Source organism: Actinoallomurus iriomotensis (assembly GCF_030269445.1).
GTDB lineage: Bacteria > Actinomycetota > Actinomycetes > Streptosporangiales > Streptosporangiaceae > Actinoallomurus > Actinoallomurus iriomotensis.
In genome coordinates this window covers 87,898-145,568 of the sequence record NZ_BSTJ01000001.1, presented here as the reverse complement: position 1 = coordinate 145,568, position 57,671 = coordinate 87,898, and the positions used below count along the sequence as shown (strand labels likewise).

The following is a 57,671-nucleotide window of genomic DNA, read 5'->3' as shown; positions in this document are numbered from 1 at the left end:
GTACGGCTGGGCGCCGGCCGGCGAGGAGCGTCTCATCCTCGGCCACGAATCGCTCGGCCGGGTCCGTGAGGCGCCCGCCGGGAGCGGGTTCGACCCCGGCGACCTGGTCGTCGGCATCGTACGGCGGCCCGACCCGGTGCCGTGCGGCGCGTGCGCGCACGGTGAGTTCGACATGTGCCGCAACGGCCGCTACCGCGAGCACGGCATCAAGGAGATCCACGGCTACGGCTCGCAGCGGTGGACGGTCGAGGCCGACTACGCCGTACGCCTTGACCCGTCGCTGGAAGACGTCGGGATGCTGGTGGAGCCGACCACGGTCGTGGCCAAGGCGTGGGAGCACATCGAGCACATCGGGCGGCGCGCCTGGTTCGAGCCGCGCTCCGTGCTCGTCGCCGGCGCCGGGCCGATCGGCCTGCTCGCCGCGCTCCTGGGCGCCCAGCGCGGCCTCGACGTCCACGTCCTGGACCGGGTCGAGCGCGGGCCCAAACCGAAGCTGGTGGCCGCGCTCGGCGCGACGTACCACACCGGGTCGCTCCCGGAGGCCGCGGCCAAGGCCGATCCGGACATCGTCATCGAGGCCACCGGGGTGCCGCGGCTGGTGCTCGACGCCATGGCCAACAACGCCGCGGCGGGCGTGGTCTGCCTGACCGGAGTGTCCCCGACGGGACGGCCGGTGGAGGTCGACGCGGGCTCGCTCAACCGCGGCATCGTGCTGCAGAACGACGTGGTCTTCGGCACGGTGAACGCCAACCACCGCCACTACCGGCAGGCCGTGCACGCGCTGGGCGAGGCCGACCACGCGTGGCTGGCCGGCCTGGTCACGCGCCGGCTTCCGCTGGAGCGGGCGCAGGAGGCGTTCGAGCAGGGCGAGGACGAGGTCAAGGTCGTCGTCGACCTGGCCTGATCAGACCGGTTCGGTGAGGTACCGCTCGACGGTGGGCGCGAGCGAGGCGACGAGCGCCTCGGTGTCCAGGGCGACGATCTGGGGCAGCCGGAGAATGTAGCGGCACAGGGCGACGCCCAGCAGCTGGGTGGCGACGAGGGCCGCGCGCACCGTCCCCTCCTCCGTCGACGGGCCGAGCGTCGTGCCCACCTGGCCGGCGAAGACGTCCCGCATGCGCTCGGCGGCGGCCTCATTGGTGATGGCCGAGCGGAGCAGCACGGTCAGCACGCCGCTGGAGCGTTCGCCCTCCCACAGTGCGAAGAAGTGCCGTACGAGGGTCTCGGCGCGCCGTTCGGGCGGCAGGTCGCCGACGGCGGGCAGGTCCAGGTCGACGTCGACGGCGGCCGCGAACAGACCGTCCTTGGAGCCGTAGTAGCGCATCACCATCGACGGGTCGATGCCCGCGTCGGCCGCGATCGCGCGGATGGTGGCGCGTTCGTAGCCGTCCTCGGCGAAGCGGCGGCGGGCGGCGGTGAGGATCGCGGTGCGGGTCTCCTCCGAGCGCTGCGTGAAGGCCATGCAGCGAGTGTAGGCCAACGAGTGTTGGCAAACACGATGCCGACGCGTACAGTCAATGCCAACAAGCGTTGGCCATCAACCGTTGGCCTCAGGAGGTCCAAGATGCCGAAGCTTCCCGCCACCGCCGACGTCGTGGTCGTCGGCGCCGGCCCCACCGGGCTCACGCTCGCGGCGTTCCTCGCCCAGGAGGGCGGCGACGTGGTGCTGCTCGACCGGGCCGCCGAGGGCGCGAACACCTCGCGCGCCGCCGTCGTGCACGCCCGCACGCTGGAGGTCCTCGAAGGGCTGGACGTCACCGGGGAGCTGGTGGCCCGCGGGCTGATCACACCGGTCTTCACCGTCCGCGACCGGGACCGCGTGCTGCTGACCGTGCCCTTCGAGGGGCTGCCGACCGCGCACCCGTACACGCTGATGGTCCCGCAGGACGTCACCGAGCAGGTGCTGCTGGCCCGGCTCTGCGCGCTCGGCGGCCGGGTGCACCGGCCGCACGAGGTGGTCGCGGTCGCCCAGGACGACACCGGCGCGACCGTCACGACCGCGACCGGCGAGCGGATCCGGGCCCGCCACGTCGTCGGCGCCGACGGCATGCACAGCGTGGTCCGCGAGCAGGCCGGCATCGGTTTCCCCGGGGGCGGCTACGAACAGACGTTCGTGCTCGCCGACACGCGCCTGGACTGGGCCCTCCCGGGCGACGAGGTCCAGCTCTTCTTCGGCGCCGAGGGGCTCGTCGTCGTCGCGCCGCTGCCGGGCGGCCGGCACCGCATCGTCGCGACCGCCGACGACGCGCCCGAGCGGCCCGGCCCGGCCGACGTGCAGGCGCTCCTCGACGCCCGCGGCCCGCGCACGGACCCGGCGCGCGTACGGGAGGTGCTGTGGAGCTCGCGGTTCCACGTCCACCACCGGATCGCCGACCGCTACCGCGCCGGGCGGATCCTCCTCGCCGGCGACGCGGCGCACGTGCACAGCCCGGCCGGCGGCCAGGGCATGAACACCGGCATCCAGGACGCCGCCGAGCTCGCCCGGCGTCTCCTCGAGGGCGCCGAGGACGGCTACGAGGCGGCGCGACGCCCGGTCGCGGAGGGCGTGGTCGCGATGACCGACCGGATGACCCGCGCCGCCACCGTCAACAACGCCGCCGCCCGCGCCATCCGCAACACCGTGCTGACGGTCGCGGGCCACAATGCCGCGGTGCGCCGCACCCTCGCCATGCGCCTCTCCGAACTCAGCGTCGGCCGCTGACCAGCCGGCCGGAGGCCGCGGAGCGTACGCACGGCTCTTCGGCGTCCTCGTGCCGCAGGCGCCGCAGCCGGTCCCGTGCCTCGCCCTCGAGAGGCACGGCCCCGGCGGCGATCCGGCGCGCGCCGTCCTCGCAGTCCCACAGGGCCTCCAGCAGGTACGGCTCGGCCACGTGCGGGTCGATCGCGGTGAGCGCGCCGAGGACGTGGACGCGCAGTCCGGAGCTCGCGCTGTGCTCCCAGGCGTGGAGCAGCGGCGGGATCGCGCGGCGTGATCGCAGCCGGCCGAGCCCGTCGGCGGGCACGCCCGCCAGGTCCCAGTCCTCTTCGGCGAGACATGTCTCCAGCGCCTCCAGCAGCGGCGGCGCGTCCAGCTCCGTGCCGTGCGCGGCGAGCACGTCGATGCCGACGTCTTGGTAGGGGCGCCGCTCGGCGGTCCACTCGCGCGCCCGGGGGAGCGCGCGGGCGCCCAGGTCGCGTACGGCCCGGCACAGCGGGCCGTCGTGGGCGCCGCCCGGCAGGAGTTCCTCGGCCAGGTCCAGGACGAGGGGGCTGCGGCGGCGGCCGAGTTCGAGGATGGCCGCCGTGACCTCCTCGCCGTGCCCGCGGGCGAGGGCGGCCAGGTCGTCGTCGGTACGCCCGGAGAGCGCGGCCCGTGGCTCGTGCGAACGTAGCTCGGGCCTGCGGGCGGCGGCGATGCGCGGGTGGCGTGCGGCCCATTTTCGCGTCACCGCGCCGTCCACGCCGCACAACCAGGCCAGTTCGTGGTCGTCACATCGGGCCGCGGCGACCTCGTCCAGCCCCTCGGCCAGCGTCGGGTCGTCCAGCTCGACGAGTTCGGCGAGGGCGGCGTACCAGTTGCCGCCCTCGCGGGCATATCGGCGCAGGGGAGCGGCCGCCTCCAGCCGGCCGAGCCGGACCAGCCGGGCCAGGACGTCGACGGCGAGGTTGGTGCGGTCCTCGTCGGGGTCGTCGTGGTCCACCGGATCGAACAGGTGGGCGACGAGGGGGCCGAGGCCGAGTTCGAGGTCACATATCAGCCGCGCGTAGTACAGGCCGCGGTCTTCGAGCGTGTCCCACCGGGGGTCGTGGACGACGCAGTCGTAGACGAGTTCGCCCGTACCGGGTGTGCCGGCTGCGCGGCGTGCCGCGCAGCCCCGACCGCGCTGCAGGCGGCCGTGCAGCGATTCCGCTGGATGAAGGACGATGTCTGTCACGTTCGCAGGATGCGCACCGGACTACAAAACGGGCAAGCAAATTACGGCTTCAGGACCGGCCCGCCTCGCTTGACGGTGCGGATCACGGGTGCCGTCTCCAGCCGCTCGACGCCCTCCAGCGCGCCGATCCGCTCGGTCAGATAGCGGTAGAGGGCCTGGTCGTCGCGGCAGACCACGCCCGCCATGAGGTTCGTCGGGCCGGTGGTCGCGGCCGCGAAGGTGACCTCGACGTGGCCGGCGAGCGCCCGGCCCACCGACGCCAGGTGCGCCGGCCGTACCGACATCCACAGCCGGGCCTCGGCGTGGTAGCCGAGCGCCTCCGGCGGGACGTCGACGTCGTAGAACAGCACGCCTCCGGCGACGAGCCGGTCCATGCGCCGCCGGACGGTCGACTCCGACCAGCCGGTGGCCGCCGCCAGCTCCGCGTGGCCGGTGCGCCCGTCCAGGGCGAGCGCGTCGAGCAGCGCCCGGTCGCCGTCGTCGAGCACGACCGGGCCCTCGCCCGGAGGCGGCGGGGGCTCGGGCCGCAGCCGGTCCGCCTCCTCCGCCGACAGGGCCGCGACGGCGCCCGGCCAGGTGATCCGGCCGCCCACGTAGAGGTGGAGCTGGGAGTGCGCGGTGACCGACGACACCCGGCCGGTGCGCGGCAGACGCTGGAGCAGCAGCGCGCCGCGTTCCTCCGCCGTGCGCACCGTGGTGCCGCAGGCGATCTCCGTGCCGCCGGACAGCAGGTGCACCCAGAACGTGTCCGTGCGCCGGGCCAGCGCCGCGGACACCGGGCCGGCGGCGTCGGGCGTGCACCGCAGCCGGATCACCCACGTGGTGTAGCCGAGCCGCGCGGTGTCCACCGAGCCGACCACCCGCACCAGCCCGGAGGCGCGCAGCCTCCGGTAGCGGCGCGCGATGGTCTGGTCCGAGACGCCGAGCACGTCGGCGATGCGGCCGAAGGGCGCGCGCGGGTCGATGTTCAGCGCGTGCACCAGGCGCCGGTCGAGGTCGTCCAGAATGACGGATTCCACCGCCAGAGCGTATCCGGAGTCGAGAACCGCCGTTCATCGCCGTCCGGCTATGTCGGTTCGCCGTCGGCCGGGATCGTGGGAGGCCCCGACGGAGGAAGGGAAACACCGATGCGCAAGTGGTTGCCCCTCGTGGCGATCTGCCTGGGGGCGTTCATGTTGCTCGTGGACGTCACGATCGTCACGGTCGCGCTGCCGCCGATGGCGCGGAGCCTGCGGGCCTCGTTCTCGGGCCTGCAGTGGGTGCTGGACATCTACGCGCTCTCGCTGGCCGCACTGCTGCTCGGCGCCGGCGCGCTGGCCGACCTGCTGGGCCGGCGGCGCGTGTACGTGGCCGGGCTGGTGATCTTCGCCGCCGCCTCGCTGGCGTGCGGCCTGGCCCCGAACGCCGCGACCCTGATCACCGCCCGCGCCGTGCAGGGGATCGGCGGGGCGGCGATGTTCACGACCACACTGGCCCTGCTCAACAGCACCTACCACGGCCGGGACCGCGGCGTGGCCTTCGGCGTGTGGGGTGCGGTCAACGGCGTCGCCGCGGCCGGCGGCCCGGTCCTCGGCGGCCTGCTCACCGAACACGTGAGCTGGCGGGCGATCTTCCTGGTCAACCTGCCGGTCACCGCCGTGACCGTCGCGCTCACGCTCGCCCGCGTCCGCGAGACGGGACGCACGCCCGGCGCGCGGCCGGACGTGGGCGGCCTGTGCTCGTTCACGGTCTGCGCGGGCGCGCTGACATACGGACTGATCCGCGCGGGCGGCGACGGGTTCGCCGCCACGCTCCCGCTGGCGATGTTCGGCCTGGCCGCCCTGGCTCTGGTCGTCTTCGTCGCCGTCGAACTGCGGACCCGCCGCCCGCTGCTGGACCTGGCGCTGTTCCGCAGCCCCTCATTCAGCGCGATCATGCTCGGCGGCGCGCTGCTGATGGCCTCGGCGTTCGCCTGCCTGGCCTTCACCTCGGTCTGGCTCCAGACCGTCCTGGGCCTCGGCCCGGTGAAGGCCGGGCTGGCGCTCGTGCCCATGGCGGCGACGTCGTTCGTCGTCTCCGCCGCCGGCGCGCGGGTCCTGCACCGCGTCCCGCCGCGGCTGACCATCGGGATCGGCCTGCTGCTGATCGGAGCCGGGGCGGGCCTGCAGGGCGTGCTGTCCGCCGGATCCACGTGGACCGCGATCACGCCGGGCCTGGTGGTCGGCGGCGTCGGCGTGGGCCTGGCGATCCCGTCGCTGTCGTCGGCGGCGATGGCGGCGGCCCCGCACGAGCGCGGCGGCATGGCCGGCGGCGCGCTGAACACCTCGCGCCAGCTCGGGTACGCCCTCGGCGTCGCGGTGCTGGGCGTCCTCATGCGAGCGCGCGTCGAGCACGTCCTCACCGGCCACGTGCCCGACCCGCACGGCATGGCCGGCGCGGTCGGCGGCGGACGGGCGCCGCACCTGCCGATCGTGCGTTCCGCCGCCGCCTCCGGCCTGAACACGGTCTACGCGGTCGCGGCCGGGCTGGGCCTGGCCGCCGGGATCATCGTCCTGCTGCTGGTGCGCTCCCCGCAGCCGTCGGCCGCGCCGGAACCCGACCGCGAGGCCGTCGCCGCCTGACCGCGCCGTGACCGGTTCGCGACGTGGGGCCGGTCACATGCGCCAGCGCGACTGGGACAGCACGTTGACGGCCTCGGCCTCGCCGGTCACCTCGACCCGCGCCGCCCGCCCGCGGCCCGCCGTCCAGAGCGTCAGCTCGCTCGGCAGGCCGTGGACGCGGGCCTGCTTGCCGTTCTTGGTCAGCCGCTGGGTGCGTCCCTCCGGCTCGGCCAGGGTGACCTGGACCGGCACGCGCCGCAGGAGGAACCGGCCCGCCGACAGCCGCCGCCACAGCAGGTCCTCGAAGGCGGCGGACAGCTGACGGGGCTCCCACTCGGACCGCGCCCGGCGTACGTCCTCGTGGTGGACGAAGAACTCCACCGTGTTGGCCACGCCGTTGATCCCGGGCAGCCCCATCGGCGACCAGGCCGGCGGTCCCTGGCGGAGCAGGCCGACCAGCCGGGGGAAGGGCGTCTCGGCGAGGATCCGCCGCTGCACCCGTTCGGTGCGCCCGGCCAGCAGCGGCACCATGATGCCCGGCGCCGCGTCCGGACGGCGTTCGCGCAACACCAGGTGGGCCGCCAGGTCACCGGTGGTCCAGCCCTCGCAGAGCGTCGGGGCGTCCGGGCCGGTCTCGGCCAGCAGGTCGCACAGCGCATCGCGCTCGGCACGTGCCCAGTTCTGGTTCGCCACCCTCGTGATCGTAAGCCTCGTCGCCCGGCAGCGGAATAACCCGGCGGTTTCGCGTGATAGGGATTATCGGCCCTGTTACCGGCCGCGAGAGGGGATTTGATGCCGCAGAAGGTGACATCCGACATCCTGCGCAAAGGGATGCGGGTGCTGGGAGTCGCCGTCCGGGCCGAACCGCTCCTCTTCGTCCTCGCCGTCGTCTTCAGCGGCCTGTACGCCGCCATGACCGTCGCGAGCGCGTGGGTCCTCGGCCGGGTCACCGAGAAGGTCGTCCTGCCGGCCTTCGAGCACGGCCACACGACCGCCGGAGTGCTGACGCTCGGCGCCCTGTCCATCGTCGGCGTGGCCGCGCTGAAGGCCCTCGGCGTCGCCGGCCGGCGCCTGTTCGCCGGGATGATGCAGTACAACATGCAGGCGACCTACCGCCGGGCCGTCACCCGCCAGTACCTCCGCCTGCCGCTCGCCTGGCACCACCGCCACCCCACCGGGCAGCTGCTGTCCAACGCCAACGCCGACGTGGAGGCCGCGTGGGCGCCGATCGCGCCCCTGCCGATGGCCACCGGCGTCGTCCTGATGCTCCTCATCGCCGCGATCGAGATCCTCGCGACCGACGTCATGGTCGCCGTCGTCGGCTTCCTCGTCTTCCCCGCGATCGCCGGGCTCAACGTCGTCTACCAGCGGCGTCTCGCGCCGATCGCGGCACGGGCACAGCAGCTGCGCGCGGAGGTCAGCGAGGTCGCGCACGAGAGCTTCGACGGTGCCCTCGTCGTCAAGACCCTGGGCCGCGAGGCCGACGAGACCGAGCGGTTCGCCGCGGTCGCCGACGAACTGCGCGACGCCAACATCGCGGTCGGCCGCGTGCGAGGCCTGTTCGACCCGATCCTGGAGGCGCTGCCGAACCTCGGCGTGCTCGCCGTCCTGCTCGTCGGCTCGATCCGCCTGCGCGCCGGCGACCTGACCGCGGGCGACCTCGTGCACGTGGCGTACCTGTTCACGCTGCTGGCCTTCCCGATCCGCGCGCTCGGCTGGGTGCTCGCCGAGGTGCCGCGCAGCGTGGTCGGCTGGGACCGCGTCCGCGGCGTCCTCGACGCCACCGGCGAGCTCCCGTACGGCGACCGGACGCTGACCGGCGACGGCCCGGCCCGCCTGGAGGTGCGCGCCATCCGGTTCGGCTACACCGACGGCGACGTTCTGCACGACGTGGCCTTCACCGCCGAGCCGGGCCACACCATCGCCCTGGTCGGCCCCACCGGCTCGGGCAAGTCCACCCTCACGAACCTGCTCGTACGGCTCGTCGACCCGGCGAGCGGCGACGTGCTCCTCGACGGCGTCGACGTGCGCGACGTCGAACGCGGCGGCCTCGCGCACACGACCGCGGTGGTCCCGCAGCAGACCTACCTGTTCGACGACACGGTGCGCGGCAACGTCACGCTCGGACTCGACGTCCCGGACGCCGACGTGTGGGAGGCGCTCCGGCTCGCCCAGGCCGACGGTTTCGTCTCCGCGCTGGAGGACGGCCTCGACACGCGGGTGGGGGAGCGCGGCGCGACCCTGTCCGGCGGGCAGCGGCAGCGGCTCGCCCTCGCCCGCGCCCTCGTACGCCGGCCCCGCCTGCTCATCCTCGACGACGCGACCTCCAGCGTGGACCCGCAGGTCGAGGCCCGCATCCTCAGCGGCCTGCGCGACTCGGAGGCGACCGTGGTCGTCGTGGCGTACCGCAAGGCGACGATCGAGCTCGCCGACGATGTCATCTACCTCGAACGCGGCCGGGTCGCCGGCCAGGGCCCGCACGCGGAGCTGCTCGAACGCTCCGTGGGCTACCGAAACCTCGTCACCGCCTACGAACGCGACGAGGACGACGAGAGCGAAGGGGTGCCGGCGTGAGCGTCACGGACACCAGGACGGCGGACGCCGGACCGGACGAGGAGGCGCCGGCGAACCGCCGGGGCGGCACCGGCATCGGGACGGGCAAGGCGTCCGGCCTGGCCACGCTGCGTACCGGCCTGAGCCTGACCCCGGAGTTCCACCGCGGGATCGGCGTCACGCTGGCGCTCGCGTTCGTCGCCACCGTGGGGCGCATCGTCGTGCCGGTGGCGGTCCAGCAGACCCTCGACCGCGGGTTGAGCTCGCCCGGCGGCCCGGACATCGGCTTCATCCGCACCGCCGTGCTGGTCTGCGGCGCCGCCGTGCTCGTCACCGCGCTCGCGGCGTACCGGATGAACGTCCGTCTGTACCGGACCAGCGAGAGCGGCCTGGCGGCCCTGCGCGTCCGCGCGTTCCGGCACGTCCACGACCTGTCGACGCTGACCCAGAGCGCGGAGCGGCGCGGCGGCCTGGTCTCGCGGGTGACCACCGACGTCGACCAGATCAGCAACTTCATGCAGTACGGCGGACTGATGATCATCATCGCGGGCGGGCAGCTCGTGGTGGCCAGCGTCCTCATGCTGATCTACTCCTGGCCGCTGGCGCTGCTCGTGTGGGTGGTGTTCCTGCCCCTGGCGTTCACGCTGCGGTACTTCCAGCGCTGGCTGTCGCGGGCGTACGGCGTCGTGCGCGAGCGGGTCGGCGAGATGCTGTCGGCCGTCGGCGAGTCGGTCGTCGGCGCCTCGGTGATCCGCGCGTACGGGGCGGAGGACCGCACCGCACGCCGCATCGACGCGTCCGTCGACTCCTACCGCGACGCCCAGACCCGGGCCCAGACCCTCGTCGCCGCGACGTTCCCCTCGACCGAACTGGTCGCCGCCCTCGCGACGGCCGGCGTGGTCGTGGCGGGCACCGCGATGGGCGTCGGCGGCCACCTGACCGCCGGCCGTCTCGTCGCGTTCCTGTTCCTCGTCACTCTCTTCGTCAGCCCCATGCAGGTGGCCACCGAGGTGCTCACCGACGCGCAGAACGCCATCGCCGGCTGGCGGCGCGTCCTCGACGTCCTCGACACCGAGCCGGACGTGGCCGACCCCGGCGAGGACGGCGTGGAGCTGCCGCGCGGCGCGATCGAGGTGGTCTTCGACGACGTCTCCTTCGCCTATCCGGGCGGGCCCACCGTGCTGCACGAGGTGTCCGCGCGCATCGCGCCGCGGGCGAGAGTCGCGATCGTGGGTGAGACGGGTTCGGGCAAGACGACGTTCGCCAAGCTGCTGACCCGCCTGATGGACCCGACGTCGGGGCGGGTGCGCATCGACGGGGTGCCACTGCCGGAGGTGCGGTTCTCCTCGCTGCGCGAGCGGATCGTGATGGTGCCGCAGGACGGGTACCTGTTCGACGCCACGCTCGCCGACAACATCCGGTACGGGCGGCCCGGCGCCACCGACGAGGACGTCATGCTCGCGCTCACCGAGCTCGGCCTGGCCGACTGGGTGGAGAGCCTGCCGGACGGGCTCGGCAGCGCCGTCGGCCAGCGCGGGGAGTCGCTGTCGGCCGGCGAACGGCAGCTCGTCGCCCTGGCCCGCGCCTACCTCGCCGACCCCGACCTGCTGGTGCTCGACGAGGCGACCTCCGCCGTCGACCCGGCCACGGAGGTGCGGCTCCAGCGGGCGCTGGAGGGCATCACCCGGGGCCGTACCGCGATCTCCATCGCCCACCGGCTCTCCACGGCCGAGGCCGCCGACGAGGTCATCGTGTTCGACCGGGGGCGCATCGTGCAGCGGGGCCCGCACGCGGAACTCGTCGAGCGGCCGGGCCGGTACGCCGAGCTGTACGCCTCGTGGGCCGCCCAGCTCCGCTCCTGACCATGAAAGAACTATTTGCGGATATATAAATCGCGACTGGTGAGCGGCCGGTTTCGCGGGCGGGGAGAGACGGCGAAAAGCCGATTTTCGCCCGGCCATGTGTGAGAGGGCCCCGATGTTGGTAGGCTCCCCAGCGGTTGTAGTCGTAGTTCCAGCGTTCGTTTGCCAGACGCCCGCGGACCGATGACTAGCGGGCGTGTTTCTGCTTCTCAGGGACACCACGCTTCGCAGCAACCGATAAGTGGCCCATGAAGTGTGGGTCTGTTTGTCCCACAAGGAGTAAGGCATGGCGCAGGGCACCGTGAAGTGGTTCAACGCCGACAAGGGCTTCGGCTTCATCGCCATTGACGGCGGCGGACCGGATGTCTTCGTGCACTACTCGGCGATCGCCACCTCCGGCTTCCGTTCGCTCGAGGACAATCAGCGTGTGGAGTTCGAGGTCGTCCAAGGCGACCGCGGCCCGCAGGCGGACCAGGTCCGCCCGCTGTAGTTCGCCGACATCCACCCGTTGGGGTCCGTGCCGTTCTCGGTACGGGCCTCTTCATTTTCCGCCGTCCTCTTTCTTAAATTTCGGTTAAGGAATTATCGGGTGTCCGGGCGGTGCCCGAGCGGGCCGGCGTTCGGGGCGGCACCCGGCGATCTCGCGTTCGCGCACCCCAGCGACGTTGTCCGGCGGTGAACCGGCACAATGGTTGTCATGTCCCTGGACCCTAAGATCGCTGACCGTCTCAAGCGGAACTCCGACGGTCTCGTCCCCGCCATCGCCCAGCAGTACGACACCGGCGAGGTGCTCATGCTCGCCTGGATGGACGACGAGGCCCTGCACCGCACGCTGACCACCGGCCGCGCCACGTACTGGTCGCGCAGCCGCCAGGAGTACTGGGTGAAGGGCGAGTCCTCCGGCCACCAGCAGTGGGTCAAGGAGGTCGCGCTCGACTGCGACGCCGACGCCATCCTGGTCAAGGTCGACCAGGTCGGCGCCGCCTGCCACACCGGCGACCGCACGTGCTGGGACGCCGACGTCCTCGAGCCGGTCGTGGGCGAGCGTCCGCAGTGACCGGCCGCCGCGAACTCGCCGTCGCCACGTTGCTGGGCGCGGCGGGCGCGGCCGTCATCGTCGGGTTCGCCGGCCGTACCTGGGCGACCGTCGCCGAGCACGCGGGCGGCCTGGAGGCGCTGAACCAGCGACTCTCCGGGCGGTCCCTCAGCGGAGTGATCGCCGCCCTGGGCTGGGCCGGCCTCGCCGGGATCGCCGCGCTCCTGGCGACACGCGGCTGGGTGCGCGTCGCCGTCGGCGCGCTGCTCGCGGCGTTCGGGGTGATCGTGGCGATCGCCTCCCCGGCCGCCGTACGCCACGCCCACGTCGTCGCGACCGCCGGCGAGAAGAGCAACCTGGCCCGGCTGGGCGGCGAGGTCGCCGTCCACGTCAACGCCTGGTGGATCCTGTCGCTGGCCGGCGGCGTCCTGCTGGCCGCCGCCGGGCTGCTCACGATCGTGCGCGGACGCCGCTGGCCGGGAATGTCGGCCCGGTACGATCGCCCCGGCGCCGCGCCACCCGCCGGCGACGACCCCGCGTCGTTGTGGAAGGCACTCGACCGGGGCGATGACCCCACCGACGCCTCGTCGCCTGGCGGCACCCGGACGGAGGGCCGAGATGCACACCCCGGCGGAGACCGACCGAGACGGGCGTGAGGGGATCGTGCTCGTCGTCGAGCACGATCCCGGCGTCGCCGACCTGGCGCGGCTGTACCTGTCACGCGAAGGCTTCGACGTGCACGTGGTGACCGACCCGGCGTGCGCCGCCGCGCAGGCCCGCCGGCTGCGGCCGGACGCCGTCGTGCTCGATCTGTCCACGGGTGCGGGGGAGACCCTCATCCGCGAGCTGGGCGACACGCCGGTCGTCTGCGTCGTCCCGGACGGCGAGACGGGCACGAGCCCGTACGCCGTGCCACGCCCGTTCAGCCCGCGCGTCCTCGTCGCGATGGTCGCCCGCGCGCTGCGCGGCCAGGCACCCGACCCCGCGCGCGAGGGACTCCTGCGCGCGGGCCAGGTCACGCTCGACACCGCGACGCGCACCGTGACGGCCGCCGGCGCGGCCAAGTCGCTGACGGCGACGGAGTTCGACCTGCTGGCCTTCCTGATGGAACGACCGGGCCGCGTGTTCACCCGCGAACAGCTCCTCGCGGCGGTGTGGGGCTCGGCGGAGTCGGCCGGCACCCGCACCGTCGACGTGCACATCGCCCAGCTCCGCGCCAAACTGGGCGCCCTCAGCCCACTGCGCACGGTCCGCGGCATCGGCTACGCCGCCGACCCGTGATCGAGCCGGCGAGGCTCGGGGAGGGGCCACGGGAGCCGGTCAGGAGCCGGCGCGCAGCCCGTGCCCCGCTGCACCCCGCGTGCTCCGCGGCTCCGGAGGCCTTCACCGCCGGGTTCTCCACAGCCGTCCGACCGTCTTCCGCTGATCGAGCACGGGTCTGGACAATGAGAGTGGAGTCGACTCCTGGGCGGGCTTCGGCAAGGCGATCGTCTCGGGAGGAGAGCAAGCACGGCCTCTGGTCGATCACAGTTCCCTGATCGCGGTGCAGCATCTCCTGCGGGACCGATGGGCGGCCTCGCAGATCTGCGACTCCTGGCACGTGTGCCGGCTCCGCAGCGTCTCACCGAGGCGGCTACAGGGATGCGCGAGGGCGGTGACGAAGACGTCGAGGCCGACCGAGTAGCGAAGTCTGCGGCGCTCGGCTTCAGCGCCATCGGGTGCGCGGACCGGCGGATCGCGCACCTGCGGCGTGGTCGCGGTGGCGCTCGGGAATCTTGGCAGCCGAAGCGTCGCGGTGGAACCCGGGCCGGATGGGGGCTGGCGTTCGGAGCAGTAGACGGCCTCCGATGAGTCCATCGGGTGGCCGGTGTCGACGGCCATCGATGGTGATGCGTTCGGCCGCGCGATCAGCGCCTGCATCGGCACCGGACCCCGCGCCGTGGCCTATGTCCGCGCCATCAGCCGGGTGGCCGGTGCCTACCGCCACCGATGGTGATGCGTTCGGCCGCGCGATCAGCGCCTGCACCGGCACCGCACTCCGCGCCTGCACCGGCACCGGCACCGGCACCGCACTCCGCGCCGTGGCCTACCCCTGCGCCATCCGCACCCACGCCCGAGGACTTCGCCGGGGTTCGCGCCACCGGCCCGGCCAGCGCCACCCGGCGCGCTGGGGCGCCCGCCCGGCCTGGTCGTCGCCGTCGCCACCGGCCGGCGGGTCCGGCCGGCAGAGGGCGGCCGCACGCGCTGCGAGTCGCCGCCGGAGGCGGGCGGGGGGTCACCCGGCGGGCCGGGGTCGGGGCGGTTCCGGTTCGGCGGATTTCCCTTCGCTTGCGTTCGGGCTTTTTCGGTCGGCCGCTTTGCCGTCGGTGGGCCGGTCGGGCTGGAGCGCTCGCACTCGGCGGACGCGGATCGCCGTTCGCGCGCCCGTCTCGCGGCCTAACCTTGGGGTGTGACCACCGTGCGTACGTGGAGAGGGAGTCAGAGCCGCTGGGCGCCGTACGCGGTGCTGGCCGTCGTCGCGGGGGCCGCCGGGTACCTCGCGGTCGTCGACCCCAACCAGCCCGGCCACTACCCGACCTGCCCGTTCTACGCCATCACCGGCTATTACTGCCCCGGCTGCGGCTCGCTGCGCATGATCCACGCCCTCACGCACGGGCACGTGGCCGAGGCGTTCGGGCGCAACGCGCTGGCGTTCGTGACGCTGCCGCTCCTCGCCTATCTGTGGGTCCGGTGGGCGGTCGCCCTCCGGCGCGGGCGGCCGCTGCGCGCCGGCATCCTCCGGCCCTGGTTGATCATCATCTTTTCCGTGGTCGGCATCGTTTTCTGGATCGTCCGTAACCTGCCCGCCGGGCATGCTCTCGCTCCCTGACCGAGTACCCGGGGCGGGGACGGCGGTTCGGCCGGGCTACGATCGGGAGACACGACGTCACGAATGAAGGGGACCGATCACGTTGAGCGGAGCGGACCGAAGGGCCTTCGGGGCCCGCTCACGGGGCGTCCTTCGTCGGTCCCGCGAGCGAAGCCGCCATGCCCAGTGGGTCGCTCGTGCGGGCGAGGAGGCCAGGTGACCGTTCTCGATGACATCCTCGACGGGGTGCGAGCCGACCTCGCGGAGCGCCAGCAGGCGGTCTCGCTCGACGCGCTGAAGGAGATGGCCGTCCACGCGCCGTCGCCCAAGGACGGCCACGCCGCGCTCCGCGGCCAGGGCGTCGCCGTGATCGCCGAGGTGAAGCGCAGCAGCCCCTCCAAGGGCGCGCTCGCCGCGATCGCCGATCCGGCCGCGCTCGCCGCCGACTACGAGTCCGGCGGCGCCTCCGTCATCAGCGTGCTGACCGAACGCCGCAGGTTCGGCGGCGACATCGACGACCTCGCGCAGGTGCGCAACCGCGTCGACGTGCCGGTGCTGCGCAAGGACTTCATCGTCACCTCCTACCAGCTGTGGGAGGCCCGGGCGTACGGGGCCGACCTCGCGCTGCTCATCGTCGCGGCGCTGGAGCAGCAGGCCCTGATCTCGCTGATCGAGCGGGCCGAGTCGATCGGCCTCACGCCGCTCGTCGAGGTGCACACCGAAGAGGAGTTGTCCCGGGCGGTCGACGCCGGGGCGCGGGTCATCGGCGTCAACGCGCGCAACCTCGCGACGCTGGAGGTCGACCGCACCGCCTTCGCCCGTATCGCGCCGAAGATCCCCTCCAACATCGTCAAGATCGCCGAGTCCGGCGTACGCGGGCCGCACGACCTGCTGGCCTACGCGTCCGCGGGCGCCGACGCCGTTCTCGTCGGCGAGAGCCTCGTCACGGGGAAGGATCCCCGATCGGCCGTCGCCGACCTCGTCGCCGCCGGAACCCACCCGGCATTGCGCCAGGGCAAGTAGGGTATGGCCATGAGCCTGCGCGAGCGATGGCGTCGATCCGCGTCACTACCGACCGGATAGGCCCCTTTTTCTTCTTCACACGCGACAGGACGACAACTCATGACCACGCATGCCACGGGCATTTCGCTGCCCGATGTCTCGGGCCACTTCGGCCGCTTCGGCGGGCGGTTCGCCCCCGAGGCGCTCATGGCCGCCCTCGACGAGCTGACCACCGCCCACGCCAAGGCGATGGCCGATCCGGGCTTCCGCGGTGAGCTCGACCATCTGCTCGCCACGTACGCGGGTCGGCCCAGCCTCCTCACCGAGGCCAGGCGCTTCGGCGAGAAGGCCGGCGTCCGCGTGCTGCTCAAGCGCGAGGACCTCAACCACACCGGCTCTCACAAGATCAACAATGTGCTGGGGCAGGCCCTCCTCACCAAGCGGATGGGCAAGACCCGCATCATCGCCGAGACCGGCGCCGGCCAGCACGGCGTCGCCACCGCGACGGCCGCGGCGCTGCTCGGCCTGGACTGCACGGTCTACATGGGCGAGGTCGACACGGTGCGCCAGTCGCTCAACGTCGCCCGCATGCGCATGCTCGGCGCCGAGGTCATCCCGGTGACGACCGGCAGCCGTACGCTCAAGGACGCCGTCAACGAGGCGTTCCGCGACTGGGTCGCCAGCGTGGACCACACCCACTACTGCATCGGCTCGACGATGGGCCCGCACCCGTTCCCGATGATGGTCCGCGACTTCCACCGCGTCATCGGCGAGGAGGCGCGCCGGCAGGTCCTGGAGCTGACCGGCCGGCTGCCCGACGCCGTCACGGCCTGCGTCGGCGGCGGCTCCAACGCCATCGGCGCCTTCCACGCGTTCGTGCCCGACGAGAGCGTGCGCCTCTACGGCTTCGAGGCGGGCGGCGACGGCCTGGACACCGGACGGCACGCCGCCACGCTCGCCGGCGGGTCGATCGGCGTGATCCACGGCATGCGCACCTACCTGCTGCAGGACGACGACGGGCAGACCCTCGAGACGCACTCGGTCTCGGCCGGGCTCGACTATCCGGGCGTCGGCCCGGAGCACTCATGGCTGCGCGACAGCGGCCGGGCGATCTATCAGGCGGTCACCGACGCCGAGGCCATGGACGCGTTCGCGCTGCTGTGCCGTACGGAGGGCATCATCCCGGCGATCGAGTCCGCGCACGCGCTCGCCGGCACGCTGCGGATCGGCCCGGAGCTCGCGGCCGGCGCCGACGAGGAGCCGATCGTGGTGGTCTGCCTGTCCGGACGCGGTGACAAGGACATGCACACGGCCGCCGAGTGGTTCGGGCTCGTCGGCCGGGACGGGGGCGCGCGATGAGCGAGCGAAGCGAGCGAATCAACGGGCACGCGCCGGTGGTCACCCCCTCCGACGAAGGAGGTCCCATGAGCGGCGGACGTACGGTCGCGACGGCGTTCGACAAGGCCGACGCGGAGGGCCGCGCGGCCCTCGTCGGCTATCTGCCGGCCGGCTTTCCCACCTATGAGGGGTCGATCGCGGCGGCCAAGGCCATGGTCGAGGCGGGCTGTGACGTCATCGAGATCGGCCTGCCCTACTCCGACCCGGTGATGGACGGCCCCACGATCCAGGACGCCGTCCACCAGGCACTCGTCGGAGGCGCCCGGGTCGCCGACGTGTTCCGCACCGTCGAGGCGGTCGCCGCCACCGGCGTGCCGACACTCGTGATGACCTACTGGAACCCGGTCGACCACTACGGCGTCGACGCGTTCGCCCGCGACCTGGCCTCGGCCGGCGGCGCCGGGCTGATCACCCCAGACCTCACGCCGGAGGAGGGCGGCGACTGGCTGGCCGCCGCCGACGCGCACGATCTCGACCGGGTGTTCCTCGTCGCGCTCAGCTCCACTGACGAACGCCTCGCCGAGATCACCGAGGCCTGCCGCGGTTTCGTCTACGCCGCGTCCCTCATGGGGGTGACCGGCGCCCGGTCCGCCGTCGACACGGGCGCGGCGCGGCTGGTCGAGCGCACCCGCAAGGCCACGCCGGCGGGCATGCGGCTTCCGGTCGGCCTGGGCCTGGGCGTGAGCAACGGCGCGCAGGCCGCCGAGGTCGCCGCCTTCGCCGACGGTGTCATCGTCGGCTCCGCCTTCATCCGCCGGCTGCTCGACGCGCCGTCGCCGCAGGAGGGACTGGGCGCCGTACGCGCGCTCGGAGAGGAACTCGCCGCCGGCGTCCGGCACCGTCCGTAACGGGCGGTAAGCCCGGTTCTCGGCGTGCGACGCCCCGGTGCCGCGGGGCGTCCTCGGCCCACCGCGTACGGTTTCGGCTGTCCGCGGTGGGCCAAAGATCCGCCTGATACCCCCTTGATCACTCACGGCGCGCGGCAAAGTGACAGGATGTGCCCGCGTGCTTGACGGCACACTTATGGCTCACCGCCTATGCTGGCGCGCGGCCGGATCGCGAGACCGATAGGAAACGACTGTGGCTGGAGAAGCAGCGGCCGCCGGAGGCGCAGCGAGATTCCCGCAAGTGCGGGAATGGATCACCCTTGTGGTGCGTGTCCTCCTCGCGGCTATTCTCGGTATTGCGGGATACGCCAAGTTCAGTGAGGCCTCGGGGCTGCAGAAGGTGGCGGTGTCCTCCTACCGGATCCTGCCGCAGAGCATGGTCGGGCCCGTCGCGCTCGGTCTTCCGGTGCTGGAGATGGCGCTCGCCGCGCTGATCCTCATCGGGTTCGCGACGCGGACGATGGCGATCTGCGTCGGCGTGCTGTTCATCGTCTTCATCGCCGGGATCATCTCGGTATGGGCGCGCGGACTGACCATCGACTGCGGCTGCTTCGGTGGTGGAGGCCAGGTCGCCAAGGGCCAGACCCACTATCTGCGGGAGATCTTCCGGGATACCGGGTTCCTCGTCCTGGCCGCCTGGCTGATGGTGTTCCCGCGCGGCAAGCTCGCGCTCGACCGGTGGCTCGGACTGTAGCCGCCACAGCTTCCACGAATTCTCAGAGGAGACCAGATGAGTAAGGCCGCTCGACAGCGGTCGGCCCGCGAGCGGCTGGCGGAGGAACGCAAGAAGCAGGCGCAGAAGCAGCAGCGGATGCGTCGGCTGATGATCACCCTCAGCGGGCTGGTCGTCGTGGCGTTGGCCGTGGTCATCACGGTGTACTTCGTCAACAAGAAGGACGCGGGCTCCTACACCGGTGCGCTCGCCCCCACGACCCGTCAGGCCGACGGGGCGATCCTCGCGTCCAAGCCGGGGGCCAAGGCGCCCAAGCTGGAGCTGTTCGAAGACTTCCAGTGCCCGATCTGCCATGAGTTCGAGAAGTCCAGCGGCGCCACGATCAAGCGGCTCGCCGCGGAGGGCAAGGTCAACGTCCTCTACTACCCGTTCTGGCTGTTCAAGCAGCAGGCCGAGCCGATCAAGGGCAACTCCCAGCGCGCCGCCAACGCGGCACTGTGCGCGCCGGCGGACAAGTGGATCCAGTACCACGACGCGATCTACAAGCACCAGCCGGCCGAGGGCTCGAACGGCTTCTCGAACAAGGACCTGATCGGGTGGGCCAAGGACCTCGGGTTCGACACCCCGCAGTTCGAACAGTGCGTCAACGGCGGCCAGAAGCAGAGCCAGATCGACAGCATGACGAACTACGCCGAGCAGACCCGCCAGGTGACCGGCACGCCGACCGTCTTCCTCAACGGCCAGTCGGTGGACCTCAACAGCACGCTGCTCAACGCGAAGAACCTCGAGAAGGCCATCCTCGCGGCCAAGCCGGTGGACATCTCACCGAGCCCGACGGCGAGCGGTTCGGCGACTCCGTCCACGAGCCCGTCCGCGACGCCCAAGAAGTAACGAACGCGACGAATGCCCCGTTGTCGGCCGGTCGTGCACCGGCCGACGACGGGCACTTCGCCACCTGATCGTCATCGCCCCGTACCCCAAGGCCGGTAGTGTCACATCCCATGCAGCAGCCGCTCGCCTCGATTCCCAGCCCGTCTCAAGGGGTCGTCCATCTCGGGCCCCTGCCCTTGCGCGGATACGCCCTGATGATCATCCTCGGGGTGATCGTCGCCGTATGGCTCGGGGAGCGGCGCTGGGTCGCGCGGGGCGGCACCGCCGGCACCGTCGTGGACATCGCGGTCTGGGCGGTCCCCTTCGGACTCGTCGGCGGCCGCCTCTACCACGTCATCACCGACTACCAGCTCTACTTCGGTAAGAACTGGCACCCCGTCGGGGCCCTGGAGGTCTGGAACGGCGGCCTCGGCATCTGGGGCGCCGTCGCCGCGGGCGCGCTCGGCGCCTACCTCGGCTGCCGTCGCCGCGGCATCTCCCTGCGCGCCTTCGCCGACGCCGCCGCGCCGGGCATCGCGCTGGCCCAGGCCATCGGCCGCTGGGGCAACTGGTTCAACCAGGAGCTGTACGGCCGTCCCACCAAGCTTCCGTGGGCCGTGAAGATCGACCCCGCGCACCGTCCGGCGAATACCCCGGACATCGCCACGTACCACCCCACGTTCCTGTACGAGTCGCTGTGGTGCATCGGGGTGGCCCTGCTGGTCATCTGGGCGGAGAAGCGGTTCCGCCTGGCGTACGGCCGCACCTTCGCGCTGTACGTCGCGGCCTACACGGTCGGCCGGGCGTGGACCGAGTGGCTGCGCGTCGACCCCGCCCACCACGTCCTCGGTCTGCGCCTGAACGACTGGACCGCGCTGATCGTCTTCCTCGGCGCGGCCGCCTACATGTACTTCTACCGCGACCGTACGGAGATCCCCGAGGGCGCCGTCGGCGCGCCCGCGCCGGAGACCGAGCCCGGATCCGAGCCGGAGACCAAGTCCGACGCCGAGCCCGGATCCGAGAGCGTGGCCGCCGCCGGGGCTGAGGAGCCCGCCGAGGAGGAGGCCTCCGAGAAGGCTCCCGAGGAGGAGGCCTCCGAGAAGGCTCCCGAGGAGGAGCCCGGCGAGGAGGAGCCCGACGCCGAGGCGTCCGACGACGCCGAGACCCCTGAGGTCGCCGACGCCGAGGACGAGGCCGAGCAGGACGGCGAAGACGCCGGCAAGGACGACGGCAGGGAGAAGGCCTCGACCGGCGCGGAGCCGGGCGAGGGAAAGCAGTGACCCCCGGGGGGAGTACATGAGTGCCGTCGAGGGGGCGGCGAGCCGCCCGCGCGCCGAGATCCACCATGAGCACCGTGACGTCACCGGCGGGTGGCTGCGCCCGGCCGTGTTCGGTGCCATGGACGGCCTGGTGTCCAACTTCGCCCTGATCGCGGGGGTGGCCGGCGGCCGCGTCCACCATCAGGTGATCGTGCTCACCGGTCTGGCCGGGCTGGCGGCCGGCGCGTTCTCCATGGCGGCGGGGGAGTACATCTCCGTCGCGTCCCAGTCGGAGCTCGCGCAGGCCGAGATCGAGGTCGAACGCCGTGAGCTGGAGCACAACTCCGAGGCGGAGGAGCTCGAGCTCGCCCAGCTGTACGAGGCGCGCGGTCTGGACCCGGAGCTGGCCCGTGAGGTCGCCCGGCAGCTGTCCCGCGACCCCGAGGAGGCCCTCGGCGTCCACGCCCGCGAGGAGCTCGGCATCGACCCCGGCGACCTGCCGTCGCCGGTGCTCGCCGCCGGGTCCTCGTTCCTGTCGTTCGCGATCGGCGCGTGCCTGCCCGTCCTGCCCTATCTCCTGGGCGCGGAGAGCCTGTGGCCGGCCGCGGCGCTGGCGGCGATCGGGCTGTTCGCGGCGGGAGCGCTGGTCTCGCGGGTGACGGCGCGGTCGTGGTGGTTCGGCGGCCTGCGGCAGCTGGCCCTCGGAGGTGCCGCGGCGGCCCTCACTTTCGGGGTCGGATCCCTGATCGGCACGAACACCGTCTGACGTGCGATAACCCTTCCTCGGGCGGCCGGGCGGCGTGAGGCACCCGGCCGATATGGACTTGCCGGGGTCCGACCTTCGCTAAGCTCACCGCTCGTGAGCGAGATGGGATACGTCGACGCCGAGGAGCGGGAGCGGAAGCCCTCGCGCAGGCGCCGTCCGGCACGTGGGTCCAACCGCAACCTTCTGATCATCGGTGGTGCGGCGGTGGTCGTGCTCATCGTGGTCGTCGTCATCGCCATGGTGACGATGGGCGGCGGTGACGACAAGAAGGGCCAGGCGGCCGCCGCCGCGCGGGTGACGCCGAAGGTGTACGTCAACACCCCGGCCAACTCGCTGGTCAACAAGCTCAACGAGCGTAGCAAGGACAAGCGCCCGCTCAACAAGAGCGAGGTCTTCGGCGACGACGCCAAGTCGGTCAGCCACGGCAACTACCACTTCACGCTGGTGGGCTCGCAGCTGTCGGACTGCGCCTCGGTGACCTGGGGCCAGGAGCTCCAGAACGACCTGCGCAAGTACGGCTGCACGCAGGTGGCGCGCGGCGCGTACGTCAGCCAGGACAAGAAGTACCTCGGCCAGTTCGTCGCGATGAACCTCGAGCAGCTGCAGGGCGCCGAGCAGGTCGTCCGCGACCTCGACCCGAACAGCAAAGCCGGCTTCGTCTCCCCGCTGGCCGCCCAGGGCGCCGAGAACTTCGGCAGCGGGTTCAGCGCGGCCTACAGCCAGTCCTTCGGCCACTACGTGGTCATCAGCTGGGTCGAGCGGGCCGGCGGCGCGCAGCCGCAGACCATGAACGAACTGCTCGACGCGAGCATCGCCATCGAGAGGGCCGACGACTTCGTCTGGGAGCGGCTCGTCCTCGCCGGCGGTTAGCGGGATGGCCGGTCGGATCGGCCCACGGCGGAGCCGGGACGGGCGCCGCCGCGGAGGGCCCCCGCCGCCGTACGAGGGAGCCCCTCCGTACGACGGAGGGCCGCCCCCGTACGAGGAGGCCCCTCCCTACGGCGGAGGCTTCCCGCCCCGGTACGACGGAGCGCCGCCCTACGAGGGCGCGCCCGAGTACGAGGAGGCGCCGCCGTACGGCGAAGCACCCCCGTACGACGCGGCGCCGCCGTACGGCCACGAGCCCCGTTACGACGCGGGCCCGCCGTACGGTGAGGAGCTCCCGTACGACGCGGCGCCGCCGCACGGCCACGAGCCCCGTTACGACGCGGCTCCGTCGTACGGCGAGGAGCCCCCGTACGACGCGCCCCTTCACCAGGACGGGCCGCACGACGAGGAGGCTCAGGGACCGCCGCGACGCCGCCCGCCACGGCGTGCGGAGTTCCCGCCCCTCGCCTACTTCGTCGCCGCCGGTGTCGTCGTGCTCGTCGCCGTGATCGTGGTGGTCGCCGTGACGGTCTTCGGCGGTGACGACGGCAAGCCCGGCACGGCGCCGCCGCCCTCGGTGGCGAACGTGCGCACCGAAGGGCCGGGCGCGTCCGCGTACTCCCAGGCGGCCTCGACCGCGGCGTTCAACGCGATCGCCGACCGTAGGAAGGACGCCAAGCCCCTCACCGCGGCGGAGGTCTTCACCCCCAAGAAGATCACCGATGACGACGCGAAGGCGACGCTGAAGCTGACCGCCTCCGAGCTGGACGCGCAGTGCCTGCCGTCCGTCTGGGGTACCCGGCTGGCCGGGGTGCTCCAGCAGGCTCGTTGCACCCAGGTAGCGCGCGCCACCTACTCCGACGACCGGTTCGCCGCGATGGTCACGATCTTCAACCTGGCCGACGCGCGTGGCGCCGACCAGGTGGTCGCCCAGGCCGACCCGCGCACGGGCGGCGGCTTTCCGCTCGTGCCGCCCCGTTCGGTGGCGTTCGGGCGGGCCTTCAGCACGGCGCGCGGCGTCGCGATGGGCCACTACGCGGTGATCACCTGGGTGCAGCGCACGGACGGTTCGGGCGACGAGAGCGACGCCGCGCTGCTGTCCCTGCTGGTCACCACGGGCCGCCCCAACGCCGTGCTCATACGCGCGACCGGTACGGGTCAGCACTCCTAGGGATTTCCCGGAGCCCACGGCCCACCGGGGAACGAGGAACTCCCGAGCCCGGCACGCCGCGAACAACAGGGCGGGAACACGGCAAACGCCGCGAACCACGCTCTAAGCTCTATGCCAACCACCGACGCGCGGTGTGTTCCCCCGAGGAGATCCGATGAGTTACCCCTACCCGCCGATGGATCCTGGCCAGCCGCCCTCCGGAGGCCAGCCGTGGGGCACTCCTCCGCCGGGTGGGTACGGGACGCCGCCGGGTGGGGGATACCCGCAGTCGCCGATCTCGGGCTGGCAGGGACCGGAGACACTGCCGGGCGGCCCGCCCATGGGCCAGCCCCCGATGGGGCAGCCGCCGATGGGCCAGTTCCCTCCGCCCAAGAAGAGCAGCGCGGGCCTCATCACCCTCGCGATCGTCGGTGCGCTGATCCTCGTCGGCGGTGTGCTGGGCGGGGCGTACTACCTGGCCGCCTCCGGGGGCAGCGACGGTGACGAGGCGTCCTCCAGCGCCTCGGCGACACCGCGTAGCTCGTCCTCGGGCGGAGCGCCGCCGGCCGCCTCGAGCGGCGCGGGCAAGCCGGTGACCTACAACTCGATGAAGTCCTGGTCGCTGTGGGACTCCCTGAACACCGCGAGCAAGGACTCCAAGCCGCTGACCCTCGATGAGGTGTTCGCCGACCCCGAGGCCAAGTCGTACAAGGACAGCAGCGACAACACCGTCTTCAACGTCCAGGGCACGGGCCGGCTCGACACCAACTGCGTCGGCACCGTGTCGGGCTCGGCGCTGCAGACGGCGCTGCAGGGCTACGGCTGCACCCAGGTGGTCCGCGCGGCGTACGTGTCGGCCGACCAGAAATGGGTGGGGCAGATGGCGATCTTCAACCTGAAGGACGTCACCTCGGCCAACGCGTTCATCGACGATCTCGACCCCAAGGCGAACAAGGGCTTCTTCCTGCCCGTCACCGGTCCTTCGCCGGTGGACAAGTTCGGCACGTCGACGACGGGCGCGGAGAGCGGCGCGTACGGTCACTTCGTCGTGGTCGGCTGGGCCGGGCGCGCGGACGGCGGCCACGGCGACAGCTACGGCATCGACACGATCAGCCCCAGCTCGACGGTGCTCCAGGCGGGCAAGCAGTTCCTCTTCCACCGCCACTGATCTCCGTCCGGCGCGGCCCCCGCTTTTCGGTCTTGTCCTTTGGGGCCCGCCGGCGCCCGGCGCACCGGCCGCCGGGCGTGGCAGGAGGGCTCCCGGGATCCGGCGGCGCGGCCGGGCGTGGCTGCGGCATCGTCCGAGGCAGGAGAGCGCATGCGGACGGTAAAGTGGCACCTGATGCGCCAGGCGGCCGCCGTCCGGGGGAGTGATCGGCATCACCGTGCCGACTCGCTTTTCGGGGGAATTTATCCGTGTACGCCGTGCATTGAGGCTGGATGGGCGCAGTTAAGTAAGTTTCGCGATCATGTCGCGTCGGGGATGAAACAGACAGTGCTGTAACCTCTAGTCACCGCAGCAGGGCCAACGTCGTCCCAAGACTGCACTGATGAAGGAGCAGACCGAGACGACGGGAGGGCTGATGGTGCCTGCCGCCATGACTCCAGGTCAAGGACGCGTTGAGCGTCAGGGCCTTTACGACCCGGCCAACGAGCATGACGCCTGTGGCGTCGGCATGGTCGCTGACCTGGGCGGACGTAAGAGCCACGATATCGTGGTCAAAGCCTTGACCGTCCTGCGGAACCTCGATCACCGTGGCGCCAAGGGCGCCGAGCCCGACGACGGCGACGGTGCGGGGATCCTCACCCAGATCCCGGACGAACTCTTCCGCGAGGCCGTGGACTTCACGCTGCCCGAGCTCGGCGCGTACGCCGCGGGCATCGCGTTCCTGCCAGCCGACGCGGGCGAGCGCGCCGAGGCCGTCGAGACGATCGAGCGGATCGCCGACGAAGAGGGCCTCACCGTCCTGGGCTGGCGGGAGCTGCCGTACGACCCGCACTTCTGCGGGCCCACGGCGCGCCGGGTCATGCCGCACTTCGCCCAGCTGTTCCTCACCGCGCGCAGCGGCGCACGCGAGCTGGAGCTGGACCGCCTCGTCTTCTGCGCCCGCGAGCGCATGGAGCAGGACGCGCGGGTTTACTTCCCGAGCCTGTCCAGCCGCACGATCGTCTACAAGGGGATGCTGACCACTCCGCAGCTGGAGCCGTTCTTCCCCGACCTGTCCGACCGGCGGTACGCCAGCGCGATCGCCCTGGTGCACTCGCGGTTCTCCACCAACACCTTCCCGGCCTGGGAACTGGCCCACCCGTACCGCTTCATCGCGCACAACGGTGAGATCAACACGGTCAAGGGCAACCGCAACTGGATGCGGGCGCGGGAGGCGCTGCTGTCCTCCGACGTCCTCGCGGGCGACCTGTCGCGGATCTTCCCCGTCATCGACATCGACGCCAGCGACACCGCCTCGTTCGACGAGTGCCTCGAACTGCTCCACCTCGGCGGCCGGTCGCTGCCGCACGCGGTGCTCATGATGATCCCCGAGGCCTGGGAGAACCACGCGGAGATGGACCCGGCGCGCCGGGCCTTCTATGAGTTCCACTCCACCCTGATGGAGGCCTGGGACGGCCCGGCCAGCGTCACCTTCACCGACGGCACCGTCGTCGGCGCCGTGCTCGACCGCAACGGCCTGCGCCCGGGACGCTTCTGGGTCACCGACGACGGCTTCGTCGTCCTGGCCAGCGAGGCCGGCGTGCTCGACATCGAGCCGTCCAAGGTCGTCCGCAAGGGCCGCCTGCAGCCCGGCCGGATCTTCCTCGTCGACACCGCGCAGGGACGCATCGTCGAGGACGACGAGATCAAGGCCGAGCTGGCCGCCGAACACCCGTACGAGGAGTGGCTGCACGCCGGGCTGATCCGCTTCGAGGAGCTGCCGCAGCGCGAGCTGCAGCACACCACGCACGAGACCCTGGTCCGGCGCCAGCAGATCTTCGGCTACACCTCCGAGGAGCTGAAGATCCTCCTCGCGCCGATGGCGCGCACCGGCGCCGAGCCGATCGGCTCGATGGGCACCGACACGCCCCCGGCCGTGCTGTCCAGCCGCTCGCGTCAGCTGTTCGACTACTTCAAGCAGCTGTTCGCGCAGGTCACCAACCCACCGCTCGACGCGATCCGCGAAGAGCTGGTGACGAGCCTGCAGTCCACCCTCGGCCCGGAGGGCAACCTGCTCGCGCCCGGCCCGCACTCGTGCCGGCGGCTCGTGCTGCCCACGCCGATCCTCGACAACGAGGAACTCGCCAAGATCCTCCACGTGAACGACGAGGGCGACCTGCCCGGGTTCGCCCCGTACGTGGTGTCCGGCCTGTACGACGTGGCCGGCGGGGGAGCGGCGCTGTCGCAGCGGCTCGAGGAGATCTGCGACGAGGTCTCGGCCGCGATCGAGAACGGCGCGCGCATCCTCGTGCTGTCCGACCGCGGCGCCGGGCACTCCCGCGCCCCGATCCCGTCGCTGCTGCTCACCGGCGCGGTCCACCACCACCTGATCCGTGAGAAGAGCCGTACCCGGGTCGGCCTGGTCGTCGAGACCGCCGACGCCCGCGAGTGCCACCACATGGCCCTGCTCATCGGGTACGGCGCGTCCGCGGTCAACCCCTACCTCGCCATCGAGACGGTCGAGGACCTGGTGGAGGCCGGCGACCTCGCCGTCGACCGGACCACCGCGGTGCGCAACCTGGTCAAGGCGTACGGCAAGGGCGTACTGAAGATCATGTCCAAGATGGGCGTGTCCACGGTCGCCTCCTACACCGGCGCGCAGATCTTCGAGGCGATCGGCCTGGGCGCCGAGGTCATCGACGAGTGCTTCGCCGGCACCACCTCCCGGCTGGGCGGCGTCGGCTTCGACGTGCTCGCCGAGGAGGTCGCCCAGCGGCACCGGCGCGCGTACCCGCCGAACGGCAACGGGCCCGCGCACCGCACCCTGGAGGTCGGCGGGGAGTACCAGTGGCGCCGCGAGGGCGAGCACCACCTGTTCAACCCCGAGACGGTCTTCAAGCTCCAGCACTCGACCCGCACCCGCCGCTACGAGCTGTTCAAGGACTACACCCGGCTCGTCGACGACCAGGCGGCCCGGCTGATGACCCTGCGCGGGCTGTTCGAACTGCGCGAGGGCGCACGGCCGCCGGTGCCGATCGAGGAGGTCGAGCCGGTCGAGTCGATCGTCAAGCGGTTCTCTACCGGCGCGATGTCCTACGGCTCCATCTCCGCCGAGGCGCACGAGAACCTCGCCATCGCGATGAACCGCATCGGCGGCAAGTCCAACACCGGCGAGGGCGGGGAGGACCCCGAGCGGTTCATCCCGGACGGCAACGGCGACCTGCGCCGTTCGGCGATCAAGCAGGTGGCCTCCGGCCGGTTCGGCGTGACGTCGGAGTACCTGACCAACGCCGACGACCTGCAGATCAAGATGGCCCAGGGGGCCAAGCCCGGCGAGGGCGGCCAGCTCCCGGCGCACAAGGTGTACCCCTGGATCGCCAAGACCCGGCACTCCACACCCGGCGTCGGCCTCATCTCGCCGCCGCCGCACCACGACATCTACTCCATCGAGGACCTCGCCCAGCTCATCCACGACCTGAAGAACGCCAACCCCGCGGCGCGCGTGCACGTCAAGCTCGTCGCCGAGGTCGGCGTCGGCACGGTCGCGGCCGGCGTGTCCAAGGCGCACGCGGATGTCGTGCTCATCTCCGGCCACGACGGCGGCACCGGCGCGTCACCGCTGACCTCGATCAAGCACGCCGGCGCGCCCTGGGAGCTCGGCCTCGCCGAGACCCAGCAGACGCTGCTGCTCAACGGCCTGCGCGACCGCATCGTCGTGCAGACCGACGGGCAGATGAAGACCGGTCGCGACGTGGTCATCGCGGCGCTGCTCGGCGCCGAGGAGTTCGGTTTCGCCACCGCGCCCCTCGTCGTGTCCGGCTGCGTCATGATGCGCGTCTGCCACCTCGACACCTGCCCGGTGGGCGTCGCGACCCAGAACCCGGAGCTGCGCAAGCGCTTCAGCGGCAAGCCGGAGTTCGTCGTCAACTTCTTCGAGTTCATCGCCGAAGAGGTGCGCGAGTACCTGGCCGCGCTCGGCTTCCGCAGCATCGACGAGGCGATCGGCCACGTCGAGCTGATCGACACCGCCAAGGCCGTCGACCACTGGAAGGCCTCCGGCCTGGACCTCACGCCGATCCTGCACAAGCCGGACCTGCCCGAGGGCACGCCGCTGCGCAACACCACCGGCCAGGACCACGGCCTGGAGAAGGCACTGGACAACACGCTGATCCAGCTCGCCGAGGGCGCCATCGCCTACGGGCACGCCACGAAGCTGGAGATGCCGGTCCGCAACGTCAACCGCACCGTCGGGACCATGCTCGGCCACGAAGTCACCCGCAAGTGGGGGGCCGGCGGACTGCCCGACGACACGATCGACATCACCTTCACCGGATCGGCCGGTCAGTCGTTCGGCGCCTTCGTCCCGCGCGGCGTCACGCTCCGCCTCATCGGCGACGCCAACGACTACCTCGGCAAGGGCCTGTCCGGCGGGCGCATCACCGTACGGCCGCCCGCCGACTCGCCGTTCGCCGCCGAAGAACAGATCATCGCCGGCAACGTCATGCTGTACGGCGCCACCTCCGGCGAGGCGTTCATCCGCGGGGTCGTCGGTGAGCGGTTCTGCGTCCGCAACTCCGGTGCCACCGCCGTCGTCGAGGGCGTCGGCGACCACGGCTGCGAGTACATGACCGGCGGCCGGGCGGTCGTGCTCGGCCCGACCGGCCGCAACTTCGCGGCCGGCATGTCCGGCGGCATCGCCTACGTGCTGGACCTGCACCGTGAACGCATCAACCTGGAGATGGTCGACCTCGAACCGCTGGAGGAGGACGACCGCGCGTACCTGCGCGACATCGTCACCCGCCACCACGCCGAGACCGGCTCGGAGGTGGCCGCCGGGCTGCTCGCCGACTGGGACGCGGCCGTGACGCGCTTCGGAAAGATCATGCCGCGCGACTACAAGCGTGTGCTGACCGCACGGGCCAGGGCCGAGGCCGAGGGCCGCGACATCGACGAGGCGGTCATGGCCGCCAGCAACGGGTGAAGGGGGAGACGACATGGCCGACCCGAAGGGGTTTTTGACCCATCAGCGCGAGCTCCCGAATCGTCGCCCGGTCGACGTGCGGATCCGTGACTGGCGCGAGGTGTACGAGGACTTCCCCGAAGGCTCGCTGAACAAGCAGGCGGCACGCTGCATGGACTGCGGCATCCCGTTCTGCCACAACGGCTGCCCGCTGGGGAACCTCATCCCGGAGTGGAACGACCTGGTCCACCGGGGCACGTGGCGCGAGGCGATCGAACGCCTCCACGCCACGAACAACTTCCCGGAGTTCACCGGCCGGCTCTGCCCGGCGCCGTGCGAGTCCGCGTGCGTGCTCGGCATCAACTCCGACCCCGTCACGATCAAGCGGGTCGAGGTCGAGATCATCGACCGGGCGTTCGCCGAGGGCTGGGTGACGCCGCAGCCGCCCGCGGCCCGTACGGGCAAGAAGGTCGCGGTGATCGGCTCCGGCCCGGCCGGGCTGGCCGCCGCCCAGCAGCTCACCCGCGCCGGCCACGACGTCGTCGTGTACGAGCGCGCCGACCGGATCGGCGGGCTGCTGCGCTACGGCATCCCCGAGTTCAAGATGGAGAAGGCGCATCTGGACCGGCGGCTCGCGCAGATGCGCGCCGAGGGCACCGAGTTCCGCACCTCGGTCAACGTCGGCGTCGACGTGACCGCCGAAGAGCTCCGCGCGTCCCACGACGCCGTGGTGCTGGCCGGCGGCGCCACCGTCTGGCGCGACCTGGCCGTCCCCGGCCGCGAGCTGGACGGCGTCCACCAGGCGATGGAGTACCTGCCGCCGTCCAACCGGGTCCAGGAGGGCGACCTGGCGGCCTCACCGATCAGCGCCGAGGGCAAGAACGTCGTCGTCATCGGCGGCGGCGACACCGGCGCCGACTGCATCGGCACGGCCGTACGCCAGGGCGCGCGCTCCATCACCCAGCTGGAGATCATGCCGCGGCCGCCCGAGGCGCGGCCCGCAGGCCAGCCGTGGCCGACCTACCCCATGCTGTTCAAGATGGAGTCGGCCCACGAAGAGCTGCACGGCATGGGCGGCGACCGCGCCTACGCGGTGAACACCCTGGAGTTCGTCGGCGACGAGAACGGCCACGTGAAGGCCCTGCGCGTCGTCGAGGTCGAGGGCCCGGAGACCCGCTTCAAGCTGATCCCCGGCACCGAGCGGGAGATCCCGGCCGAGCTGGTCACGCTCGCCATGGGCTTCCTCGGCCCGCAGCGCGAGGGACTGCTCGACCAGCTCGGCGTCGAGCTGGACCAGCGCGGCAACGTCGTACGCGACGGCGCGTACGCCACCTCCGTCGACGGCGTCTTCGCCGCCGGCGACATGGGCCGGGGCCAGTCGCTGATCGTCTGGGCGATCGCCGAGGGCCGCTCCGCGGCGGCCGGCGTCGACCAGTGGCTCATGGGCCGCACCGCCCTGCCGACCGCGATCCCGCCGACCGCACGGCCGCTCGTCTGATCGACACCTGACGCCCTGCCGCACCCTCCGGGGTACGGCAGGGCGTCTGTCATTTCACGGTCTCGCCGGCGCCGAAATCCCCCTGTCGCGGCGGAAGTACGGACAGACCGACCACTTACCACGAGTGCCCTCTGTGACGCGAATCGACGGTTGATGTGCGTTCTTGCCGCCGTTTCAACTAACCTGGTGCGCTCTACAGCGCGGCTTCGGGAAAGAAGGACATGACGGAGACCATTACCGCACCGGAGATCACCGCCGGCACCTGGCGGATCGATCCGGACCACTCGGAGATCACCTTCAGCGTCCGGCACTTGATGACGACCGTGCGCGGCGTGTTCACCGAGTTCGGCGGACGCATCGACATCGCCGACGACGTCTTCGCCTCCACCGCCGGCGCCGAGATCGTCATCGCCTCCATCGACACGAGGAACGCCGAACGCGACGAGCTCATCCGCTCCTCCCAGATCCTCGACGCGGCGAACCACCCGGCCATGACCTTCGCGACGACCGCCGTCGCACCCGCCCGCACCGGCCGCCGGGCCCGTCATCCCCGCTACACCGTCGACGGCGACCTGACGATCCGCGGCGTCACCCGCCCGGTCAGCCTGCTCACCGAGTTCCACGGCGCCGGCACCGACCAGCGGGGCGGCCTGCGGGCCGGCTTCACCGCCTCCACCCGCATCTCGCGCTCCGACTACGGCATCGAGTTCAACGTCCCGCTGCAGGGCGACCGGCTCATGCTCGGCGACGAGATCGAGATCGGCCTGGAGATCCAGGCCGTGCACGGCTCCTGACCGGTCAGATCTCTTCCTGCGAAGAGTTACCGCGCATCACGACGGCGTACGGCCGAAAACGATCCCGAGCGGAGCCGCGCCGACCGGCTTGGTGCCGGTGCCACCCGCGATCGTCGCGGAGACCGTGCCGGAGGCGACGTCGATCACCGAGACGCTGCCGGAGAAGATGTTCCCCACCCACACCTCCGAGCCGTCCGGCGTCACCGCGACCGACGCGGGCAGCTTCCCCACAGCGATCGTCGCACGCACCCGGCCGCTCGCCGTGTCGGCCACGGCGACGGTGTTGTCGTTCATCTGCGCGATGTAGGCCTTCGTGCCGTCCGGGGTGACGTCCACCGCCCACGGCTCGTCACCCGCGGCGATCCGGCCCCGTACCCGGCCGGTCGCCGTGTCCAACACCGACACCCGCCCCGCGGGCGGCTCGGCCACGTACAGCCTCCGCCCGGCCGGGTCGAGCGCGATCCCCTGTGGGCAGAACGGGTCGCGGATGGACCGCACCACCGTGTCGCTCGCCACGTCGATCACCGCGATGCCGCCGTCGTGGGAGACGTACGCCCGCCGGCCGTCCGCGCTGAAGACCACCTGGCGTGGGGCCGTCCCCGCGCGGATCTCCCGTACCACCTGGTCGGTGGCCGGGTCGATCACCGCGACGACGTCCGAGCCGCCAGGGCCGGTGTCGCCGCCGGTCACCGCCGCGTACACCTTACGGCCGTCGGGGGAGACCGCGACGTCGCGCGGGAACGGGCCGACGTGCACCGGCCGGGTCTCGCCGGTGACCGTGTCGGCGACCAGCACGTCGTACTGGCCGGTGTCGGCGATGTAGACCTTGCGGCCGTCCGGCGCGACCGCCACGCCCTGCGCCGCGTCGGTCACGATGTTCCGCCCCACGGCCGTCCGCGTCGCCACGTCGAGCGCGACCACCCGGTAGTCACCGGCCAGCGCGACGTACGCGCGGTATTCACCGGCGGCCAGCCGGGACGCCGACGGCGGCCTCGGCTGCGGGTCCGGATCCCACCGGGGCATGCCCGGAGCGCTGTTGACCGGCCTCGGCCGCGGCGGGCCCGGCCGCCCCCGCGTCGCCCCGGCCGGTATCGCCAGCGCGAGGAGACCCGCCGCGCCACCGGCCATCAGGAAGAGGCGCTGCCGCCGTGATGTCTGCTTCGGCACGTCGAATCCCTTCTCGCTCGGCGTGTTCACCCGCGCGGCCGAGGCAGGGCCTGGGTGCGCGGCCCGGGGCGGGGCCGGGGCCGTGGGCCCTTCTCCTGCCGCGGCGGTGTCTGGTCCTCTTCGGGGAAGAGCGGGGCCGGCAACGCCGCGACGTCGCGCACGGCCTCGTCCAGGCGCCGCTTGGTGCCCGGCAGCCGCGGCGGACGGCCCGGCACCGGGAACCCCAGGGCCGAGGTCAGATCGCCGAACGCCGTACGCCGCCACGCGCTGAGGTTCGGGACCCGTACGCCGGTCAGCCGTTCGAGGAACCGCAGGACGGACGTATGGTCGAAGGGCTCACGGGCGACCCAGCCGCCCATGGTCCACGGCGAGATGAGCAGGCACGGCACGCGGAACCCGCCGCCGATCGGCAGGCCCGCCACGAACTCCTCCGGCGTGCCCGCGGGCGGCACCGGGGGAGGGACGTGGTCGAACAGGCCGTCGTTCTCGTCGTAGTTGAGGATGAACAGCGTCTTTCGCCACACGTCCGGGTGGGACGCGATCGCGTCGATCTTGCTCGCGACGTAGTCGGCGCCGGCCGCCGGCGTGTAGTCGGGATGCTCGGACTGGAAACTCGTCGGAATGATCCACGAGACGGTCGGGAGCCGGTCGTTCGCGGCGTCGTACTCGAACTGGCCGGCCGCGTACGTGCGCAGGCCGTTGCGGAACAGCGGGGACGCCGTGGAGGCGTTCTGGAACGCCGCGAAGTACTCCAGGACGTTGCAGCCGTAGTTGTCGACCTCCTGGTAGACCTTCCAGCTCACGTCCGCGGCGGTCAGCGCCTCCGGATACGTCGGCCAGGTGAACGGGTGCGGGTCGCGGTTGCTGATCACCGGCCCGCCCCGCGTACCGCCCGGGTCGATCGTGGCGGTCATGTGGTAGAGGCGGTTCGGCCAGGTCGGCCCCAGCACCGAGCAGAAGTACTGGTCGCACACGGTGAACGACTCCGCCAGCGCGAACTGGAACGGGATGTCCTCCCGCGTGTGGTAGCCCATGACGTACGGGGCGTTCACGCCGTCCGCGGCGCGGTGCGCGGGCAGCCAGTTGTCCATCCGCCCGGAGTTCCAGGCGCTGTGCTGCACCGACCACGCGTGGCTGGTCGAGGGGATCGCCTGCGCGTTGCTCGTCCGTGTGTCGAGGTGGAACGGCAGCAGGTAACCGGCCGGGTTCACCACGTCGGGCTGGTAGAACACCGGACGGCCGGTGCTCAGCGTGATCGCCTCCGGGTCGGAGAATCCCCGCACCCCCGGAAGAGTCCCGAAGTAATGGTCGAACGAACGGTTTTCCTGCATCAAAATCACGACGTGCTGGATATCGGAGAGTTTCCCTTTGACGTCATCCGGAGTGCCGGCCATCGCCCGTCGTACGTTCGGCGGCAGGAACTCCGCGGCGAAGGCCGCCGCGGCGGCGATCGCGCCCGCCCTGCTGAACAGACGGCGACGGGTCAGGTCCGGCATCTGTCACGCTCCCGTACGGTCGGAATCTCGAAAACCCCCACGACAAAATGGCGCATGAAACGGGGCGGACGCAAATCATCGCCGGAATGCCATGACATTTAATTCGAAAAGGAACGACAAATTAGGTCATGAGCGCCGGCCTCTGCGCGGTGACGCGTGTCACCCGCCGCTCCCGCGCCTCCGTGCATGACGGGCCCCATCGAGGGCAGGGCTCACAGGAGCGAACGATCCATCAGGGGAGGTTCCAACTCATGAGCACACAGTTGCAGGGCAAGACGATCGCGTTCCTCGTCGCTCCGGACGGGATCGAACAGGTCGAGTTGACCGAGCCCTGGAAGGCGATCGAACAGGCGGGCGGCACGCCCCGGCTCGTCTCCACCAAGTCCGGCGAGGTCCAGGGCCGCAACCACCTGGAGAAGGCGGACACCTTCCCGGTCGACGCGACCGTCGACGAGGTGTCGGTCGACGACTTCGACGGCCTGGCGCTGCCCGGAGGCGTCGCCAATCCCGACTTCCTCCGGATGAACGGCAAGGCCGTCGCGTTCGTACGCGCGTTCTTCGACGCGGCCAAGCCGGTCGCCGCGATCTGCCACGCGCCATGGACCCTGGTCGAGGCCGACGTCGTACGCGGCCGGACCCTCACGTCCTGGCCGAGCCTGCGGACCGACATCCGCAACGCCGGCGGCACGTGGGTCGACGAAGAGGTGAAGGTCTGCACGGCGGGGCCCAACACGCTGGTGACCAGCCGCAAGCCCGACGACCTCAAGGCGTTCTGCCAGGAGGCGGTCGAGGTGTTCGCGTCGGCATGATCCGTGGTCGTTGCCCGGGGACTCGAAGGTCCCCGGGCGTCCGTCCCGGCGGCGCCGCCCGACGGCGCCGCCGGGAGGTCCCGTGAGGTCCCGTGAGCGTGCGGCGGCGGGCGTCCGCGAGGGTGTCCGGTTTCCGACCGCACGAGCCCCACACCCCGTTCGGTCTAGACCATTGGGTGAACAGCGGGCAACGGTGACCTGCACGAATACACGTACTCGTCGGTAACTACCTAAAGTTGTAGATGTGAGTCGCCGAGCAAAGATCGTCAGCACCATAGGCCCCGCCTGCTCCAGCCCTGAGCGCATCACCGCGTTGGTGGAGGCCGGCATCGATATCGCCCGGCTCAACATGAGCCACGGCACCCAGCAGCAGCACGAGGACGTCTACCGCCTCTTGCGCGAGGCCGCGAACACCACCGGCCGCGCCCTCGGCATCCTCGCCGACCTCCAGGGTCCCAAGATCCGGCTCGGCACCTTCGCCGACGGCCCCGTACGCCTCACTCTCGGCGACGAGTTCACCGTCACCACCGAAGACGTGCCCGGCGACCGCTCGCAGGTCTCCACCACCTACGGCGGCCTCCCCGGTGATGTGGGCGCGGGCGACACCATCCTCATCGACGACGGCCGCGTCGTCCTCAACGTCACCGCCGTCGAGGGTCCGCGTGTCCGCACCCGCGTCCTCGTCGGCGGCATGGTCTCCAACCACAAGGGCCTCAACCTGCCGGGCGTCGCCGTCAGCGTGCCCGCCCTCACCGAGAAGGACGAAGAGGACCTCCGCTTCGCCCTCCGCCTGGGCGTCGACATGGTCGCCCTGTCCTTCGTCCGCACCCCCGAAGACGCCGAGCCGGTCCGCCGCATCATGGACGAGGAAGGCCGGGTCGTCCCCGTCCTCGCCAAGATCGAAAAGCCGCAGGCCGTCGAGCACCTCGAAGAGATCGTCGAAGCCTTCGACGGCATCATGGTCGCCCGCGGCGACCTCGGCGTCGAGCTCCCGCTCGAGCAGGTGCCCATCGTCCAGAAGCGCGCCATCGAGCTCACCCGCGAGAAGGCCCGCCCCGTCATCGTCGCGACCCAGATGCTCGAGTCGATGATCAGCGCCCCGCGGCCCACGCGCGCGGAGGTCTCCGACGTCGCCGGCGCCGTCTTCGAGGGCGCCGACGCGGTCATGCTGTCCGGCGAGACCAGCGTCGGCGACTATCCCATCGAGTCCGTGCAGACGATGAGCCGCATCGTGTGCGCCGCCGAAGAGACGACGCTGCGCGCGACGCACTCCCTCGACCGCGTCCCGGAGACCGTCGGCGGCGCGATCGCCCGAGCGGCCGCCGAGGTCGGCGCGACGATCGGCGCGAAGGCCCTGGTGGCCTTCACGATGACGGGCGAGACGGCGCGACGGCTGTCGCGATATCGCTCGCCGATCCCGCTGCTGGCCTTCACCGCCCGCCCGGAGACCCGCAGCCAACTGGCCCTGGTCTGGGGCGTCGAGACGTTCACGGTGCCGGAGGTCTACCACACCGACGAGATGGTGCAGCAGGTCGAGTCGGCCCTGCTGGAGATCGGCCGCTGTCAGAAGGGCGACCGCGTCGTCATCGTCGCCGGCTCCCCTCCCGGCACCGCGGGCTCCACGAACGCCCTGCGCGTCCACCGCATCGGCGACGCCATCGCCCAGGCCCGCCCGATCTGATCTCCTGCCTCAACACCGCCGGTCGAGTGCCGAGGCCGTCCGGACGACGTCCGAGCGCACGGCCCCGACACTGACCGGCGGTCGCCCGAGGCGCCGCCACGGACACGTGAACCGGCCGGCGGCTCAGTATTTGGGTCCCACGAACTCATCCAGCCGCGCCACCGCCTCCTTCTTGGCGATCGAGATGTTGTTCCGGTTGGATCGCTTCCACTCGATGCCGAGCCGGTCAAGCGCATCCGTGAACAGCCGCATGATGTCAGCGGATTCGTTCGTGAAGAAATACCGCGGGTACTCATACCAGCGGTCGCCGCTCTTCAGCCGGTGCCGCACTCGATTCGTCGAGCGGCTTCCGTCCGAGTGAATCAGTCCACGGACGAAATTCTCGGTGTACTCCGAGACGGCCTCCCTCTGCCATGCCTCCAAGCTGATGGGTCGGTCATGCTTCCTACCGGGGCCATGCTGAGGTAAGAGGCATGGCCAGTGCTTGGAGTGGCTGTTGACCTCTGTGCATCCGGTCAACGGGAGCAGCCGGATCCGGTTGTCCGGCCTGATGGCACGTACGGCCTCGACGCACTCGTCGATCAGTCCCGGGTAGGCATCTGCGCAGAAGATCCGCAGCGCCCAAACCTGCTTCCCAGGGTCACTGACGGGGCTCACACACCCGTCCCCGAGGTAGATCCCGAGCAAGTAGGCATATTTGTCCATGGGGGCGGGAACGGCAGGAGGCGACTCGCAGCGAGGACATGTGCTTCGGAGAGAGTAGAGAGGCTGTCCCCGATCGGTTCGCCGCTGCCATTCGCTGAGTGACGACCGTGAGACGCGGGTGCGTCTGCTCACCTCGCTGACGGTCAAACCCCGGGCGAGAAGTTCTAGCGCGCGAGAGCGCGTCCCGACGTCATACATGCCACACAGTGTTACGTCCGGCTATGACAAAACCGCCGCCCGGGGAGGACGGCGGCTGCCTGAAATGTGCCCCGAGTGGGACTCGAACCCACACTGTGCAGGTTTTGAATCTGCTGCCTCATGCCAATTGGGCTATCGGGGCCTTTATGCGGACATAACCTCATTGCCCGGTTTAGCGCGAGTCGTCTCGTCTTCCGGTGACCCGCGGTAGGTACGAGGATAGCGGGTCCGGGTACGCTCGTGCGCGTGACCGAGACCCCGCGCCGCGTTGTGATCGCCGAGGATGAGGCCCTCATCAGGCTGGACCTCAAGGAGATGCTCGAAGAAGACGGCTATGAGGTCGTCGGGGAGGCAGGAGACGGCGAGTCCGCCATCCGCCTCACCGCCGAACACGTGCCCGATCTCGTCATCCTCGACGTCAAGATGCCCATCCTCGACGGCATCTCGGCCGCGGAGCGCATCGCGGTGGACCGCGTCGCCCCCGTCGTGATCCTCACCGCCTTCTCCCAGCGCGAGCTGGTCGAGCGGGCCCGGGAGGCCGGCGCGATGGCGTACCTCGTCAAGCCCTTCACCAAGGCCGACCTGGTGCCCGCGATCGAGATGGCGGTGAGCCGGTTCCAGGAGATCAAGAGCCTGGAGGCCGAGGTCGGCACCCTGGAGGAGCGCCTGGAGACGCGCAAGGCCGTCGACCGGGCCAAGGGGCTGCTGCAGACCGCCCGGGGCTGGTCCGAGCCGGAGGCCTTCCGGTTCATCCAGAAGACCTCGATGGACCGGCGGATGACGATGCGTGCGGTGGCCGAGGCGGTCATCGCCGGCGGGCTCGGCCGGCCGCCGGCGGACGACGCCGAGTGAACGCGCGGTAACCGGCTCCCTGACAAACCCTGACCCTCGTTGGCGGCGGCGCATGCCGCCGCCAACGGCGTTTGGCCTGCTCTCGTACGTGCGCCGCCGGTTCAGTCAACTGTTCGACGGTTCGGGCACAAGTCCGTAACGAAGTGAAAACACCATGTCGAATGGCTGTCCATGATGCCCAGCGGATCGGTGTACTACAGGCTTGGCCCCCAGGAACCATGAAAAAGCGCCCGAAGTGCCCAGATGAGCGTCCTGGGGAGGTACCCGGCATCCCCCCGTGCAAACGGTTACGGAAGGAAGTAGCGGCCTTGCGGAGCAAGACTGTGAAGTTCACCGGCGTTATCGCGGTGAGCGCGGCGTTGGCGCTCGGCGCGTCCGCCTGCGGAGACTCTGGCAGCGGTGGCAGCAAAGGCGACACCGTCACGATCGGCTTCTTGGGTGACCTGACCGGGGAGAACTCCGGCATCGTCATCCCGCCCAAGCAGGGCGCGCAGCTGGCGTTCGACCAGTACAACGCGACGAACCCGAAGGTCAAGATCCAGTTCAAGACCTACGACAGCCAGGGCAAGGGCGAGCAGGCCGTGCCCCTGGTCAAGCAGGCGATCACCAAGGACAAGATCGCGGGTCTGATCGGGCCGACGTTCTCCGGCGAGTCCGCCCAGGCGGACCCGGTCCTGGAAGAGGGCAAGATCCCCAACATCTCGTCGTCGGCCACCAACGTCGCGCTGGCCCAGCACGGCTGGAAGTTCTGGCACCGGCTCATCGCCAACGACAACGTGCAGGGCGCCGGCATCGGCAACTTCATCGCCTCGAACCTGAAGGCCAAGAAGGTCTTCATCATCCACGACAGCTCCGAGTACGGTAAGCCGCTCGCCGAGACGGTGAAGGCGAACGTCGAGAAGGCCGGCGCCACGACCTCCGAGGACGCGACCGACCCGCAGGGGTCGGACTACTCCGCGACGGTCAACAAGGCCAAGGCGTTCAACCCGGACGCGATCTTCTTCGGCGGCTACTACGCGCAGGCCGGAAAGCTGATCAAGCAGCTCCGTGAGGGCGGCGTGAAGGGCCGGTTCCTCTCGGGTGACGGTTCGCTGGACAAGGGCCTCGCCAAGGGCGCGGGCGGCACGACCGCCGACGGCACGATCGTCGGCTGCCCCTGCCTGATCGACCCGACCGGGTCCGCGGGCGCGGCGAGCAAGAAGTTCGCGCAGGACTACAAGGCCAAGTTCAACGCCGACCCGGGGGTTTACTCCGCCGAGGCGTACGACGCCGCGACCGCGTTCATCGCGGCCGTGAAGGCGGGCAACACCACCCCGGAGAAGATCAACTCCTTCCTGTCGACGATCGACCAGCCGGGTGTCTCGAAGCAGATCAAGTTCAGCTCGGCCGGTGAGCCGACCGCGACGGACGTCTACGTGTACGAGGTCAAGGGAGACCAGCTGCCCCTCCTGGGCAACTCCAAGACCGCCACTGTCAAGTAATCCGTCCGCCGTCAGGTGGGCTTACGTAACGCCAGGAGCGGGAGCGCACCGCGCTCCCGCTCCTGCGGCGAAGGCGATCAACTTGAACAACCTCATCAGCCAGTTCTGGCCGTACACCATCGACGGACTGTCCCTGGGCGCGATCTACGCACTGGTGGCACTCGGCTACACGATGGTCTATGGCGTTCTTCGTCTCATCAACTTCGCGCATTCCGAGATCTTCATGATCGGCACGTTCGCCGTGCTGGGAATGCTTCATCTGTTCGGCATGCCGTCCAACGTGGGTGGTTTCGCGCTGGTCGGGCTGCTGATCGTCCTGGCGGTCGCGGGTGGACTGGCCTCGGGCGGCAGCGCGGTGATCCTCGAGTACGTGGCATACCGGCCGTTGCGCCGCCACGGGGCGTCCCGCCTGGCGGCGCTCATCTCGGCGATCGGCGCGTCGCTGTTCCTGCAGCAGCTCTTCGCGCGCATCGTCGTGCCCTGGGCGTTCGACCTGCCGAAGGAGAAGGGCGCGCTCCCGATCCAGGGCCACTTCGTGGAGAAGTCCGACGTGATCCACATCGGAAGCTTCGAACTCTCCAACGACCGTCTCATCGTGATAGTCGGCGCGGTGCTGATGATGGTGCTGCTCGACGTCTTCGTGAACCGTACGAAGCTGGGCCGCGGCATCCGCGCGACCGCGCAGGACCCGGAGACGGCGGTGCTGATGGGCGTCAACATCGACCGGATCGTGACCGCGACGTTCGCGATCGGCGGTGCCATGGCGGGTGTCGCGGCGGCGCTCTACATGCTGCGGTTCGAGGAGACCCGGTTCGACGTCGGGTTCCTGCTGGGCATCAAGGCGTTCACCGCGGCGGTGCTCGGCGGTATCGGCAACCTGCGCGGCGCGCTGGTCGGCGGTATCGTCCTCGGGCTCTTCGAAATGTACGGCTCGGCGATCTTCGGCTCGGAATGGCAGAATGTCGTGGCATTCAGCGTTCTGGTGCTGGTCCTCATGTTCCGTCCCACCGGAATTCTCGGTGAGTCTCTCCAACAGGCGCGCGCATGAACGATTCCTCTTCTGGAAACCCGCTCACTCGAGTACGCGGCGCGTACTCCTCGGCGACCGACTCGATTCGTGACCGCTGGTCGGGCGCTCCCTCGTGGGTGCGCTGGCTCGTCTACGCGGTCCTGATCGTCCTCGCGCTGTTCCTTCCGGCGGACGGTATCGGCAGTTTCATGTCGCCGTACACGGACTGGCCGACGCTGCTGTTCTTCCCGATCGGCGGCTACATCCTGCTCGGCATCGGGCTGAACGTCGTGGTGGGCCAGGCCGGCCTGCTCGACCTTGGCTATGTCGCGTTCTTCGCCATCGGCGGCTACGCGATGGCGGTGTTCGGGGTGAAGTTCGGCTGGAGCTTCTGGGAGATCCTGCTGGTCGGCATCGTGTTGTCGGCGCTGTCGGGCATCATCCTGGGCGCGCCGACGCTGCGGCTGCGCGGTGACTATCTGGCGATCGTCACGCTGGGCTTCGGTGAGATCGTGCGGATCACCGCGAACAACACCAACTACATCGGCGGGCCGAACGGCATCGGCGGCATCCCGCATCCGCCGTCCTTCTCGGAGTGGACGATCCCGGACAACGGGCTGTTCGACGCGCTGGGCATCGGCGGTGTGCAGCCGTTCAAGTACGGCGCGCTGGATGGCAAGCCGTACTACTACCTGATGCTGCTCGTGATCGTGTTGGCGATCATCTTCGTGAAGCGTCTGGAGAACAGCAGGGTCGGCCGGGCCTGGGCCTCGATCCGGGAGGACGAGGACGCGGCCGAGCTGATGGGCGTGCCGACGTTCAAGTTCAAGCTGGCGGCGTTCGCGATCGGCGCGGCGATCGGCGGGGCGACCGGTGTCGTGTACGCCTCGCAGGCGGTGTCGATCATTCCGACGAACTTCCCGTTCATCCTGTCGGCGACCATCCTGGCGGCGGTCGTGCTCGGCGGTTCGGGGAACCTTCCCGGTGTCATCCTCGGGTCGTTCCTCGTGGCCTGGATCCCGGAGCGGATCCGTGGGCTCCAGGAGTACCGCGTCCTCGTCTTCGGTGCGGTGCTGGTGCTGCTGATGGTCTTCCGGCCGGAGGGCCTGCTGCCGTCGCGGCGGCGTAAGGCGGAGCTCGCCGAGGGTTCGGGAGGCATGGGATCCATGGGGGCCGAGGTGGCCGGTCCGGCCACCGTCGCAGCCGGTGAGGTGAGCGAATGAGTCACACGGCGGCGGGCGCCGCGGGTCCCGTGCTGGATCTGCGGGGCGTGACGATGCGCTTCGGTGGTGTGGTCGCCATCAACGGCCTGGACCTGACGATCGACGAGGGTGAGATCTTCGCGTTGATCGGTCCGAACGGCGCGGGGAAGACGACCGTGTTCAACGTGGTCACCGGGGTGTACCGGCCGACCGAGGGCAGGGTGGTCTTCGCCGGCTCGCGGATCGACGGGCAGAAGCGGTTCAAGGTGACCAAGCGCGGCGTGGCCCGTACGTTCCAGAACGTCCGGCTGTTCCACAACATGTCGGCGTTGGAGAACGTCATGGTCGGCGCGGACGCGAACCACCGTACGGGCCTGGCGGGGGCGGCTCTGGGGCTGCCCTGGCACCGCCGGGAGGAGCGTCAGGGCCGGGCGAAGGCCGAAGAGATCATGGAGTTCGTCGGCATCGGGCACCGCATCCATGAGACGGCCAAGAACCTCCCGTACGGCGACCAGCGGCGGCTGGAGATCGCCCGGGCTCTCGCGACGGACCCGAAGCTGTTGCTGCTCGACGAGCCGGCGGCGGGGATGAACCCGACCGAGAAGGAGGCCCTGCAGGGGCTCATCCGCAGGATCCGCGACGCGGGCCGCACCGTGCTGCTGATCGAGCATGACATGAGCCTGATCATGGGCATCAGCGACCGGATCGCCGTGCTGGACTTCGGCCAGAAGATCGCGGAGGGTCTGCCGGCCGACATCCAGAACAATCCGCGGGTCATCGAGGCGTATCTGGGGGCTCCTGCCGATGCTTCTTGAGATCAGGGACATCCACGTCCACTATGGCAAGATCGCGGCCCTCAAGGGCGTGTCCGTGGACGTCGACGAGGGCGAGATCGTCACGCTGATCGGCGCGAACGGCGCCGGCAAGTCGACGACTCTGAAGACGATCTCGGGTCTGCGTCCGCTGTCGTCGGGGCGGATCGTGTTCGGCGGCCGGAACATCAGCAAGGTGGCCGGGCACAAGCGGGTGCTCATGGGCATCGGGCAGGCGCCGGAGGGCCGGGGGATCTTCCCCGGCATGACGGTCACCGAGAACCTGTTCATGGGCGCGTACGCGCGCAAGGGCAACGTCGAGAAGGACCTCAAGGAGGTCTTCGACCTGTTCCCCCGGCTGGCGGAGCGCAAGGACCAGGCCGGCGGCACGATGTCCGGCGGGGAGCAGCAGATGCTCGCCATCGGTCGCGCGCTGATGACCCAGCCGAAGGTCCTGTTGCTGGACGAGCCGTCGATGGGGCTGGCACCCAAGCTCATCCAGCAGATCTTCTCGATCATCCAGGAGATCAACCGGCGTGGCACCACGGTGCTGCTGGTCGAGCAGAACGCGCAGCAGGCGCTGCAGATCGCGCACCGGGCGTACGTGCTCGAGACGGGTGCGGTGGTGAAGTCGGCCCCGGCCGGTGAGCTGCTGGACGACCCGCAGGTGCGCGCGGCGTACCTCGGGGGCGGAGCCGAGTCGGCGATCTGACCTCCTGCCGGGTGGCGGCCGCAGTGGCGGCCGCCACCCGGTCTATTTCAGGAGGATGTCGACGGGGTTCCTGGCACCCGCGGCCGGGGCGTTCTTGAGCTGGTCGCCCAGCCGGGACGATGAGGGGTCGCCGTAGACGCGGAGTGCGCGGACGGCCGCCTTCTTCGGGACGTCGAACCACAGGTCGAAGGCGCACAGCTCGTGCGAGGCGATGGTCTGCGTGCCGGAGACCGCGCGGGAGATCTGCATCGCGTCGGTGCTCGGCGCGTACGTCCTGCCGTCCGTGGTGACGAGGAGTTGCCGGCCGGGCTCGAAGTCGTGGCGTTCGCGGCCGTTGTTCACCATGAGGAGCCGCACCCGCACGTACTGGCCGTGGGGGATCCAGCTTCCGTGTGAGCCGATGACCTCGCCGAGTTCGGTCCGGAGGCCGATGACGGTGTAGGTGACCTCGCCGATCGCGGAGGTGCGGCCGGACAGCGGTGTCTCGCCGCTGGGCACCGGCTGGGGCGGGATCTCGTAGTGGCGGGCCGGCGAGCCGCAGCCGGCGAGCGTGAGGACGGCGGCCGCGAGCAGGGCCGTCGTTGCGGACAGCCGGCGCAGGGGGCGATGCACAGCGCGACGGTAGACGAGCGCGGGCCCGGGGGCGGTGAACTTCGCCGAATCGCGACCGGAATGCGATGAGCCCGGAGCGCCTTTGGTGCCGTCCCGCCGGTGAGCCCATGCAGGCCTTCCCCGGCCCTGCACAGGCCCGGCGGTACGTTTTCTACTCAGCGCTCCGGGCTCTTACGGTGCAACGGTAGCGAGACTGGTGTGATGGGTGCAAAGTCTGGGGCATACCCGTTGGGCCTCGATCGGAAACGATTCGGCCACGAACGACGAACCCGCAGGTCACCGAGGGGTGGCCGGAACGAGAAATTTACGGCCGATCGCGGACCGCGCATGTGAGACGTGCCGTGCATATCCGGCGATCACGGTCGTCGGTGATGACGATCTCGTAGGTGGCGAGCGTGCGGCCGCCGTGCAGCCGGGTCGCGACGCCGGTGACGTACCCCTCCGAGGCGGACCGGTGGTGGCTCGCGCTGATCTCGATGCCCATCGCGATGCGATCGGGTCCGGCGTGCAGGGTCGCGCCGACCGAGCCGATGGTCTCGGCGAGGACGCAGGAGGCGCCGCCGTGCAGGAGCCCGTACGGCTGGGTGTTGCCCTTGACCGGCATCCGCGCGACGACGCGTTCGGCGGACGCCTCGGTGATCTCGATCCCCATCGATTTGGGGAGTCCCTCGTACGCGTTCAGATCGAGCTCGCCGGGCGCGATCGCGCTCGCGTCGTCCACGAAACCTCCAGTGACCTTCTCGGCCTGCTCTGAATTGTCCTAGGCGAAGGCTAGGCTGCCTGCGTGGTGATGACGGAAGCGACCCCTGAAACTCCCCGCCTGCTGCTCATGGACGGGCACTCGCTCGCGTACCGGGCGTTCTTCGCCCTGCCGATCGAGAACTTCTCGACGACGACGGGCCAGCCGACCAACGCCGTGTACGGCTTCACGTCCATGTTGATCAACGTCCTGCGGGACGAGGGGCCCACCCACGTGGCGGTGTGCTTCGACCGGAGCGAGCCGACGTTCCGCCACGAGACCTACGTCGAGTACAAGGCGAACCGGCGGGAGACGCCGGACGACTTCCGCAGCCAGATCAGCCTGATCTTCGAGGTGCTCGACGCGCTGCGCATCCCGCGGCTGTCGGTGGCCGGGTACGAGGCCGACGACCTGATCGCGACGCTGGCCACCCAGGCCGTCGGGCAGGGGATGGAGGTCTCGATCGTCACCGGCGACCGCGACGCCTTCCAGCTCGTCGGCGAGCACTGCACGGTGCTCTACCCGCGCAAGGGCGTGTCCGACCTGGCGCGCATGACGCCGGCGGCGGTCGAGGAGAAGTACGGCGTGCCGCCCGAGCGGCACCGGGAGCTGGCCGCGCTGGTGGGGGAGACCAGCGACAACCTGCCGGGCGTGCCGGGGGTCGGGCCCAAGACCGCGGCCAAGTGGCTCACCAAGTACGGCGGCCTGGACGAGCTGGTCGCGCACGTCGACGAGATCACCGGCAAGGCCGGCGCGAACCTCCGCGAGCACCTCGGCGACGTCCTGCGCAACCAGCAGATCAACAAGCTCGACTGCGAGGTGCCGCTCGACCGGGGGCCCGCCGACCTCACCCTGGGCCAGTGGGACCGCGACGAGATCCACACGCTGTTCGACACGCTGCAGTTCCGCGTGCTGCGCGAGCGGCTCTATGCGACGCTGTCGGCGGTCGAGCCGGAGGCCGAGGAGGGGTTCGAGGTCGAGATGGCCCGGCCCGGCCCCGGCGAGGTGGCCGCGTGGCTGGCCGAGCACGCGAGCGGTCCCGGGCGCGTCGGCGTCGCGGTGACCGGCGCGTGGGGGCGCGGCACCGGAGACATCACCGGCGTCGCGCTGGCCACCCAGGCGGGTGTGGGCGCGTACCTCGACCCGGTGGAGCTGCCCGAGGAGGACGAGCGGGCGCTCGCCGCGTGGCTGGCCGATCCCAAGCAGCCGAAGGCCATGCACGACGCGAAGGGCCCGATGCTGGCGTTCGCGGCGCGGGGCATGGAGCTCGGCGGGCTGACCAGTGACACGGCCCTCGCCGCCTACCTCGCCCTGCCGGGCCAGCGGTCGTTCGACCTGGGCGACCTGGTGCTGCGCTACCTCCACCGCGAGCTGCGCAAGGAGGCCGACGACAGCGGCCAGCTGACCCTCGACGGCTCCGGCGAGCAGGAGGCCGCCTTCGACCTGGTCGTACGGGCCCGCGCGGTGGTGGACCTGGCCGAGGCGCTCGACAAGGACCTGGAGCGGCGCGGCGCGGTGGCGCTGCTGCGCGACGTGGAGATGCCGCTGGTGGAGGTCCTGGCGGGCATGGAGCGCCTGGGCGTCGCCCTGGACATCGACTACCTGGCGCGGCTGTCGGCGACGTTCGGCGGCGAGGTCAAGTCGGTCGAGGAGGCCGCCTGGGAGGCGATCGGCCGCGAGTTCAACCTCGGCTCGCCCAAGCAGATCCAGCAGATCCTCTTCGACGAGCTGGGGCTGCCCAAGACGCGCCGCACCAAGACCGGCTACACCACCGACTCCGAGGCGCTGACCAGTCTCTACGCCCAGACCGCCCATCCGGTGCTGGAGGCGCTGCTCCGGCACCGTGAGGTGGCCAAGCTCAAGAGCATGGTCGACTCGCTGATCCCGATGGCCGACGACCACCGGCGCATCCACACGACCTTCGGGCAGATGGTGGCGGCGACGGGGCGGCTGTCCTCGGCCGACCCCAACCTGCAGAACATCCCGATCCGCACGGCCGAGGGCCGTCAGATCCGCGAGGGTTTCGTGGTCGGCGACGGGTTCGCGTGCCTGCTGACCGCCGACTACAGCCAGATCGAGCTGCGGATCATGGCCCACCTGTCCGGTGACGAGGCGCTGATCGACGCGTTCGGGTCGGGCATCGACTTCCACACGGTCACGGCGTCGCGCGTGTTCGACCTGCCGGCCGAGCAGATCGACGGTGAGCTGCGGTCGCGCATCAAGGCGATGAACTACGGCCTGGCGTACGGCCTGTCGGCGTTCGGCCTGTCCCAGCAGCTGCGCATCACCCCGGACGAGGCCCGCGGGCTGATGGAGGAGTACTTCGAGCAGTTCGGCGGCGTCCGCGACTACCTGCGTGACATCGTCTCCCAGGCCCGCCGCGACGGCTACACCGAGACGATCATGGGCCGCCGCCGCTACCTGCCCGACCTGACGTCGGACAACCGCCAGCGCCGCGAGATGGCCGAACGCATGGCGCTGAACGCGCCGATCCAGGGCTCGGCCGCGGACATCATCAAGGTCGCCATGCTGCGCGTCGACCGCGCGCTCCGCGACGAGGGCCTGCGTTCCCGCATGCTGCTGCAGGTCCACGACGAACTGATCTTCGAGGTGGCCGAGGGAGAGCTGGACACTCTGCGTGACCTGGTCACCCGCGAGATGGGCGCCGCGTACGACCTGCGCGTGCCGCTGGAGGTCTCGATGGGCACCGGCCGCACCTGGCACGAAGCCGGCCACTGACCCCGAGGCCTGGCGGTGGCCATGACCCGGGGGAGTGCGGACGGGTCTTCTTCGCCGTAATCCAGACCTTCACCGTAAGTAGCCGAGCGGTTACATGATCGTGGTAGCGGGAAGCAACCCTGAGCAGGCTCTTGTGGGCACCGCGTGCAGGATCGCTAGGGGACAACCGTGCCGCATCTCGACAAACTGGCCGCCGCTTTGATCGTGATCGCCGTGGTGGTGGGCTTCGTGGCCCCCCGTGACCGGCATGGGGGCGCTGAGCCTCGCGCCAACGCGCCCGCCGCCGGTGGTGCGGCGGTCCACGCGGGGGCGTCCAGGACGGCCGCGGCCGTGCCGCGCAAGCAGCCGCAGAAGAAGAAGGCGCCGCCGTTCAACATGGCCAAGGCGGCGGCCGCGGCTCGCGCCGCCGGCGCGAACGAGCTCGGCATGGTCCCGATCCTGATGATCCACCGGGTGATGGCCAAGCCGCAGGTCTCGCTCGACCGCTCGACCAAGGACCTGTACGACGAGTTCACCGGCATGGCCAAGCAGGGCTATGTGCCGATCACCGCGGCGGAGTTCGTCAAAGGCCAGATCGACATCCCGGCGGGCCGGCATCCCGTCGTGCTGACCTTCGACGACGGGTCGATCACGCACGCCGACTTCGACGGCGCGGGGAACCCCAAGCCCGACACGGCGATCGGGGTGATCCAGCGGGTGGCGAAGGAGAATCCCGGGTTCCGTCCGGTCGCGACGTTCTTCGTGAACCGCGACCCGTTCTACGGCGGCTCCAAGCCGGGCGTGGAGACGATGCGCTGGCTGGTCCGCAACGGGTTCGAGATCGCGAACCACACGACCAACCACAAGGACATGCGCACGATGAGCCATGAGGAGGTGGCCAAGGAGATCGGCACCGACGAGCAGATGATCGAAAGCGCCACCGGCAAGCCGGCGACCACCTTCGCGTTCCCGTTCGGCTCGCTGTCGGAGGCGCACCTCGACTGGGCCCAGCACGGCACCAAGCCGGTGCCGTGGAACTTCACGGGCATGTTCCTGGCCGGGTGGAAGCCCGCCGACTCGCCGTACGCCGGTTCCTTCGACCCGCGGCAGATCCCGCGGATCCGGGACAAGGAAAAGATCAAAGAAGATGACTGCAAGCAGTACTGTTCGACGGCGTGGTTGGAGTGGCTGGCGAAGAATCCCGACAAGCGGTACACCTCCGACGGGAACCCGGCCACGATCGCCTTCCCGCAGGATAAGATGATCTACCTCTACACGCGTTACAAGGAGTGGGCCTGCCCCTACTGACCACTCTCGAGATTGACCGCTGCCCATGGCCTCCCATATCCTGATCGCTGCGCTGTGGGCCTGTGCGCGCCTCGGACAGAGCAGGCTCGCGCTCGGTCAAGTCGACATCGGACTGGTCACATCGCCGGTTCATCGGCAGGGACGATAACTGGCCCTCCGCGCAACACACGCAACTACGCATGTCCGTATCCGGAGCCATCCCACACATGACGAGCAGCACCGAGGCCACCTCGAGTACCCCGCAGGTAGCGGTCAATGACATCGGGTCCGAGGAAGCCTTCCTCGCGGCGATCGACGAGACCATCAAGTACTTCAACGACGGCGACATTGTCGAAGGCACTGTCGTCAAGGTCGACCGAGACGAGGTCTTGCTCGACATCGGCTACAAGACCGAGGGCGTCATCCCCTCGCGAGAGCTGTCCATCAAGCACGATGTCGACCCGAACGAGGTCGTCAAGGTCGGTGACCACGTCGAGGCCCTCGTCCTCCAGAAGGAGGACAAGGAAGGTCGGCTCATCCTGTCCAAGAAGCGCGCTCAGTACGAGCGTGCCTGGGGCACGATCGAGAAGATCAAGGACGAGGACGGCATCGTCACCGGTACGGTCATCGAGGTCGTCAAGGGCGGCCTGATCCTCGACATCGGGCTGCGCGGCTTCCTTCCCGCGTCCCTGGTGGAGATGCGCCGGGTGCGCGACCTTCAGCCGTACGTCGGGCGCGAGCTCGAGGCGAAGATCATCGAGCTGGACAAGAACCGCAACAACGTGGTGCTGTCCCGCCGCGCATGGCTGGAGCAGACTCAGAGCGAGGTCCGCCAGACCTTCCTCAACACGCTTCAGAAGGGCCAGGTCCGCAAGGGCGTCGTGTCCAGCATCGTCAACTTCGGTGCGTTCGTGGACCTCGGCGGCGTCGACGGTCTGGTGCACGTGTCCGAGCTGTCCTGGAAGCACATCGACCACCCCTCCGAGGTCGTCGAGGTGGGCCAGGAGGTCACCGTCGAGGTTCTCGACGTGGACATGGAGCGCGAGCGGGTCTCCCTGTCGCTCAAGGCGACGCAGGAGGACCCCTGGCAGCAGTTCGCCCGCACCCACCAGATCGGCCAGGTCGTGCCGGGTCGCGTCACCAAGCTGGTGCCGTTCGGCGCGTTCGTCCGGGTCGAGGAGGGCATCGAGGGCCTGGTGCACATCTCCGAGCTGGCCGAGCGCCACGTGGAGATCCCGGAGCAGGTCGTCCAGGTCGGCGACGAGATCTTCGTGAAGATCATCGACATCGACCTCGACCGGCGCCGCATCAGCCTCTCGCTGAAGCAGGCCAACGAGGGTGGCGGGACGTTCACCGACGAGGAGTTCGACCCGACGCTCTACGGCATGCCGGCCGAGTACGACGCCGAGGGCAACTACAAGTACCCCGAGGGCTTCGACTCCGAGACCGGAGACTGGCTCGAGGGCTTCGACCAGCAGCGTGAGACGTGGGAGCGGCAGTACGCGGAGGCGCGTGCCCGCTTCGACGCCCACAAGAAGCAGGTCGAGGAGGCCCGCAAGGCCGAGGCCGAGGCGGCCGGTCCGCAGTCGTACAACACCGAGGGCGACCAGCCCGGCGGTGGCGGCGACACGGGCGGCGCGCTGGCGTCCGACGAGGCCCTCGCGGCCCTGCGCGAGAAGCTGTCCGGCGGCCAGGAGTAAGCGGAGTTAAATAACCGCATATGGTCGATTCCGACACACGCGTACGTCCTGGGGGTCCCGCCGCATCGGCGGGGCCCCCGGTCGTTCCGCAGGAGTTCTCCCGCATTCTGCTGATCGCGGTGACCGTCGCCGTCCTGACCGAGGTGCTGCGGGCCGCGTTCCCTTCGTTCGGTCACTTCGCGGCGGCCTCCGGCGCGGTCACCGCCGCGGCGGCGATCCTGATCGTCAGCCTGGCCGGCTTCTTGGCCCCCGTGGCACGCGCCGTGGCCGGGCCGCGCGGTCTGCTGGTGGCCGGCGTCGGCGGCCTGCTCGCCGTACGGCTCGCCACGCAGGCGCTGCCGGCCGCGCTGTGGCTGGCGCTGGCCGGGGCCGCGTTCGGCATGCTCGCCCTCACCGCCCTGTACGAGACGGCGCGTGGCCTGTCCGGCACCGGGTTCGCGGTGGCCGTGGTCGCCGGGCTGACCGGTGACACGGCGCTGTCCCTGGCCTTCGGCACCTGGGACCCGGCGGCCCGCAGTGGCGTCCTTCCGTGGCTGGCCTGCCTGATCATCGTCGGTGCCGGAGCGTTCGCCCTCGTACGGCAGACGCGGGTGCCGCCGATCGAGGCGCCCGCGATCGGCTGGCGTGACGCGCTCGGCGCCGCGGCGCTCGGGCCGTTCCTGGCGTTGCAGATCCTCGTGCTGGCCAGCCCGGCGTTCGCGGCCTCCAGCGGATGGCTGTCGCTGCCGGTCGCCGGCGCGGTCGTCCTCGCCGCGCAGGCCCTCACGCTGGCGTTCCTGTCCTCCGGCCTGGCCGTCGCGGCCGTACCGGGCGGCGTGTGCGTCTTCGGCGGCGCCCTGCTGGGCGTGGGCGCGGGCGCGGTGACCGGACGGTACGGGCTGACCGGCGTGGTCGCGGTCGTGGTCGTCGTCGCGGGCCAGGTGCTGTCGGCGTGGCTGCTCGCGGTCGCCTGCCGGGTGCCGCTGCGCCGCGGCGGCTACCGCGGCCGTCGCGTGCCCGTACCGGCCGGGGCCGCTTCGGCGCCGCCGCGTCCGCGCGACCTCGGCGGCCGTGCCTGGCGCATCGACCTGGGCGTCGCGGTGGGCGGCCTGCTCGCCACCCTGATCCTGCTGCCGTACCAGGCGCACTACACCGAACCGCTCCCGCTGCCGAACAAGGTGCTGCCCGGCGCGGCCGGCATCGTCCTGGGCCTGCTCTCGGCGATCGCGGCGGCGCGCGGCGGCCCGCTGCCCGCGCGGTCGTGGGCGCGTGCGCTCGGCGCCGGAGGCGGGGCGCTGGTGCTGCTCGTCGTGCCGGCCGCGTACGCGATGACCGCCCCGGAGACCTCTCGTACGGCCGCGCAGCCCGGGACGTTCCGGCTCGCGGCCTACGACATCGACCAGGCCGTCGACGCCGACGGGCGGCTCGACCCGGAGGCGGTCGCCCGCACCATCGAGGCGCAGCACGCCGATGTGGTCGCGCTGCAGTCCGTCGGCCGCGGCTGGCCGCTGTCGGGAACCGCCGACGTCGGCTCCTGGCTGGCCCGCCGGCTCGGCATGCGGCTCGTGTGGGGACCGGCCGCCGACCAGCAGTACGGCAACGCCGTGCTGTCCCGGCTCCCGGTGAAGGCGACCGGCAACGGGCGGCTGCCCGTGGGCGCCGGTCCGCAGGCGCGCGGCTATGTCTGGGCGCGGGTCGACGCCGGCGGCGGCCGTACGGCCGACGTGTGGTCGGTGGACGTCCAGCACGGCGCCGGCCGCACCCGGACCCGGCTCGCCGAGATCGGCAGGCTCCTCCAGGCGTGGAGCGGCGCCCCGCACACCGTGATCGCGGGGAACCTGGACACGGCGAACGGCGGGCCGGAGGCGGACCAGATCACCGGGCAGGGCGACCTGCGCGCCGCCGGCGGTGGCGCCGTCGTCTCGATCTTCGGCACCGGCGACCTGGGGCTGGGCGACACCGTGACGGGCCCGCACCGGTCGGTGCTGGCGGCCACCGTACGGGTCGTAGGCTGAGCGCCCATGGACGACGTGCGGATCGAGCGGGCCGAGAAGGCGGACGCGGGGGAGATCCTCACCCTCCAGCGCGCCGCGTACGTGACCGAGGCGCAGCTGCACGGCGACCCGTTCCTGCCGCCGCTGGTCGAGTCGATCGACCAGGTGCGCGAGATGATCGCCGGCTCGCTCGTGCTGAAGGCCGTCCTCGGCACGCGCATCGCCGGGTCCGTGCGCGGCCGGTTCAACGACCGGACCTGCCTCGTCGGCCGGCTCGTCGTCGCCCCCGACCTGCAGGGCCGGGGCATCGGCCGGGCGCTGATGGGCGCCCTGGAGGAGGAGGCGGCCGGGCGGGCCGACGCCTGCGTGCTGTTCACCGGCCACCTGAGCGAGTCGAACCTTCGGCTCTACCGGCATCTGGGGTACGGCGAGACGCACCGGGAGCGGGTCGCCGACCACCTGATGCTCGTCCACATGCGCAAACCCCTCGTGGCCGCGGAGACGGCGGAATGAGTACTCTCGCCTCGTGCTGAGAGTGGGATTGACCGGCGGCATCGGTTCGGGCAAGAGCGAGGTGTCGCGGCGGCTGGTCGCGCTCGGCGCCGTCCTGGTCGACGCCGACGCGGTCGCGCGTGAGGTGGTCGAGCCCGGCACGCCCGGTCTGGCCGCGGTCGTGGAGGAGTTCGGTGAGCAGATCCTGCTCCCGGACGGAGAGCTGGACCGCGAGCGGCTGGGCGAGATCGTCTTCGCCGACGACGCCCGCCGCGCACGCCTCAACGCGATCGTGCACCCGCTCGTCGGGCGGCGGATGCAGGAGCTGGTCGACGAGGCGCCCGCGGACGCCATCGTCGTCTACGACGTGCCGCTGCTCACCGAGAACGACCTGGCCGGCCTGTACGACCTCGTGGTCGTCGTGGACGCCCCGGTCGAGGAGCAGGTACGGCGGCTCACGGAGCTGCGCGGCATGACCGAGGACGCGGCGCGCGCCCGCATCGCCGCCCAGGCCACCCGGGAACGACGCCGGGCGATCGCCGATCGGATCATCGACAACTCCGGCACGCTGGAGTCACTCGCGGCACAGGTGGACGACCTGTGGGCCGAGCTGGCCCGCCGCGCGGCCTGACGGCGGAGGGCGTCGCCCCGGACCCTTCTGTACGGCGTTGAGGAGGGCACCTCGCCGCGTTCTCACCGGTGGACGGTGCTCGACACCAGAACGCGCCCCTTTCCGCCTCAACGCGCCCTGGGGCCGCTCGGGGTCAGTGCGGCACGGCCTCGGGGCGGTTGCTGACGATCCCGTCGACCCTGTCGCCGATCAGCCGCCGCACGGTCGCCGGGCTGTCGGCGACCCAGGCGAAGACCTTCATGTGCCGGGCGTGCACCGCGCGTACGTAGGCGGCGGTGACGGTGTCGTAGCGCGGGTTGACGTAGCCGGCGTAGCGGGCGACGGCGGGCAGCTGCCGGGCGGTGGGGGTGCCGATCACGCCGGTCGGCACCGAGGGGAGCAGCCGGTGGAAGCTCTCCACTGAGGGCCAGTCGAAGCTCTGCACGACCGTACGGTCCGGGAGCGTCCAGCCGGGCTGGGCGCGCAGCTCGTCCGCGACGCGGCCGGGCAGGCCCGGGTAGAGCGCGGGATTCTTGAGTTCCAGGAGCAGCTTCATGTCGCTGCCCTCCATCTCCCGCAGCGTCTCGGCCAGGGTGGGGACGCGTTCGCCCGCGTACCGGGGGGAGAACCACGACCCCGCGTCGAGCCGCTTGACCTGGGCGAGCGTGAAGTCGCCGACCCGCCACGGCGACCGGCCGGGGAACACCTTCTCGGCATCGGTCGTACGGCCCAGTGTCGCGTCGTGCATGATGATCGGCACGTGGTCGCGCGTCTGCTGCACGTCGAGCTCGAAGTAGTCGGCATACGCGGCTCTGGCCTCGCGGAACGCTGCCAGGGTGTTCTCCGGGGCGTGCGCGGAGGCGCCCCGATGCGCGATGTCGGCCACGCCCGCCGGTTGCCGCGCGGCCGGGACGAACGCCATGCCGGCATAGGTGAGGGGCAGAGCCGAGACGAGGGCGGCGATGCGGTGGGCCATGACGACCTCCGGCGACTTTGACGGAGCGTGACGTTCCGATTACTTTACGGTGACCGCCGGGGAGTCCGCGAGAGCCGCACCGGAATGTCACCGGCGGGTCGTACGGTTGACATACACGGGCGGCCGGGGGAGCCGCCCGCTTCGCCGCCCCTCTGGGCGGCGACCACAGACTCACCGGAGGAAACAGCGTGCGGCCTGTCACCGATCTTCAGCGCAAGGTGGCGCCCTTCGAGGTCGTCACCGACATGAGTCCGTCCGGCGACCAGCCGCAGGCGATCGGCGAGCTCGAGCAACGGGTCAAGCGGGGCGACAAGGACTCGGTGCTCCTGGGCGCCACCGGCACCGGCAAGACCGCGACCGTGGCCTGGCTGATCGAGAAGGTCCAGCGTCCGACGCTGGTCATGCAGCCGAACAAGACGCTCGCCGCGCAGTTCGCCAACGAGCTGCGCGAGATGCTGCCGAACAACGCGATCGAATACTTCGTCTCCTACTACGACTACTACCAGCCCGAGGCGTACGTCCCGCAGACCGACACCTACATCGAGAAGGACTCCTCGATCAACGACGAGGTGGAGCGGCTGCGGCACTCGGCGACCAACTCGCTGCTGACCCGCCGCGACACGATCGTGGTCGCGTCGGTGTCGTGCATCTACGGCCTGGGCACCCCGCAGGAGTACGTCGACCGCATGGTGCGGCTGCGCGTGGGCGACGAGATCGAGCGCGACGAGCTGCTGCGGCGCCTGGTCGGCATGCAGTACGCCCGCAACGACCTGGCGTTCACCCGCGGCACGTTCCGGGTGCGCGGCGACACGGTCGAGATCATCCCGCAGTACGAGGAGCTCGCCGTCCGCATCGAGATGTTCGGCGACGAGATCGAGAAGCTCGCGACCCTGCACCCGCTGACCGGCGAGGTCGTCACCGAGGACGACGAGCTCTACATCTTCCCCGCCTCCCACTACGTCGCCGGCCCGGAGCGGATGGAGCGGGCGATCAAGGGCATCGAGCAGGAGCTCGAGCAGCGCCTGGGCGAGCTGGAGCGGCACGGCAAGCTGCTGGAGGCCCAGCGCCTGCGGATGCGCACCACGTACGACATCGAGATGATGCGGCAGGTCGGCACCTGCTCCGGCATCGAGAACTACTCCCGCCACATCGACGGCCGTGGCCCCGGCACCCCGCCCAACACCCTCCTCGACTACTTCCCCGAGGACTTCCTCCTCGTGATCGACGAGTCGCACCAGACGACGCCGCAGATCGGCGCGATGTACGAGGGCGACATGTCGCGTAAGCGCACGCTGGTGGACCACGGGTTCCGGCTGCCGAGCGCGCAGGACAACCGGCCGCTCAAGTGGGAGGAGTTCCTCGAACGGATCGGCCAGACGATCTACCTGTCGGCGACGCCGGGGCCGTACGAGCTGGGGCGCGTCAAGGGAGACGTGGTCGAGCAGGTGATCCGCCCGACCGGCCTGGTCGACCCGGAGGTGGTCATCAAGCCGACCAAGGGCCAGATCGACGACCTGGTCCACGAGATCCGGGTGCGAGCCGACCGCGACGAGCGGGTCCTGGTCACCACGCTGACCAAGAAGATGGCCGAGGACCTGACCGACTACCTCCTGGAGCTGGGCATCCGGGTGCGCTACCTGCACAGCGAGGTCGACACGCTCCGCCGGGTGGAGCTCCTGCGCGAGCTGCGGCTGGGCGAGTTCGACGTGCTGGTCGGCATCAACCTGCTCCGCGAGGGCCTCGACCTGCCCGAGGTGTCGCTGGTGTCGATCCTCGACGCCGACAAGGAGGGCTTCCTGCGGTCGGAGACGTCACTGATCCAGACGATCGGCCGCGCGGCGCGTAACGTGTCCGGCCAGGTCCACATGTACGCCGACAAGGTCACCCCGTCGATGGAACGCGCGATCGACGAGACCAACCGCCGCCGCGCCAAGCAGATGGCCTACAACGAGGCGGACGGCATCGAGCCCACCGCCCTCCGCAAGAAGATCGCCGACATCCTCGACATGCTGGCCCGCGAAGACGCCGACACCGAAGAGCTCATCGGCGCCGGCCGCCAGCAGAGCCGCGGCAAGGCCCCGGTCCCGGGCCTGTCGGCCAAGCGCACGGGCCGCCACGCCGCCGACCTGGTCGGCGAACGCCCGCGCGAGGAGATGGAATCCCTGATCGACCAGATGACCCAGCAGATGCACCACGCGGCCGAAGAACTCCAGTTCGAAGTCGCCGCCCGCCTCCGCGACGAGATCAAAGAACTGAAACGCGAACTCCGCGACATGAAGGAAGCCGGCGTCCGGTAACCAACGACACTCCTCGACCACCCACCAGAAAGTCCCGCTCCCCTTGCCACCGGCCCACACCACGCGCAACCCTCGCTCGG

Annotated in this window: 50 protein-coding genes, 1 tRNA gene and 1 pseudogene (1 of these 52 running past the window's edge); 39 read left to right on the top strand and 13 right to left on the bottom strand. The window is 70.9% G+C overall.

Annotated elements, in window-relative coordinates:
* Nucleotides 1–904, top strand: partial view of a glucose 1-dehydrogenase gene (locus QSK37_RS00665; RefSeq protein WP_285616797.1) — the 3' portion only. 146 nt of this gene lie to the left of the window's left edge; 904 of the gene's 1,050 nt are visible here — the last part of the coding sequence; its start codon lies off the left edge, out of view; it ends in the stop codon at nt 902–904.
* Here QSK37_RS00665 and QSK37_RS00660 read toward each other — a convergent pair whose 3' ends face one another.
* Nucleotides 905–1,462: a TetR/AcrR family transcriptional regulator gene (locus QSK37_RS00660; RefSeq protein ID WP_285616795.1), complete on the bottom strand. Its 558-nt coding sequence runs from the start codon at nt 1,460–1,462 to the stop codon at nt 905–907.
* A 102-nt stretch (nt 1,463–1,564) separates the two neighbouring features.
* Here QSK37_RS00660 and QSK37_RS00655 point away from each other — a divergent pair, with 102 nt between their 5' ends.
* Nucleotides 1,565–2,701 carry an FAD-dependent oxidoreductase gene (locus QSK37_RS00655; protein ID WP_285616793.1) on the top strand — a complete coding sequence of 379 codons (1,137 nt, stop codon included), beginning with the start codon at nt 1,565–1,567 and terminating at the stop codon, nt 2,699–2,701.
* Here QSK37_RS00655 and QSK37_RS00650 read toward each other — a convergent pair.
* Together QSK37_RS00650 and QSK37_RS00645 are read right to left on the bottom strand one after the other, a co-directional pair.
* Nucleotides 2,685–3,914 (bottom strand): HEAT repeat domain-containing protein, encoded by a 1,230-nt coding sequence (locus tag QSK37_RS00650; protein ID WP_285616791.1) that lies wholly within the window; start codon nt 3,912–3,914, stop codon nt 2,685–2,687. The genes QSK37_RS00655 and QSK37_RS00650 overlap by 17 nt on opposite strands.
* 41 nt (nt 3,915–3,955) lie before the next feature.
* Complete coding sequence (locus tag QSK37_RS00645; protein ID WP_285616789.1) at nt 3,956–4,933, bottom strand: Lrp/AsnC family transcriptional regulator; 978 nt, start codon at nt 4,931–4,933, stop codon at nt 3,956–3,958.
* 108 nt (nt 4,934–5,041) lie between these two features.
* Between QSK37_RS00645 and QSK37_RS00640 the strand changes: the two genes are divergently transcribed.
* Entirely contained in the window at nt 5,042–6,514 is a 1,473-nt protein-coding gene (locus QSK37_RS00640; protein WP_285616787.1) for an MFS transporter, read from the top strand.
* A gap of 33 nt (nt 6,515–6,547) precedes the next feature.
* Here the strand turns inward: QSK37_RS00640 and QSK37_RS00635 are convergent, their stop codons facing one another.
* A complete protein-coding gene (locus QSK37_RS00635) occupies nt 6,548–7,186 on the bottom strand; it encodes a TIGR03085 family metal-binding protein (RefSeq protein WP_285616786.1) in 639 nt (212 codons plus the stop codon).
* 99 nt (nt 7,187–7,285) lie between these two features.
* Here QSK37_RS00635 and QSK37_RS00630 point away from each other — a divergent pair, with 99 nt between their 5' ends.
* The 6 genes from QSK37_RS00630 (at nt 7,286) to QSK37_RS00605 (ending at nt 13,225) form a co-directional block, all read left to right on the top strand.
* Entirely contained in the window at nt 7,286–9,067 is a 1,782-nt protein-coding gene (locus QSK37_RS00630) for an ABC transporter ATP-binding protein (RefSeq protein ID WP_285566423.1), read from the top strand.
* A complete protein-coding gene (locus QSK37_RS00625) occupies nt 9,064–10,908 on the top strand; it encodes an ABC transporter ATP-binding protein (protein WP_432705511.1) in 1,845 nt (614 codons plus the stop codon). Before QSK37_RS00630 ends, QSK37_RS00625 begins: the two co-directional genes overlap by 4 nt.
* A 286-nt stretch (nt 10,909–11,194) precedes the next feature.
* On the top strand, nt 11,195–11,398 hold the full coding sequence (locus QSK37_RS00620; protein ID WP_285566422.1) for a cold-shock protein: 204 nt from the start codon (nt 11,195–11,197) through the stop codon (nt 11,396–11,398).
* 198 nt (nt 11,399–11,596) lie between these two features.
* Nucleotides 11,597–11,965: a phosphoribosyl-AMP cyclohydrolase gene (hisI, locus tag QSK37_RS00615; RefSeq protein ID WP_285566421.1), complete on the top strand. Its 369-nt coding sequence runs from the start codon at nt 11,597–11,599 to the stop codon at nt 11,963–11,965.
* A complete protein-coding gene (locus tag QSK37_RS00610; protein WP_285616785.1) occupies nt 11,962–12,600 on the top strand; it encodes a Trp biosynthesis-associated membrane protein in 639 nt (212 codons plus the stop codon). The genes hisI and QSK37_RS00610 overlap by 4 nt, the downstream gene beginning before the upstream one ends.
* Nucleotides 12,563–13,225 carry a winged helix-turn-helix domain-containing protein gene (locus tag QSK37_RS00605; RefSeq protein ID WP_285616784.1) on the top strand — a complete coding sequence of 221 codons (663 nt, stop codon included), beginning with the start codon at nt 12,563–12,565 and terminating at the stop codon, nt 13,223–13,225. The genes QSK37_RS00610 and QSK37_RS00605 overlap by 38 nt, the downstream gene beginning before the upstream one ends.
* Before the next feature lie 243 nt (nt 13,226–13,468).
* On the opposite strand, the gene QSK37_RS00600 is transcribed toward QSK37_RS00605, so the two are convergent.
* A complete protein-coding gene (locus QSK37_RS00600; RefSeq protein ID WP_285616782.1) occupies nt 13,469–13,801 on the bottom strand; it encodes a hypothetical protein in 333 nt (110 codons plus the stop codon).
* A gap of 10 nt (nt 13,802–13,811) precedes the next feature.
* Here QSK37_RS00600 and QSK37_RS00595 point away from each other — a divergent pair, with 10 nt between their 5' ends.
* The 15 genes from QSK37_RS00595 (at nt 13,812) to QSK37_RS00525 (ending at nt 32,063) form a co-directional block, all read left to right on the top strand.
* On the top strand, nt 13,812–13,940 hold the full coding sequence (locus QSK37_RS00595; protein WP_285616780.1) for a hypothetical protein: 129 nt from the start codon (nt 13,812–13,814) through the stop codon (nt 13,938–13,940).
* Nucleotides 13,941–14,393: 453 nt separating this feature from the next.
* Nucleotides 14,394–14,813: a DUF2752 domain-containing protein gene (locus tag QSK37_RS00590; protein ID WP_285566416.1), complete on the top strand. Its 420-nt coding sequence runs from the start codon at nt 14,394–14,396 to the stop codon at nt 14,811–14,813.
* A 195-nt stretch (nt 14,814–15,008) separates the two neighbouring features.
* Nucleotides 15,009–15,815 carry an indole-3-glycerol phosphate synthase TrpC gene (trpC, locus tag QSK37_RS00585; RefSeq protein WP_285566415.1) on the top strand — a complete coding sequence of 269 codons (807 nt, stop codon included), beginning with the start codon at nt 15,009–15,011 and terminating at the stop codon, nt 15,813–15,815.
* Between the two features lie 99 nt (nt 15,816–15,914).
* Nucleotides 15,915–17,153, top strand: a complete 1,239-nt coding sequence (gene trpB, locus QSK37_RS00580) for a tryptophan synthase subunit beta (protein WP_285616778.1) — start codon at nt 15,915–15,917, stop codon at nt 17,151–17,153.
* 65 nt (nt 17,154–17,218) lie between these two features.
* Nucleotides 17,219–18,040: a tryptophan synthase subunit alpha gene (gene trpA / locus QSK37_RS00575; RefSeq protein ID WP_285616776.1), complete on the top strand. Its 822-nt coding sequence runs from the start codon at nt 17,219–17,221 to the stop codon at nt 18,038–18,040.
* Nucleotides 18,041–18,320: 280 nt separating this feature from the next.
* Complete coding sequence (locus QSK37_RS00570; protein WP_285616774.1) at nt 18,321–18,773, top strand: MauE/DoxX family redox-associated membrane protein; 453 nt, start codon at nt 18,321–18,323, stop codon at nt 18,771–18,773.
* A 36-nt stretch (nt 18,774–18,809) separates the two neighbouring features.
* A complete protein-coding gene (locus QSK37_RS00565; RefSeq protein WP_285616770.1) occupies nt 18,810–19,643 on the top strand; it encodes a DsbA family protein in 834 nt (277 codons plus the stop codon).
* A 110-nt stretch (nt 19,644–19,753) separates the two neighbouring features.
* Complete coding sequence (lgt, locus tag QSK37_RS00560; RefSeq protein WP_285616769.1) at nt 19,754–20,902, top strand: prolipoprotein diacylglyceryl transferase; 1,149 nt, start codon at nt 19,754–19,756, stop codon at nt 20,900–20,902.
* 16 nt (nt 20,903–20,918) lie between these two features.
* Complete coding sequence (locus QSK37_RS00555) at nt 20,919–21,647, top strand: VIT1/CCC1 transporter family protein (protein ID WP_285566407.1); 729 nt, start codon at nt 20,919–20,921, stop codon at nt 21,645–21,647.
* 93 nt (nt 21,648–21,740) lie between these two features.
* Entirely contained in the window at nt 21,741–22,517 is a 777-nt protein-coding gene (locus QSK37_RS00550) for a hypothetical protein (RefSeq protein ID WP_285566405.1), read from the top strand.
* Nucleotides 22,518–22,521: 4 nt separating this feature from the next.
* The gene (locus QSK37_RS00545; protein WP_285616768.1) at nt 22,522–23,685 is read left to right on the top strand and encodes a hypothetical protein; all 1,164 of its coding nucleotides are present in this window, start codon (nt 22,522–22,524) and stop codon (nt 23,683–23,685) included.
* A gap of 154 nt (nt 23,686–23,839) precedes the next feature.
* Complete coding sequence (locus tag QSK37_RS00540) at nt 23,840–24,832, top strand: flagellar basal body-associated FliL family protein (protein WP_285616767.1); 993 nt, start codon at nt 23,840–23,842, stop codon at nt 24,830–24,832.
* Between the two features lie 415 nt (nt 24,833–25,247).
* Complete coding sequence (gltB, locus tag QSK37_RS00535; protein WP_285618841.1) at nt 25,248–29,792, top strand: glutamate synthase large subunit; 4,545 nt, start codon at nt 25,248–25,250, stop codon at nt 29,790–29,792.
* Between the two features lie 13 nt (nt 29,793–29,805).
* Nucleotides 29,806–31,269: a glutamate synthase subunit beta gene (locus tag QSK37_RS00530; RefSeq protein ID WP_285616766.1), complete on the top strand. Its 1,464-nt coding sequence runs from the start codon at nt 29,806–29,808 to the stop codon at nt 31,267–31,269.
* A gap of 221 nt (nt 31,270–31,490) precedes the next feature.
* Nucleotides 31,491–32,063 carry a YceI family protein gene (locus QSK37_RS00525; RefSeq protein WP_285616764.1) on the top strand — a complete coding sequence of 191 codons (573 nt, stop codon included), beginning with the start codon at nt 31,491–31,493 and terminating at the stop codon, nt 32,061–32,063.
* Nucleotides 32,064–32,099: 36 nt separating this feature from the next.
* On the opposite strand, the gene QSK37_RS00520 is transcribed toward QSK37_RS00525, so the two are convergent.
* Both QSK37_RS00520 and QSK37_RS00515 read right to left on the bottom strand, forming a co-directional pair.
* On the bottom strand, nt 32,100–33,230 hold the full coding sequence (locus QSK37_RS00520; RefSeq protein ID WP_285616762.1) for a YncE family protein: 1,131 nt from the start codon (nt 33,228–33,230) through the stop codon (nt 32,100–32,102).
* 26 nt (nt 33,231–33,256) lie between these two features.
* Nucleotides 33,257–34,726: an alkaline phosphatase family protein gene (locus QSK37_RS00515; protein WP_285616761.1), complete on the bottom strand. Its 1,470-nt coding sequence runs from the start codon at nt 34,724–34,726 to the stop codon at nt 33,257–33,259.
* A gap of 251 nt (nt 34,727–34,977) precedes the next feature.
* Between QSK37_RS00515 and QSK37_RS00510 the strand changes: the two genes are divergently transcribed.
* Nucleotides 34,978–35,535 (top strand): type 1 glutamine amidotransferase domain-containing protein, encoded by a 558-nt coding sequence (locus tag QSK37_RS00510; protein ID WP_285616759.1) that lies wholly within the window; start codon nt 34,978–34,980, stop codon nt 35,533–35,535.
* A 244-nt stretch (nt 35,536–35,779) separates the two neighbouring features.
* Nucleotides 35,780–37,216, top strand: coding sequence for a pyruvate kinase (pyk, locus tag QSK37_RS00505; protein WP_285616758.1), 1,437 nt, complete (start codon nt 35,780–35,782; stop codon nt 37,214–37,216).
* A 123-nt stretch (nt 37,217–37,339) separates the two neighbouring features.
* Here pyk and QSK37_RS00500 read toward each other — a convergent pair whose 3' ends face one another.
* The 3 genes and pseudogenes from QSK37_RS00500 to QSK37_RS00495 all read right to left on the bottom strand — a co-directional run bounded on the left by QSK37_RS00500 (nt 37,340) and on the right by QSK37_RS00495 (nt 38,261).
* Nucleotides 37,340–37,921, bottom strand: coding sequence for a transcriptional regulator (locus QSK37_RS00500; protein ID WP_285616757.1), 582 nt, complete (start codon nt 37,919–37,921; stop codon nt 37,340–37,342).
* A 78-nt stretch (nt 37,922–37,999) separates the two neighbouring features.
* Nucleotides 38,000–38,119, bottom strand: a pseudogene (locus QSK37_RS51390) (helix-turn-helix domain-containing protein); the annotation flags it as partial.
* A 67-nt stretch (nt 38,120–38,186) separates the two neighbouring features.
* Nucleotides 38,187–38,261 (bottom strand) — tRNA-Leu (locus tag QSK37_RS00495).
* Nucleotides 38,262–38,359: 98 nt separating this feature from the next.
* Between QSK37_RS00495 and QSK37_RS00490 the strand changes: the two genes are divergently transcribed.
* From QSK37_RS00490 to QSK37_RS00465, 6 genes are all read left to right on the top strand, one after another.
* Complete coding sequence (locus tag QSK37_RS00490; RefSeq protein WP_285566388.1) at nt 38,360–38,971, top strand: ANTAR domain-containing response regulator; 612 nt, start codon at nt 38,360–38,362, stop codon at nt 38,969–38,971.
* Between the two features lie 308 nt (nt 38,972–39,279).
* Nucleotides 39,280–40,452, top strand: coding sequence for a branched-chain amino acid ABC transporter substrate-binding protein (locus QSK37_RS00485; protein WP_285616756.1), 1,173 nt, complete (start codon nt 39,280–39,282; stop codon nt 40,450–40,452).
* Between the two features lie 82 nt (nt 40,453–40,534).
* A complete protein-coding gene (locus QSK37_RS00480) occupies nt 40,535–41,500 on the top strand; it encodes a branched-chain amino acid ABC transporter permease (RefSeq protein WP_285616754.1) in 966 nt (321 codons plus the stop codon).
* Nucleotides 41,497–42,684, top strand: coding sequence for a branched-chain amino acid ABC transporter permease (locus QSK37_RS00475; RefSeq protein ID WP_285616752.1), 1,188 nt, complete (start codon nt 41,497–41,499; stop codon nt 42,682–42,684). The genes QSK37_RS00480 and QSK37_RS00475 overlap by 4 nt, the downstream gene beginning before the upstream one ends.
* Nucleotides 42,681–43,478, top strand: coding sequence for an ABC transporter ATP-binding protein (locus QSK37_RS00470; RefSeq protein ID WP_285616750.1), 798 nt, complete (start codon nt 42,681–42,683; stop codon nt 43,476–43,478). Before QSK37_RS00475 ends, QSK37_RS00470 begins: the two co-directional genes overlap by 4 nt.
* The gene (locus tag QSK37_RS00465) at nt 43,468–44,187 is read left to right on the top strand and encodes an ABC transporter ATP-binding protein (RefSeq protein WP_285566382.1); all 720 of its coding nucleotides are present in this window, start codon (nt 43,468–43,470) and stop codon (nt 44,185–44,187) included. Before QSK37_RS00470 ends, QSK37_RS00465 begins: the two co-directional genes overlap by 11 nt.
* A 42-nt stretch (nt 44,188–44,229) precedes the next feature.
* On the opposite strand, the gene QSK37_RS00460 is transcribed toward QSK37_RS00465, so the two are convergent.
* On the bottom strand, nt 44,230–44,799 hold the full coding sequence (locus tag QSK37_RS00460; RefSeq protein WP_285616749.1) for a DUF4352 domain-containing protein: 570 nt from the start codon (nt 44,797–44,799) through the stop codon (nt 44,230–44,232).
* 304 nt (nt 44,800–45,103) lie between these two features.
* On the bottom strand, nt 45,104–45,451 hold the full coding sequence (locus tag QSK37_RS00455) for a PaaI family thioesterase (RefSeq protein ID WP_285567170.1): 348 nt from the start codon (nt 45,449–45,451) through the stop codon (nt 45,104–45,106).
* Between the two features lie 138 nt (nt 45,452–45,589).
* On the opposite strand from QSK37_RS00455, the gene polA reads away from it, so the two are divergent.
* The 6 genes from polA (at nt 45,590) to coaE (ending at nt 54,339) form a co-directional block, all read left to right on the top strand.
* A complete protein-coding gene (gene polA / locus QSK37_RS00450; RefSeq protein WP_285618839.1) occupies nt 45,590–48,277 on the top strand; it encodes a DNA polymerase I in 2,688 nt (895 codons plus the stop codon).
* Between the two features lie 168 nt (nt 48,278–48,445).
* The gene (locus QSK37_RS00445; protein WP_285616747.1) at nt 48,446–49,564 is read left to right on the top strand and encodes a polysaccharide deacetylase family protein; all 1,119 of its coding nucleotides are present in this window, start codon (nt 48,446–48,448) and stop codon (nt 49,562–49,564) included.
* A 206-nt stretch (nt 49,565–49,770) separates the two neighbouring features.
* Nucleotides 49,771–51,243, top strand: coding sequence for a 30S ribosomal protein S1 (gene rpsA, locus QSK37_RS00440; protein ID WP_285566376.1), 1,473 nt, complete (start codon nt 49,771–49,773; stop codon nt 51,241–51,243).
* A 119-nt stretch (nt 51,244–51,362) separates the two neighbouring features.
* Nucleotides 51,363–53,237, top strand: a complete 1,875-nt coding sequence (locus QSK37_RS00435) for an endonuclease/exonuclease/phosphatase family protein (RefSeq protein ID WP_285616746.1) — start codon at nt 51,363–51,365, stop codon at nt 53,235–53,237.
* A 6-nt stretch (nt 53,238–53,243) separates the two neighbouring features.
* On the top strand, nt 53,244–53,729 hold the full coding sequence (locus QSK37_RS00430) for a GNAT family N-acetyltransferase (RefSeq protein WP_285616744.1): 486 nt from the start codon (nt 53,244–53,246) through the stop codon (nt 53,727–53,729).
* A gap of 13 nt (nt 53,730–53,742) precedes the next feature.
* Nucleotides 53,743–54,339, top strand: coding sequence for a dephospho-CoA kinase (gene coaE, locus QSK37_RS00425; RefSeq protein ID WP_285616742.1), 597 nt, complete (start codon nt 53,743–53,745; stop codon nt 54,337–54,339).
* A gap of 133 nt (nt 54,340–54,472) precedes the next feature.
* On the opposite strand, the gene QSK37_RS00420 is transcribed toward coaE, so the two are convergent.
* Nucleotides 54,473–55,294 (bottom strand): glycerophosphodiester phosphodiesterase, encoded by an 822-nt coding sequence (locus QSK37_RS00420; protein ID WP_285616741.1) that lies wholly within the window; start codon nt 55,292–55,294, stop codon nt 54,473–54,475.
* Between the two features lie 188 nt (nt 55,295–55,482).
* Between QSK37_RS00420 and uvrB the strand changes: the two genes are divergently transcribed.
* The gene (gene uvrB / locus QSK37_RS00415; RefSeq protein WP_285616740.1) at nt 55,483–57,591 is read left to right on the top strand and encodes an excinuclease ABC subunit UvrB; all 2,109 of its coding nucleotides are present in this window, start codon (nt 55,483–55,485) and stop codon (nt 57,589–57,591) included.
* Nucleotides 57,592–57,671 lie beyond the last annotated feature (80 nt).

Excerpts from the sequence above, each read along its gene's own strand:
- rpsA (WP_285566376.1), top strand. The coding sequence starts at position 49,771 with ATGACGAGCAGCACCGAGGCCACCTCGAGTACCCCGCAGGTAGCGGTC.
- polA (WP_285618839.1), top strand. The coding sequence starts at position 45,590 with ATGACGGAAGCGACCCCTGAAACTCCCCGCCTGCTGCTCATGGACGGG.
- QSK37_RS00540 (WP_285616767.1), top strand. The coding sequence starts at position 23,840 with ATGAGTTACCCCTACCCGCCGATGGATCCTGGCCAGCCGCCCTCCGGA.
- QSK37_RS00530 (WP_285616766.1), top strand. The coding sequence starts at position 29,806 with ATGGCCGACCCGAAGGGGTTTTTGACCCATCAGCGCGAGCTCCCGAAT.
- QSK37_RS00500 (WP_285616757.1), bottom strand. The coding sequence starts at position 37,921 with ATGGACAAATATGCCTACTTGCTCGGGATCTACCTCGGGGACGGGTGT.
- QSK37_RS00660 (WP_285616795.1), bottom strand. The coding sequence starts at position 1,462 with ATGGCCTTCACGCAGCGCTCGGAGGAGACCCGCACCGCGATCCTCACC.
- QSK37_RS00465 (WP_285566382.1), top strand. The coding sequence starts at position 43,468 with ATGCTTCTTGAGATCAGGGACATCCACGTCCACTATGGCAAGATCGCG.
- QSK37_RS00555 (WP_285566407.1), top strand. The coding sequence starts at position 20,919 with ATGAGTGCCGTCGAGGGGGCGGCGAGCCGCCCGCGCGCCGAGATCCAC.
- hisI (WP_285566421.1), top strand. The coding sequence starts at position 11,597 with ATGGTTGTCATGTCCCTGGACCCTAAGATCGCTGACCGTCTCAAGCGG.
- QSK37_RS00620 (WP_285566422.1), top strand. The coding sequence starts at position 11,195 with ATGGCGCAGGGCACCGTGAAGTGGTTCAACGCCGACAAGGGCTTCGGC.
- gltB (WP_285618841.1), top strand. The coding sequence starts at position 25,248 with ATGGTGCCTGCCGCCATGACTCCAGGTCAAGGACGCGTTGAGCGTCAG.
- QSK37_RS00475 (WP_285616752.1), top strand. The coding sequence starts at position 41,497 with ATGAACGATTCCTCTTCTGGAAACCCGCTCACTCGAGTACGCGGCGCG.
- QSK37_RS00605 (WP_285616784.1), top strand. The coding sequence starts at position 12,563 with ATGCACACCCCGGCGGAGACCGACCGAGACGGGCGTGAGGGGATCGTG.
- QSK37_RS00545 (WP_285616768.1), top strand. The coding sequence starts at position 22,522 with ATGGCCGGTCGGATCGGCCCACGGCGGAGCCGGGACGGGCGCCGCCGC.
- QSK37_RS00420 (WP_285616741.1), bottom strand. The coding sequence starts at position 55,294 with ATGGCCCACCGCATCGCCGCCCTCGTCTCGGCTCTGCCCCTCACCTAT.
- QSK37_RS00470 (WP_285616750.1), top strand. The coding sequence starts at position 42,681 with ATGAGTCACACGGCGGCGGGCGCCGCGGGTCCCGTGCTGGATCTGCGG.
- QSK37_RS00510 (WP_285616759.1), top strand. The coding sequence starts at position 34,978 with ATGAGCACACAGTTGCAGGGCAAGACGATCGCGTTCCTCGTCGCTCCG.
- QSK37_RS00455 (WP_285567170.1), bottom strand. The coding sequence starts at position 45,451 with ATGGGGATCGAGATCACCGAGGCGTCCGCCGAACGCGTCGTCGCGCGG.
- QSK37_RS00430 (WP_285616744.1), top strand. The coding sequence starts at position 53,244 with ATGGACGACGTGCGGATCGAGCGGGCCGAGAAGGCGGACGCGGGGGAG.
- trpA (WP_285616776.1), top strand. The coding sequence starts at position 17,219 with ATGAGCGGCGGACGTACGGTCGCGACGGCGTTCGACAAGGCCGACGCG.
- QSK37_RS00655 (WP_285616793.1), top strand. The coding sequence starts at position 1,565 with ATGCCGAAGCTTCCCGCCACCGCCGACGTCGTGGTCGTCGGCGCCGGC.
- QSK37_RS00565 (WP_285616770.1), top strand. The coding sequence starts at position 18,810 with ATGAGTAAGGCCGCTCGACAGCGGTCGGCCCGCGAGCGGCTGGCGGAG.
- QSK37_RS00640 (WP_285616787.1), top strand. The coding sequence starts at position 5,042 with ATGCGCAAGTGGTTGCCCCTCGTGGCGATCTGCCTGGGGGCGTTCATG.
- trpB (WP_285616778.1), top strand. The coding sequence starts at position 15,915 with ATGACCACGCATGCCACGGGCATTTCGCTGCCCGATGTCTCGGGCCAC.
- QSK37_RS00600 (WP_285616782.1), bottom strand. The coding sequence starts at position 13,801 with ATGGACTCATCGGAGGCCGTCTACTGCTCCGAACGCCAGCCCCCATCC.
- QSK37_RS00525 (WP_285616764.1), top strand. The coding sequence starts at position 31,491 with ATGACGGAGACCATTACCGCACCGGAGATCACCGCCGGCACCTGGCGG.
- lgt (WP_285616769.1), top strand. The coding sequence starts at position 19,754 with ATGCAGCAGCCGCTCGCCTCGATTCCCAGCCCGTCTCAAGGGGTCGTC.
- QSK37_RS00515 (WP_285616761.1), bottom strand. The coding sequence starts at position 34,726 with ATGCCGGACCTGACCCGTCGCCGTCTGTTCAGCAGGGCGGGCGCGATC.
- QSK37_RS00630 (WP_285566423.1), top strand. The coding sequence starts at position 7,286 with ATGCCGCAGAAGGTGACATCCGACATCCTGCGCAAAGGGATGCGGGTG.